We start from the raw sequence: 57,671 nt of genomic DNA, 5'->3' as shown, positions 1-57,671 counted from the left end.
ATTTGAAAGATTAGTTTGCTTGCTTACATCAACATTTATACAAAAATAAATTAATATAGATTCTGGATCAAGATCTAAGTAGTCATAATACTCTCTCTCATAATAATCTAGTTTCTCCATATCACGAGAAATTTTATCTTCCTTAATCTTATCGCCATAATCATCGACAATGCTGTCATAATCAATTGAAACCTCTGCTGTACCATAACCATCAAAGCCTTCAAATGACACTTCAACATAGTCATTTAAATTTACTGTATGGGCGCGTTTGTTTAAAATCACCGCACCTATAATCAAAGCAATAAGCGCTACAACGCATAGCCCAATTATTGTAATAGTTTTTTTAGACATTTTTTTTGGCTGCTTGCTTGGCATAATGGCATTAGCCGCATAAGCAGTTGGTTTTAACTCATCCTCAAATTTTGCTCCGCATTTTGGGCAGAATTTTGCATTCTCTTCAATAACATTTCCACACTTTGTACAAAACATAAACTAGCTTCCTCCTAACAATTTTAAGCAACAATCAAAATAGGACAAAAAAATAGCCCTTATTAAATAAGGGCTAGCAAATTACAACTATTAAGCAACTGACTACCATTTCAAAGGCTCTAGAGTTTTGCGTCCCATGCTTTCGCATGGTTTGCCCTATATATTTAATAACTGGGCGACATAATATCATATTTCCCCAATCTACGCAAGTGCGTATACGCGAAATCGTAAAAATTTTTAGAATATTTCTTGCGAGGGTTGGAGTATGAATGTAAAAGACGCAACCGTAATTCGGTTCAAAGAGATATTAAAAGAACGTAATATTGCCATTAATGAATTGGCTACGATGTCAGGTGTGACACCATCAACAGCATATAGCATGTTTGATTCATCAAGAAGGGACATTTCATTGATAACAGTTAAAAAATTTTGTGATGGTTTGGGAATTACTTTAGAAGAATTCTTTAATTCAAAAATATTCACTGAACTAGAACCAGAAATAAAATAGATATAAATCCATGCGGGAAGCTTTAGCTTCCCGCTTCCTTTTTTCGGAAGGCGGGGTGAGGAGGTAAAAGAAAAAGGTCCGGTGGACCTTTTTCCCTCCGAACCGACCGACGATGCCACTTGTGGCGAGGAGACCTTGGACCCAGGGTTCAAGGGACTCTTCGGCACAAAAAAATAGAGCAAGCACCTTTTGGTGTTTGCTCTATTTTTCTGATGCGGAAGGCGGGACTTGAACCCGCACGCTCGCAATGAGCACAAGATCCTTAGTCTTGCTCGTCTGCCAGTTCCGACACTTCCGCGTGTCTTAACGACAAGAAGTATAATAGCAAAGGAACCGCTAATAGTCAACGATTTTTAGCAAATTAAAGTGTCTTTCTTTAGCGCACTAAATCAGAAAATTCAGACTATTGCATGCCCCAGTAAATATTGGTGCCATGGCTCATAATAAGCCCCCTTCAAATGCACTCCATCCGAGGTCCATTCAGAGTTCAAATTACCCTCTTCATCATCCACTGCCTCGTTAATATTAATATAGAAAATCTTCTTTTCATCAGCCAGTTTTTTGATGGCCTCATTTCTAGCTTCTATATTTGTATTGTTGTAAAGCTCGTCATTGTCATTTTTTTCTTTATTAACATGCATGATGCTGTTAATGTAAACAATGGCATTAGGCTGACTGGCCATTATTCCATCCACAACTTCCTTATAAGCTGCTCCAAATGACTCTGGATCACCAATGCCTATCTCATTGATGCCTACCATTATATAAATTTTGGTAAACTGCTGTCCCTCAAGGGCTTCCCAGAGGGTAATTTTCCTCCCATCTTCGCTCTGAATCCATTCCTTATCACGGATATCGTAGATGGTAAGTGACTTCTTGGCATAGAAAGTAGCCCTAGTGTCAAGAGCCTCACAGTACTCAGAAAGTCCCACCATACGAGAATCACCTATAAACAGTGCATCCTCAAAATAACTATCATCCACAGTGGTAAACTTTTTCCTGTCATCCTTTGGCGTATCAGGTTTATTATGGCCGCTCTCAGGCTTAGATGTATTGTTGTTAATATTGTTTTCCTTTTCAACCTGCGCATCAGCCTGAGGCTTCTTAACAGGTGAATCTGGACTCCAAGGATAAACACCATTTGCAGCTGCTGTAAGAACAGTTGATAAAATAGGTCTATCCAAGATACTGCCCCAATAAGGCGAGTACATCCCGTCCTTTGAGTAGAAAGCCGTCACAGACAATCCTATGGAGCTTATAATTATTAAGCTAATCAGAAAAAATCCTTTTATTTTCATATATTTCCCCAAACTAGAATCTAAGATACATAAATGGATTGCCAGAGGAATTTGCAAGACTAAAAATAGCTACCCAGAACAATCCAAACAATCCTAGTACTATCAGAAAATTATCCTTATGTTTCTTATAAATATTAGTAACAAATGGCATACTGAAGAATAGGCCAAGTGCTAAAAATGGCCAATAACTCTTCAAGCACTTGATATAGTCACTTCCATTTACCGCAATACTGATATCCCAAATTGGAAATAGTCTAAGAAGGTAAATTCGCAAATCCTTGAATGAGTGAATAGCAAATATCACCCAAGTAACAGGGATAATAACCAAAACATTAATGCGTCCAATTATCATGTAAAGCCACTTTACGTGGGATAACACGAACTTCTCTATCATAATGATAAGGCAAATCACGCCTGCCCAAATCAGAAAGTTTAAAGTAATTCCATGCCAAATGCCAGTGAAAATCCACACTACGATAAGATTAAAAGCTGTGCGTAACCAACCCTTGCGATTGCCTCCAAGTGGGAAATACACATAGTCTCTAAACCATGTTCCAAGCGTACTGTGCCATCTTCTATAAAAATCTGAAATAGAAGAAGCAAAATAAGGCTGATCAAAGTTCCTAATAAATGGGAATCCAAGCATGATGCCCACACCTGCTGCCATAAGAGAATATCCCCAGAAATCAAAATATAAATCAAGGGAATATGTATATGCCCCAAGCCATGCAAGTGGAGTAGAGATACTTTCATATCCTATAGTCTTGATATCATTCCAAAGAATAGCCAGGTGGTCTGCAATAATAACCTTGAAGAATAAACCAATAACAAAATACTTAAGGCCATCCTCTATCCTGCTAATTACTTTATAAAATCTGGCGCCAAATTTATCCTGTCCCTTACGCCAGAAGTCATTCTCAATTATGTAGTTAAATCTAGCAATTGGACCTGAAATAATCTGAGGGAACATCAAAAGATAATTAGCCAAATCGATAAAGCTAGTGCCACTTATCATGCCTCTAAAAGAATCAACCTGATATGAAATCAACTTGAATACAAAATAACTAAGTCCGATAGGAATAATAATGCCAAGCTTCAGCACTCCACACGCCTTAAAAAAGCCTAGCAAGGACACATCAAGAATAATCCCAAGAGCCAAAAGCCACTTCCATCTCCTGTAGATGTTAATCTTGGCGAAACACCAAGTCACAAAAGTCCCCGCAACTAAAACAACAATGAGAATAGGTTCATTGATGTAATAGAAAACAAGGCTCTCTGCCAACAAGGTCCATGGTCTGAATTTGGCCGGTGTAAGATAATATATTATTAAAAAGATTGGCAACAATCTAAAAATAAAATTCAAATCTGAAAAGGTCATTTTCATTCTCCCATACAATAACTCACATTTAGTATACCTTAAATCTCAAATATTTTACATATTTGAGCAACAATCCGTTTAATCTTGGCAATTATCGCTAGTTTTGCCACCTATGCTGGACTCTTTTCGATAATCTTGCAAAAAATTAAAAAAATTACCATTTATCCCTTGACGCAGCATAGATGGTTTGTTATTATAATCAAGTCGCGCGGAAGTGTCGGAACTGGCAGACGAGCAAGACTAAGGATCTTGTGCTCATTGCGAGCGTGCGGGTTCAAGTCCCGCCTTCCGCATCCTTTAAAAGAGAGTAACCAAGTAATTGGTTGCTCTTTTTTGTTATACCACCTCACCCCGTTTTCCGCAGGAAGGGCCCATAATATATGCGTCTTCCTCGTGTGCCTTCGTCAATCATATTTTTTTCACATTAGCTTACATTTTACTTCACTATTTCTACACAGGGTTTGATGTATAGTTTTAATTACACACCACTTAAGTTACTAGTTTCATTTAGGGGGATTAATGTTTTCACAGTTTCATAGTCTTAAAAGAGGAGGTAACTGCTATGAATGAAGAAAACATTAAGCGAATGGAATCACGTCTTGCAAGAGCTTACAAAGAGGGACACTATAAAGAGGACTTGGAAAAGATGCTTGAAGAGAAGCATGGTATTTTACATAATATTGCAGAAGCAATATCTTCTATTTTTAGCTAAGCAAAAGCGCTAACCCAGTTATATGGGCTAGCGCTTATTTTTAATCAACTTGTACTATTGGAAGCTCAAACCAGAATGTTGCTCCTTTACCTCTAATAGAAGAAACTCCATATTTGGCTCCGTGAAGCTCTAAGACATTTTTAACAATCGAAAGACCAAGACCTGTACCCTGAAGCGCTCTCTTATGAGTGGTCTTGTCCTTGTAGTATCTATCCCAAACATAAGGTATGTCCTCTTGCTTTACTCCATTTCCTGTATCAATAACTTCGATTCGAAGGATTCCATCCGTCACTTTCTGATGGACCGTTACTTTTTTGTCCTCACCGGTGTAGTTGATAGCGTTGTTTACCAGATTGTAAATAACCTGATACATCTTTTGCTCGTCAGCCTCCACATATATCTCATCATCATAGATGAAATCAATAGTGTAACCATCCACCTCTCTAAGCTTGTTATATCTCTCAAGGACATGTTTAATGCTTTCAGTAATATTGTAAACTGCAGGTTTGATGGTGATAGTGCCTGCCTTTAGCTTTGAAATATCAAGCATATCATTAACGAGTCCTGTCAGACGCTCCGTCTCTTCTATTATAGCCTGAACATTTTCTGGAGTATTTTCTCCTGGAATATCTCTCATAACCTCTGCATATCCCTTAATCATAGTAAGAGGCGTTCTCAGGTCATGGGACACATTTGCAATCAACTCTTTTTGGAGCGCATCTGCTTTCCCCAATTCCTTAGCCGCGTAATTAAGGGTGTCTGATAATTCGGCCACCTCCATATAGTCGCCTGAATCAAATGTAACAGAATAATCTCCCTGGGCAAGTTTTTTGGCACCATCATTAAGACTGATAATAGACCTAGACACACTTTTTGAATTAACCACAGCAAGAACAAAAGCAAACACAACCATGATAATTGAAATCATCTTCAGCTGTGCTTCGAGAGTGGTAACAGTGGCATCAATAGGAGTAAGCACTGAGTTAATCATTACTACAGTCTGCCTGTGGTCGTTTTCAACTATGCTGACATAGATAACAGACTCAGCTCTATCATCACCTATATTTTGTCTAAACTCAGATATAGTTGTATTCTCTCGTCCAGAAATGGTGTACCCAACTCTGCCTTCACCTTGATTAATCTCACCATTCTCCGACTCTGGTGTGGCACCAGAAATAATCTCAACGCTTTCTTGGTTACCAATCAACTGCTGAATAAGGAAGCCCTCTTGGCTATCTTTTTGCATCTCGCTTCCCTTGTACTCAACAACAGCTTTGCCCCCATTAGCCACGGCTGTATCATAAAAAAGTCCAAAAATATATCTAGGCATGCCCGCTATATGAGAATTTGGAATGTAATCTGCATTGTACAAAGTGTTTCCAAATCTATCAGTAATAAATATGCCCAGGTTGTGACTGGCAGCAATTTCTTCTATGGTGTCGCTATCATCCTCTTTGTTGCGGACCAACTCTTCAATCTGACTGAGAACAGTCTCCGTCTCTCTTCTTTTAATTATTTTGTAGAAATCATTTAGATATACTATCTGAAAAAGCCACAGCACTCCTAAAAGTACTATGGCAAAAATTAAGAATATGCAAAATGTCTTCCATCTAATACTAAAGCGACTATTATTCAAAGGAATCCTCCAAAACCAAACTATGTCTCAAAACGATATCCAATACCCCTAAGTGTCACCAGCAATTTTCTATATTCCCCCAAACTATTTCGCAATAGCTTAATATGAGTATCTAGAGTCCTATCGTCTCCATAATAATCATAGCCCCAGACCTGAGTAATGATTTGATCTCTTTGAAGGGCAATATTTTTATTCTTCGCAAGATAAAAAAGTAATTCATATTCTTTTGGTGACATCTCGATTCGCTTGCCATCGATAGATACAGTCCTTGCAGTAAAATTAATCTCAAGTCCCTCGTATTCGAATATGTCAGCCTGTCCCTCAGTTGTCCTGACACGACTAGTAACTACCTTCACTCGCATCATAAGTTCCTTAGGAGAAAATGGCTTGACCACATAATCATCTACTCCTGCTTCAAACCCGTGGATTCTATCATACTCCTCGCCTCTAGCAGAAAGCATAATAACAGGAATATCCTTTATCTTTTTTATCTCTGTACAGGCAGAAAAACCATCCAACTCAGGCATCATAACATCCATAATAATAACATCATAGTTGCTATTTTCTCTGACCTTTTGGATGGCATCCATACCATCAGTAGCTTCTTCAATTAAATAGCCTTCAAACTCACCGTATTTGCGGATAATTGAACGAATCTTTTCCTCATCGTCAACTACCAATATTTTTTTCATATACGCCTCCTATATGCTATCACATCAAGCATTTTCGCTCCTCAATGTGAATTCTAGGTGATGTAAAATAAATTTTTTAGTGAATATATGTCTTTTTAGCCTTGCGAATTACATAGGAAAAAATAATCCAAACAACTACAAAGGCAAGTAAGAATGCAGCATTGACAGCCTTTGGAAATACCACCTTCTGTGAATCGCTTAATACGCCCTGAATACCAAACACAACGCAAAATGCGCCAAAAATTGCTGACTTTGGCATGAGATATTTTGACAATCCCTGAATATCTGAAACTCTAGCTCTCTCCTCTGCTGTAATAAGCATATTATCCACATCGCCCTTCTTGTAATATCTGATTCCAGAAAAAACAAGATACGCTCCAAGAGCTAAAACCACGATATCAATAATCAACATAAAATTCATTCCCATAACACATAAAACCTCTCAATTATTTTTTAGTTAATTATAGCTTTTTTCCTATGCTAATTCTATAAAAAACAACTATCTAAATGTCTTTTGTAAATTTCCATTCAATTCATTAATTATTCACAAGTTATCAGCAAATTCGTTTGAATTAAACCTATTGTTATTGTATTATTAATTTATACTTTGTAGGAGGGTAGGCTTATGGACATCACCAATAAGAAAATATTAATTTGCGACGATTCAGTTCTTGCTAGAAAACAGCTTATGGATGCCGTAAAGGAAATTGCAGACGGCGCTATTTTCCTGGAAGGCAGGAATGGTACCGAAGCCATCGAACTTTACAAGAAAGAGAAACCCGACATTGTTTTTATGGATATAGTTATGCCGGAGAAAGATGGCAACGAAGCACTTTCAGAAATTAAGGCATTTGATCAAGATGCGGTAATCATCATCGTATCTTCTGTAGGTACACAAGATCAGCTAAAAAAGGCTATTCAACTAGGCGCGAAGGATTTCATCCAGAAGCCTTTTGAAAAAAACCAAATTAGCGAAATTATTGAACTGCGTCTTGGAGGAAAATAATTTATGTTTACACAATTCTTAGGGAATTATTTGCTACAAAAGGGCATAGTCACACGAGACCAGCTCTTTAATGCAATGGCTCGTCTTTCACAGTCACACATCAAGCTTGGTACGATTGCAATCCACGAAGGTCTGATGACTGCTAATGAAGTTGACGAGTGTCTCTATATTCAAACTCGTGAAGATAAACGATTTGGAGAAATTGCTGTAGCACGTGGATATTTATCCGAAGAAAATGTCTCAGATTTGCTATCTAAGCAAACTCCAGACTATATTCTATTGGGCCAGAATCTCGTAGAAGATGGAATTATCAGCTATGAGGATTTGGAACGAATAATTTTCGACTATAAAGCTGACAATGAATTATATGATTTGGAGCTTGATGTCGAAAATAGCGGAATAGTTCAATCCATAATTGAAAAGTTTTTCCTCATGGCAGAAATGCCTGCTAACGATTTAAACGTAATGTACTTGGAGCTTATGTTTAACAGTTTGATTCGCTTTATTGGCGAGGATTTCTCTCCTCTCACACCAATGATTGTGGACGAGTATCCAATTACATTTGGAGTATCGCAAGCTGTGATCGGAGACAGAGATTACATCACACATATTGACTGTGATAGAGAAACTGCCATCGCTTTCGCATCAAGATATGCAAAAGAGGATTTCAGCGAATTCAATGAATATGTAATTGCAGCCCTTGAGGATTTCCTAAATCTACACAACGGTCTGTATATTGTAAATGTATCAAACCAGCAATCTAAAAATATAGAACTGGCACCACCAGAGATTACCGAAGAAGGTGTACTAATGGGAGTTAACAAATGTGTGGACTTCCCTGTCGCGTATCCATTTGGAATTGTTCATTTAATTGTTTCGTACTAAAAAAAGAGCCCTAAGGGCTCTTTTTTTAATATTATTAAATTCCGAGGAATCTCTTAACCTCTGAGCACATATCAGCAACTTCTACTACTGTATCGTGAAGTACTGCAGCGCTTCTGATTTCTTCGATTGCATTAGGAACATCTACCTTAGCAAGCTCAGAAAGCTTGTCAACAAGTACAAAATCCTCTTCCTTCTCGTATGCAGAATCGATAGCTCCCATTACCGCACGTGTGAACTTGAATGGGCTAGCTGTTGAAGCAATGACTGTTGTCTTGCCATCTGAAGCTTCGCTCTCGTACTTATTGTAAACACATGAAGCAACTGCTGTATGTGTATCGATAACATATCCTGTCTTGTCGTAAAGATTCTTGATAGTCTCGCCTGTCTCCTGCTCTGATGCATAATTGCCATAGAAAGAATCAAGCTTAGCCTTCATGTCTGCTGTAATCTCGTACTTGCCTGTTGTCTTGAGACTCTCCATAAGCTGTGCATTCTTAGCAGCGTCATCTCCTGCAATGTGATAGATAAGTCTCTCTAAGTTGCTAGAGATGAGAATATCCATTGATGGAGAATTAGTAAGGATAAAGTCACGGTTCTTATCATACTCACCTGTAGTGAAGAAATCGTAAAGAACCTTGTTCTCGTTAGATGCGCAGATAAGCTTTGCAATTGGAAGACCCATATTCTTAGCATAGTATGCAGCAAGAATATTACCAAAGTTTCCAGTAGGAACAACTACATTAATCTGCTCGCCGTTCTTGATCTTCTCCTCACCAAGAAGCTTAGCATACGCATATACGTAGTAAGCAATCTGAGGAACAAGACGACCGATGTTGATTGAGTTAGCAGATGAGAACTGGAATCCAGCTCCATCAAGCTCCTTAGCAAGTGCCTTATCATTGAACATCTGCTTAACACCAGTCTGAGCCTGATCGAAGTTACCCTTGATACCAACTACATGAGTGTTAGCACCCTTCTGTGTAACCATCTGACGCTCCTGGATAGCAGAAACACCATTCTTTGGATAGAAAACTACAATACGTGTACCCTCAACATCTGCAAAACCTGCAAGTGCAGCCTTACCTGTATCACCAGATGTAGCTGTAAGGATAACGATATCATTTTTAATATTATTTTTACGAGCGGAAGTAATCATAAGATGTGGCAAAATTGAAAGTGCCATATCCTTGAATGCAATTGTTGCACCGTGGAAAAGCTCAAGATAGTATGCGCCATCAGCATAAACAAGTGGAGCAATCTCCTCTGTGTCAAACTTGCTGTCGTATGCGCTATTGATACAATGCTTTAACTCATCCTCTGTGAAATCGCTTAAGAAAAGCTTTAATACTTCGTATGCTACCTGCTGATATGACATCTCAGCAAGCTTATCTAAAGAAACATCAAGCTGAGGGATAGATGTAGGAACAAATAATCCGCCATCATCTGCAAGACCCTTTAAAATAGCCTGTGATGCTGTAATCTCCTGCTTATTTACATCTCTTGTACTAACATATTTAACTGCCATGATTCTTCCTCTCCATGATTATTAATTTTCTCACAATACTTTAACATACTAAAGAATTAAAATCTACATTTATTCTTTGCAGGCCTTGATTTTCGTCCTATTCAGCATTTTTAGGATTGGAATGCAAGTTTTTTTGTAACATTTAGTGAAAATTAATTGTGATAAAGCTTGTTTCCTTCGTAACGAGGCTCACATGTAAGCTGTACGCCAAGCTGCTTAAATACACCTACATCCACTGAAGAAAGAATAACTGAAGAATGAACCTCAGCACCATCTAATGCAGGAAGGCAATCGTAAGCCTTTTTAGCATTCTCACTGCTGATAGCTTCCATTGAAAGTGCAATAAGGAGCTCATTCAAATGAAGGTGTGGGTTGTTATCTCCTAAATAATTAGTCTTAAGGTTCATAATAGGTGTAAGAACTTCTGGTGAAATAAGCTTTACCTCATCAGGAATCTCTGCCACGTATTTAAGAGCATTTAAAATCATAGCTGATGAAGCGCCAAGCATTTCAGATGTCTTACCTGTGATAATTTTGCCATCTGAAAGTTCCATAGCAGCACATGGTACACCTGTCTGATCTGCTTTGATATTGGCTGCTGCAACTACCGGTCTATCAGACACAGAAATGCCTGCCTTTTCCATAAGAAGCTCAAGCTTCTGAATTGCAGAATCGCTTCCATCGCCCTTTCTTCTAGCAACAGTAGCCTCGTAATAGCGGCGGATAATCTCCTGCTTTGAAGCACTCTGACATGCCTCATCGTCAATAATTGCATTGCCTGCCATATTAACGCCCATATCTGTAGGTGACTTGTAAGGTGACTCGCCAGAAATCTTCTCAAACATAGCCTTGAGAACTGGGAATACCTCTACATCACGGTTGTAGTTAACAACAGTCTCACCATAAGCTTCCAAATGGAATGGGTCAATCATATTTACATCATTTAAGTCAGCTGTGGCAGCCTCGTAAGCCAAATTCACTGGATGGTTAAGTGGTAAATTCCAAATAGGGAATGTCTCGAACTTAGCATATCCAGCCTTAACGCCACGCTTAGATTCATGATAAAGCTGAGAAAGGCATGTAGCCATCTTTCCTGAACCAGGTCCTGGAGCTGTAACTACTACAAGTGGTCTGGTTGTTTCAATATAATCATTTTTACCAAAGCCCTCATCAGATACAATAAATGGAATGTTTGATGGGTAGCCTGGAATAATATAGTGTCTGAATACCTTTAAGCCCAAAGCCTTGAGCTTTTTCTCGTATGCTACTGCTGAAGGCTGTTCAGCAAATTGAGTAAGAACTACAGAACCCACATAGAGCCCATAGCTTGTAAATGCATCAATAAGTCTAAGAAGATCCATATCGTATGTAATACCGATATCTCCACGGACCTTGTTTTTCTCAATATCACCAGCCTTGATAGCAATTACAATCTCAGTCTTGTCAGCAAGCTCCTTAAGCATTGTAATCTTTGCATCAGGCTTGAATCCTGGAAGAACTCGAGAAGCGTGATAATCATCAAAAAGCTTACCTCCGAATTCAAGATAAAGCTTACCTCCAAATTGATCGATGCGCTCCCTGATTCTCTTTGATTGCATCTCAGTATACTTTTCGTTACTAAATCCTATGTTTCTCATACACTCTTCTTTCTCAACTATTATTTTTTATAGGTTCAAAATGCTCAAAATATCTCATTAAGCAATTGACTTTATAATCTTACCATATAACTTTTTCGAATCAACTACCAATTGCTTAAATTTCACATTATAACTCTTATATTTTAACGTAACCTTTTATCGGAAAAAAGCCCTTAAATAAGCCGACGCAAAAAACGAGTCTCCAAATCAATATTGGGGACTCGTTTTACATTTTACAATATTTACTTTTCTTCCTATGCCGTCATCCATTTTTTCTCAAATGCCTCCCAGCCCTCTGATTCTCTTACAAACTTATAAGTATCGTCCTCGCTGAAATGCTTAAGGGTATTAACACGCAAAGTCTGAAATATAGTAGGATTAACTTCCTGGAATGTCATATGCTCAAATAGCTTTGACTTTGTATAATCCATAACAGTATTAGTGGTTGATAAAAGGCAATCCAGTAGTCTTAATGTCTCTTTTGAATCTTTTAGAGCAACGGCTAACTCTAATTTTCCTGCATTTTTATGGTACTCACCCATTTCAAAAAGCTCTGCTAAAGCACTTTCTTTTTCAATAATCACCTGAGCTTTTTCAAAATTTTCAGTTTTCACTGCTACCATGAATATCTCAAGAAGCATAACCGACATAGTCTGATAGTTAGCTAGCACCTCTGCTTCTAGTGTTTTATATGCCTCTTCATATTGGCCTTTGCCATAGTAAATAGTCGCTAACTTTCTCTTTCTATCAGGGTCCTTAGCTGAAAAATATCTCAAACATCTCTCAGCATCCTCATACATTTCCTTTCTAATATATAAAGCATAGAGACCATCAGCTGCTCCTACTCGTATTTCTTCATCATGGCTAAATAATAGATTCTGATAGCTTCCTTGAATCCACTTATCATATTCTTCATTTTTATCCACGCCTAGAATGACACACCTACTATTAAAAATACCAATAAGAGAAAGCAGCAGCGACTCAGCATTAGGATATTCCTTAGTAACTTCTATGATTCTCTGATACACAGTCTCAATTGGCTCGGTATCAAACATCTCGTATATCTCTTTTATAATACTTGATACCTCAATTTCCGACAGCTCCTCTTTGAATGAAAGAAGCTCATCCAATGAGACATTCAGCAATCTGGCAATGGGGGCTAGTAGGGAAATATCCGGCATTGAAGCACCGCTCTCCCATTTATTTACTGCTGGAGCAGTAACTCCCAGCCTATTTGCCATCTCTTCCTGAGTCATATTCTTTTCTTTCCTGTGTTTTCGAATTACTTCATTTATTTTCATAAATACCTCCATTCGACTCCTCGTAATTAACAGTTACATACACATTATAGCCGTATCTGTTGCTAAACTGTAGTGAATAGCTTTTAGCTTTTGTTTTATTTTTTTAACCACTAGTTACATTTTGTTACATTATATCAAAAATGGCAGCAGCAAAAAGGCAGCGGACCATAGTCCACTGCCTTTCTAATTATCATCTTATTTCACTGCGCTAGCTATCAAAGATATAATTCCTACGATAATCAGTATTGGGAATGCGATGTAGAGGAGACCTCCAAATACCATAGCCACTAACATCAAAGGGAGAAATACGATAAAAAGCCCTATTTTTAGAATTCCCCATGTAGCTCTAAATGCAAATCCAATCATCTTGCCAAATATCATGAAAAACAGGATAAAAAATAGAATACCCATATCTATACCTCCTTAATTAACAACGTCTATTGGGCTATCATCCATAATAAGCGCTGCGATTATGTAAATGATGATACCGCTTCCTCCAGCAAGTGTAAATGCTGCCCAAATTAATCTTACTATCGTTGGATCAATATTAAAATACTCTGCTACACCTGCACATACACCACAGATTTTCTTGTTATTGCTCTTGTATAATTTCTTACCATTCATAATGTTTACCTCACCTTTCCTTATAAACGGTTGTTTTCGTTTTTCTTAAGTAAATAATACAATCCTATGAACCATTAAAAAATCACTATTTAGGTAAATAAATATAGTCTATTTTTCTTTTTTAGCAAAATAGATATAATAATTTTAATAGGAGGATTTTACCATGGGAAGAAAATCAATCAAAGAAGATAAAAGTGTATATTTCAAAGCTCGCGAAGAGGCCGGTCTTACTAGGGCTCAAGCCAGCGAATTGATTGGCTCTATAACAGAAAGCCGCCTTGAAAAAATTGAAACTGGCAAGGTATCCATTTATCCTGAAGATGTAGTTGATTTGGCTAACGCTTATAAACGTCAGGATTTATGTAATTACTACTGCACCCATGAGTGCCGTATTGGTCAGGAGACCGTCCCAGAGGTAAAGACATCCTCTCTTCCTGAGATTGTACTTGGCATGCTTTCTGCCCTAAATTCTCTCAACAATCAGAAGGATAGACTTATTGATATCACAGCCGATGGCATCATTTCCGATGATGAAATCGAAGACTTCGTTGCAATACAAAAACAGCTTGAGCAAATCGACCGAACTGTCGAATCACTCAAGCTATGGGTTTCTAATATGATTTCAGAGGGCAAAATAGATAAGAATAAATTATTGTCCAACTGAATGTAATTTTTTGCGGATAGCAAAGATATATACAATCTGAATCACTAGCACCACGATAAGTGCGATAACAAATATAATAAGCAGATTGAGCTCTTTCTTCTCAGTCTTTTCTATCTCTGCTGCAGCTTCGCTATCGTACATTACTACATAGATAGAAAACTTTCCTGTAGAAACGGTAATTGTATTTGGATCATCATCATTGTCGCTGAATAAAGTAGTCTGTCCATCGTGCAGACGAAGCAAATAGTAATTATCTGACAAGCCTCTCATGCTCTCTGGCACAGTGACAACCAATTCTACTGGCTTGTTTGTGTTGCTTACATAACTCCAGTCCTCATCATCCATCTGGAGATAAATAGATATATCTAAATAACCTGCAATATTAAGACCAGGCTTATCTTTTTTATATTCTTCTACACCCTTTTGGATGCTATCAGAATCCTCAGCTGACAAATCTGAAGCTTTAACAATATTTGCAGAAATCTTTAAATTAACAGTAGCACCTTCTGCTACTCTCTTTAACTGCTCCTCTGTGAGAATGTTTTTCAAGAGTGTCTCATCATCAGTGATTGTGGCAGTTACTTCCGAAGAATTGTCATTTTGAATATTGATAACTGCCTTTCCCTTACCTACAGAAATCTCTGATTTTGTCTCTGTCTTGCTAGTTACAGCTACAGGGATGTCATCAGTAGACTCCTCCTTTTCCGGGGCTGGTGTCTGCTCTACTACGATAGATGCCTCAGTTGTCTGCTCCTCTACCTTTGGTGTAGCGAATGCACTATGACTACTGCTGCTACTGCTACTATGACCAGTATTTGTGCTAGCTGTTTGCTGTGTAGAACTCTCAGCTGCTGGTGTAGTAGTCTGGGCTGGAGTAGCACTTGTAGCCGGTGTCTCAGTAGCTGGTGTCTCCGTAGCTGGGTTTGTACTATTTGAACTATTATTAGATGAACCGTTGCTAGTGTTGTTTGAACCATTATTAGATGAACCGCTGCTAGTGTTGTTTGAACCATTATTAGATGAACCAGATGGCTGTTCTGCTGCAGGTGCTGGAGTAGGCTTCTCCTGCTGCTCAGGAGTAGTCTCTTCTGGCTCCTCCACAGGAGTCTCTTCTGGCTTCCCTTCTGGAGCTGGCTGCTCTGGCGTGTTAACTTCAGGCTCTTCCACTGCTGGATTTTCTTTCTCCTCTGGTACCTCCACTGGAATTGGCTCAGTCAACTGAACATTTATAGTTGGATAAATACTGTTTCCAACAATATATTTAGTAGAATCTGTAGTCTGTGCTTTGAATGTATATACTCCCGGTTCCTCAGAATCAAAATTTGAACATACCCAAGTCACTGGAACAGATACATCTACGTCATATTCCATACTAGTTGCAGGACCTGTAGCTACTCCGCCAGAGCTACTAGCGCTCCCTTCCTCAACAGTATATTTCTCTGCTTTTGCTCCCAAAGCACTAGGCAATCGACTAGCAATCTCCCCATCTGATGTGCCAACGTCAAATTCTGTCTGTCCAACCTTAAAATCCAAAAAAGATGTGACTGTGTAGGTAACAACTGTCTCTGCTGACGCCGACAAATCCAAGGATAAGAATAAAAGCACTGATGCTAGCATTATTGAAAATAATCGACACAATTTGTTATTAGATTTCATTTATACGCCCTCAATAATCTGTGAATTTATATCTGATTCTCAAATCGATTGATGTTAGCATATATTTTCAGATTATGCAACCTTAAGTTGGAATAATCATCCATAAGATATATAATATACTTATGACAAAATCGACTATTCAAAAAATTTTAATAATAACATTTATTATAGTGACAGCATTAATCCTTGCTCAGTCTATATATTACGCCAAAAATTTCTTTGACAGACAGACTAATCATGAAAAAGTAACAGAATTGCTTGCCAACAATAATCGCCTCTCTGGTGTTTCACTTGAGGACGAAGTCGAAAATATCAATGACATGATTACAAAGGGCGTATATGATGACACTGATTTAGGTCTGTTATATGAACAGGCTGGTCTCATCTACAATCAGATGGGAGAGGAAATGACCTATTACCGTTACTTAGGTTATGCCCTATACTACCTAGAGCAGTCTGATGAGAAAGATTACACGGTCAACATTTACCTGGATTTGGCAGCTCTTCATATTAGCAATCATGCTTATCCAGCTGCAGAGGAAATGCTCAGCCGCGCCAGAGACATTGAGCCTTTTGAGGAAATATCCAATGTTTCCATAAAAAGCTATGCTTATCGAGTACTTGCTTTACTAGACGCGGATAAAAAGAATTTTACTCAGGCCATTGAATACCTTAACAAATCTCAAGGATACGTGGATAGCATCATCGGCTCAGACCCAAACGCCGATGACTACACTAGAAATAATCAGATTACTCTTGCCAATATATATGTTCGCCAAGGATTATTAGACGAATGTGCTGCTATATTAGATCAATATAGCGATTCGGATATTACAGAAGCCAAAAAAGAACCTATTTATCTTCGCAATTTTGTAATTCCTTATTATCAGACTCGCTGTCTTTTAGCGCTAGCACAGCATCCCGACTCAGCTTCAGTTGATACAAAAACATCGGTGGATGATTTCGTTAAGCTATGCCAAAACAGTGGCTATGACAAGGTTGCTCTAGACACCCTTTTATTAATGCAGGAGTCCTGCCAACCTGATAATATTGAGATGCAGAAATTTCTCACTATTCGCATCCAAAATCTCAGTACGCTAATCATTGAAAACCAGAGTCAGACTTACTCTAGTATTCTTAATAGTCAGGTAAATGATTCTCGACTTTCAATTGCCAAGGCCGCAGAGATTGCCCAAAACACAAAGAACCGTACAGCACTTACAGTTTTATCCATCATCATAACCTGCTTAATTATTTTGTTCTTTATTATTATCATTTTAAATAGTAGACGTGATGGATTGACTTTCCTCTATAACAGAAGGTCATTTAACTACGATATTGAGCGTATCAAGCGTTCCATGCTGCCATACTCTGTAATTATGCTTGATATTGATAACTTCAAAAATATCAACGACACCTATGGTCATCCAGAGGGAGACAAAGTACTACAAAAGGTGGGCCAGTTCATCAACGCTGAGGTCAAGGCCAACTCTGATGTGCGAGGTTACCGTTACGGTGGTGAGGAGTTTGCTCTTATCATCAGCAAGAACTCCTACCCTCATACCATGGAGATAGCCGAAACTTTACGCCGCAACATGGCCGCCACAACCTGGTCTTTTGCTCCTGATCTAGTTATCACAGTCAGCCTAGGTGTGGCCTCCGGAAGCTTCTCAGAGGATGTTGTTAAAAAGGCTGACGACAATCTATACTTCTCTAAGCAGCACGGCAAAAATCAAATATACACAGATTAAAAAAGAGCTCCGAGTTTTATCCCGGAGCTCTTGATTTATGTCTTACATACAATCTCTATTTATTATTTAGCATCAGTTACTATGTTGTAGTATACATTTGATGTTACCTTGTAAACTACAGCGTAGAATATTGCAAATGCAATGAAACAAATTACAGTTGTCATCATAAATAATCCTGTATTAAAAAGTCCAAATAAATTCAAAATCTTTGAAATCATAGGGAAGGCAAATGCAAGGTGTAACCCCGCGAAAACCAATGGTATAAAGAACACCACAAGTAACTGTGAATTAATGCTTCTCTTGATTTCTTTTTTACTCATTCCCACCTTTTTCATAACCTCAAAGCGACCGGCATCCTCGTAACCTTCAGAAATCTGCTTGTAATAAATGATAAGTACAGCAGCTAAAATAAATACTATACTTAAAACTATTCCGATAAAGAACACGCTTCCATTTAATGCTACATATTCCAATGCCTCATACTCTCGCTCTTCATAATAATACCAGCAATTCTCACTAAGCTCAGACTTTTCCTCTAAAGCATTCGAAACTGCTTCCTTAAGACCTTTGGCATACTCCGCTGCAGTCATGGAAGAATCATTTAAATCAAAACTATACTTCCATGTAAACATATTATACCAACGGTCATTCGCTGATGCCTCAAAAAACTTCATAGTATCACTATAGTCACTGACAACAACACTAATCATAGGAATAATGTTTCCAAGGTAATAATCTGAAAAAATCTCTTCTGTTCCTGGGTTTACACACTTATAAGTTCTAGATTTTCCATCCACAGTCAAGTTAATTGTATCGTATTCTTTTGCTCCCTTAGATGAAAAAACAAGTGCCTCACCATCATCTAATGCTATATTCTGATTAGTCGCTTCATTATATGTTTGCATAGGGATAAAACAAACCTCTCGCATACTGCTCACATTAAAAGCATCAATATCAGACTTATCAAAATTTATAGTATTATTATCCTCTTCTGAGCCTGACATTTCCATATAAGGAAGATCTATAACAGTTGTAGTTGTTGAATCGTTCTCAGCACGATAGTCTTCAAAAGCCTGTCTTAAGTAAGCCATATTTTCTTCAGTCATTAACTCACTTTTATCAAATCTGAAAACAAAATTAATATCAGCTGGATATCTATCATCAATCATATCCTGACTTCCAAACCACATGCATGATGCAGTAGAAATCATAACAAGCACCATAGTAGCTATGATTGCTATAGACGCAAGACCCGCACCATTTCTCTTCATTCTATATACAAGAGAAGATACAGATACAAAATGCTTTGGATTGTAATAGTATTTTTTATTTTTCTGAAGTATGCGGCACAGCAAAACACTTCCAGCAATCATTAATAGATATGTAGCTATGATAACCATAATAACAGCTACAAAAAATACCATAATAGCATCAAGAGGACTGACAATTGATACCGCCTTATAGTATGCAATCGCAAGAATTACTGCTCCACCTAGGCCTAAAAGCCAGTTAGCTTTAGGGGCCTTTTCACCTGCTTTTTCACTCTTTAAAAGTGATACCGCACTGCTGACACCAACTCTAATTATAGACGAAAACCAAATGACAGCAAAAATCACTAGATAAAATAATACTGTGATATACACGCTCTTCCATTCAATACGAATATCGTAGCTTATTTGACCTCCAAGCATTTTCACTAGACCAAGCTCCGCCAGCTTTGAAATAACTATACCTACTAAAATACCTACAACAATAGAAATTCCAGATGTAATCAGTGTCTCAAAGGTAATAATCTTAGCAAGATTTCTCTTGCCCATTCCAAGTACATTATATAATCCAAATTCTCCCGCTCTTCTTCGAATCAAAAAAGAGTTAGTATAATAAAGAAAGATTACTGAAAATACCGCAATAACAAAACTTCCAAGAATCATAACCTGCATGGCTGTGGTGCCGCCTCGTGGTAACAGCTCTCCTGTTGAAGGAGATCCAAGGAACAGGAGAATATAAAACATAGATATCATGCAAATGCATGTCAGCATATAAGGAAATACTAGTCTCCTGTTTTTCCTTATGCCATCCCATGCAAGCTTAGGATAAAATAAGGTTTTCATTATTGGTTACCTCCTTGTGTAAGAAGTGTAAGAGTCTCTGTGATTTTCTGATAGAAACTCTGATTTGTGCTGTCACCTCTGTAAATCTGGTGGAACACCTCACCATCCTTAATGAAAAGAACTCTTCCTGCGCAGCTAGCTGCTTTCGCAGAATGGGTAACCATAAGAATTGTTTGACCTAATTCATTTACCTCTCCAAAAAGTCTAAGTAGCTCATCTGAAGCCTTGGAATCAAGAGCACCTGTAGGTTCATCTGCAAGGATAATCTTTGGATCAGTGATAAGAGCTCTGGCAACTGCTGCTCTTTGCTTCTGACCACCTGACACCTCGTAAGGATATTTCTTTAAAATCTCGGAAATACCTAACCTTGCTGCTATAGGCTTTAGCTTTTCGCTCATTTGACTATATTTTTTCCCCGAAAGAACTAATGGAAGGAAAATGTTGTCTTCGATGGAAAATGTATCTAGAAGATTAAACTCCTGAAATACAAATCCTAAATTGTCGCGTCGGAAGTTGGCAATTTTCTTTTCAGCTAATCCTGAAAGCTCCATGCCCTGCAAAGCAACACGTCCCGCTGTGGCCTTGTCAAGAGCTGCAAGAATATTAAGAAGTGTAGTCTTGCCTGAACCGGATTCACCCATGATGGCAACATACTCACCTTCCTCAACTGCGAAATTCACATCACGAAGGGCCTCTACTTCCTGACCGCCAAAACGTGTTTTATAAACTTTTTTTAAATTATTAACTTCAAGTAAACTCATAATTTTCAAACCTCCATTTCGTTTTCGGTTTGATTATAAATAAAAAAAGCCGATCCTCTCCATTGAATCGGCTTACAATCCGGCCCGAAAAACTTACAAATCTGTCACAATCGAATTTATTCTATAATAGTCCGCTTAGTTTCCAGGTTAATTTTGATTTTTGTACCACGTCCAACCTGTGACTCAGCACTTATTTCATGATTGAGATTCTTGCAAATCCTACTACATAAATATAATCCTAATCCACTAGCTTTTTTGTCAGCACGTCCTCTTACACCAGTATAGTTTCTCTCGAATATACGAGGCAAATCCTCAGGAGAAATGCCCATGCCAGTATCCTCTATACAAAGGGTAAGTGGTTCCTCCACATATATGGAAATCTCTCCCTGCTTTGTATATTTAAGCGCATTGGACATGACCTGATCTATTACAAATGAAAGCCATTTCTCATCGGTAAGCACCTTTTTTTCTACTGGACTATAACGAAGCTTTATCTTTCGTAGAATGAAATCACCGGCAAACTTTTTAACAACACCGCCAATGATTGAATCCAAATCATATTCCTTGAAAATATAATCGCTGCCAGCTCCCTCTAATCTCAGATATGTAAGGACCATTTCTACATAGCGCTCAATACGCCCCAAATCCGAAAGGAGACTCCTAGATAGCTCACTATCCTCTTTCTGAAGTCTAAGTCTCATGGAAGCGATTGGCGTCTTAATCTGATGAACCCAAAGAGTGTAATAATCCATCAGTTTGTCAGTCTCATCCTTAATAAGCTCCATGTCTTTTCGCTTTTGAGCCAACAGATTTTCTATTACCTCACAATAGTCCTCATCAAGTATCCTGTAGGAATTAGGAAGAAATTCTATAAGCTCTGCAGCTGATTTCTTAAGTTCAGATATTTCTTTGTAACGCTTGTAAGTAACATAATATCTGTAAATCAGATACAACAATCCTATAAGTGCGCACAGCAACATAGGATAAACCACCGCCATTAACGGAAGCTCGTAAAGGGCAAATGATAAAACAAGCAAACCGAAGAATCCTAAAAAGAGGCAAACACCACCGATTATGCTTTTAATGTAAGAATAAAACAGCTTCATTATCTACCCCACTTTGTATCCCACACCAGATTTGGTGGTAATGAAATTCTTAAGTCCTGCATTTTCCAGCTTCTTTCTAAGCCTTCCTACATTTACAGTAAGAGTGTTTTCGTCGATAAAATCTCCACTCTCCCAGAGGGCTTCCATAAGCTTTTCTCGGCTTACAATTTTCCCTTTGTTCTGCATCAGTGTAAGAAGCAGGCGATATTCATTTTTAGTTAAATCGATTTTAGCATCCTGATAGGTAAGGGTGTTATCTCCAGTATTCAACAATGCACCCTCGTGCTCGATAATTGGAGATGACACGCCAAAGTCGTAGGTGCGTCTCAAAAGAGCCTGTACCTTTGCTGTAAGCACATTTTGATCAAATGGCTTTGCAATAAAATCATCAGCACCCATGTTTACCGCCATTACGATATTCATATTGTCCGAAGCAGAAGAAACAAAAATGACAGGAACCGAGGAAACCTTCCTAATCTCGCTGCACCAGTGATAGCCACTCATAAAAGGAAGTGAAATGTCCATAAGAACAAGATGGGGCTGATATTCTGCGAATTCTCCCATCACATTGTGAAAGTCTAATACTGGCTTTGCCTCTAGCCCCCACTGCTCCATCTGTTCAGTAATGCCCTCAGCAATACCTCTGTCATCTTCTACTATAAATATTCTATAATCCATACCAATATACCATTTTTGTCCATAAATTACCGTTTCATTATAGCATTACAGGTTTTGCATATAAAGGATTATCTACAGTTATAAAGTTTAAATTGACGAATAGGAAAGCCCTTGCTAAGATATCACTTATGAAATACAGAGCTATAGCATTAGATTTAGATGGAACTCTTTTAAACAGTAATAAAGAGATTAGTAAGAAAAACAAAGAAATAATAATGAAAGCCGCAAAGGCTGGAGTAAAAATAATACTTGCATCAGGAAGACCCGTTCCTGGAATCAAGAAAATTGCAAAGCAGCTTCATTTGGAAGAAGTTGGAGGATATATTCTGGCATACAACGGAGGCATGATTATCGACTGCAAAACAGGAGAAGTCATTCGCAGAGAAGTCATCCCTACTGAATATTATGCCGATATTGTTCACTGTGCCAATAAGCTAGAAGTTACCACCTTGACATATGATTCAGAGGGTATCATCACTAATGACGAAAATGATGAGTACGTGCACTTCGAATCCCGCATTAACAATATACCTATTCGACAGGTATTTCATCTAGAGGAAGAGGCTCAGCTGGACCCTCCTGTTAAATTTCTCTGTGTTGGCGACCACAAGATTCTTCAGCAACTTCAATCTAAGCTTGATGACAAGCTAAAGGGCGCGGTAAACATATTCTTTTCAGAACCATTCTTTTTGGAGATTACCCCACAGGGAATTGAGAAAGCATCCTCGCTGGAGATATTGTTAGAAAAGCTGGGCATTGATAGGAAATCTCTGATTGCCTGCGGCGATGGCTACAATGATATCCCTATGATGAGATACGCTGGACTTGCCGTAGCTATGGAAAACGCTCAAGTAGAGACAAAGGAATGGGCTGATTTCATTGCCCCTTCCAATGACGCAGATGGCGTAGCTGCTGCAATCGAAAAATTTATTCTTTTAGCATAAAGATATCACACTGACATCCTCATGCGGATTGACTTTTGCCAAACCGATTTTCACAATCTTGGCCTTGATGCTCTTAAAATCCTGCATGACCTTTACAGCATCTAGCATCTGTTCCCTAGTCAATGTCTTTGCAAGTGTTATATGTGGCAGCCAGGAAAGAGGCTTATAGTAATTGCTCACTGTAGTCTCAGGAATACCTGCTAGACAATCAAAAACACTCTGCTCTAAAGTTGAGAGATAATCATTTAAATAGGGAGCTGCATAAATCACCTGAGGCATCAACTGGCCCACTGTGATTATGGATATTTCTCCCTGCTTGATTTCTCCTGCCAGAGAATCAAATGCTGGCAGCAACACATCCACACCTCGGGCTTCTATAGCCGACAATGTCAAATGTGGTGGCACATTATTCTTAACCATAAAATCATTGCCTGTAGCCGCCGCTATTTTATTAATATACCCCTGCAGTATTTTATTCGTTTCATTGTCAAAATATGCCGAAACCAGATACATAGTCTACCTCGATTGTAAATCCTTTTTCATGACGGAAACTTTGGATTTTTTATCACCCCATGTTAATTCATCATGTCTTTTTGTTTCAAATCCCATTTTTTTCCAAAAAGGAATTACATTATTCTCATAGTCATCCACAACATCAATTCTAATAGTATTTGCTCCGTAATTACGAACCATGTTTTCAAATGAACTATAAACTTTCTTGCCAAGTCCCTTCTTCTGATTCTCCCTTGATAACATCAGCAGCGAAAGGTAAACATAGCCTTCATCATTTAATAAATAATCTATGATACCGACTGGCTCATCTTCTATAGATACAATATTAGATGTGAATCCATGAGCCAGCATCTCATCAATTTCATTGATAAGAAATTCCTCATCAACACGCTCTTTTCCTATATGATGTATCAAAAAATCTTTGTTTGAATTATAAATATGAAGGGCTTGTTCTAATTCTGTTTCTTTTATTTTTCTTAATTCTATATTTTCTGTCATCGTCAAAAGTTCTCTTTTTAAATTATGTTTTCGTCATTGTATTCCTTTAAAAAGTTTTCCATGTATTCATGCCGCATTACAGCAATCTTAATTGCAGCCCCAGTATTCATCTCATCTTTTAACAGAAGCAACTTATCATAAAAATGCTGTATTGAATCATCAAGAGATCTACCGGATCTTCCTCCATAGGCAAAAGTTCTGGCAATACCTATAGCTCCAATAGCATCAAGTCTGTCCGCATCCTGAACAATTTGACCTTCAAGTGTTCTAGGTGTCTTCCCCTTATTCTTACTAAAAGAAACAGAATTTATTACCTCACAAATTTCATCTATTAATTCTCTTGATAATCCATTCTCTTTCAAAAAGGTTCTTGCATTAAAATTATTCTCAGTTTTAAAAAGTTTATGATCATCCACATCAGGTAATAATGCAGACAATAATGAAATAAAAGAGTCGGCTTCAGGATATGATTTTAATAATAACTGGACATTCTTGTATACACGAAGAGTATGCTGCACATCATGTCCATCTGAATTACCCTTAAATAACGTGCTAACATATTCTATAGCTCTATCAATTATTTCATCTTGAATTGATACACCCATTATATTCCATACCTCTCTATAAACTATTTCCTAAATCATACTGAATATAATTACTACAACACGGAAACTAGTCTTCTAGTTTTGCCTCAGCCAGCTTTTTATAGTCTTAAGGATTTATCTATTGCAGAATTCTAATACTTTATTATAAAAATCCTTGTCTTCCTCAAAAAGGCCATGTCCAAGGCCTTTAAAAATCTGCATTTCACTTCCAGCAATTGCTTCATGTAACTCATAAGGAGCGTCATTTCCCACTGTGTTATCGCAGTCGCCCGACAAAATATATGTTGGACATTTTATTTGAGATAGTACATTTCTCGCATCAAAATCCAATATCGCATATGCGTTTTTGCGGAATCTATCGTAATTTTTAGGCTTAGTGAATCGGGCTACAAGAGGAAGAAAACTCTTATTCTTTTCATTGAATTCTTTTGTGTAAACCTTCTCAGCAGTATCTAGCATTAATTCTGTATGAGAAGCTGTAGTTGTCATATCTATCCATTTTGAGACAACAGTTTTTATTGTTTCATTTGCATAGGGTGCAGTCACAACAAGAATTAGTTTTTCAACAAGCTCAGGGTGATTTGCTGCCAGAAATTGCGCTATCATTCCGCCCTGAGATACTCCCATCACCATAGCTTTATCAATTCCTATGTTTCTCATTGCCTGTGCCTGGTCATCTGCCATATCTTCAATAGAATAGCCTTCTGGAATATGATTTTTTCTGCTAAACATATAAACCGTATAGTCGGTAAAAAACTTTTTATATGAGCCTGCTAAAAGCCATGCCTTTCCTTTTACAGTCCACAAGCCATCTGATAATCCAGGTAAAACTACCAGATTCTTTTTTCCTTCCCCAAAAGCTACATAATACATTTCTGTATCACCAACTTTTACGCATCCATTCTTATGCATTAGTGTCCCCCATATTATCTTATATTAAATAACTACTCCGTTTTCTTTGTAGACTACCTCAAATTCCTCACAAACCAATTCCATATTTTCATCAAACTCTTGATTTAACGACTTAAGCTCTTCTGTAAAAAATTCCTTATGCACTTTTCTCCAATATTCCAAAGAACGGTCACCTTCGCCCTCTTTATATGCATGTTCTTCTGAAACAGCATTGAACCTAGTGATATATACATTTATTGTTTTAATAATGCAAACTGCATTCTCATTAGAATCAAGAATAATATTATAATCTCCCTTTTGGGGTAAATCTTCATCTTCTATTTCATAAAATACATAGGCAGAACAGGTAGCAGTTTTTATCCCATTTTTTACTAATTTTGCAAGTGTATCAGCATCATCACCGAATCCCCATGCTATATATTCACCATCAATGCCAGATGCTCTCCACATTTCTTCAGCTGTCATAATTACTATATATCCTTTACACTATCTATTTTTATAATTATACCGAAAATGCGAATTTCAAAAAAGTAAATTCTATACCGCCCTTTATTTTGCCTAAAAAATAACGCCTAATCTACTTAATTAGACGCTATTGTATGTACATCTATTTTAACTTGTTATAATCTTCAGCAGAAACTGCCTCAAGCCATTCATTGCTTGTATTCTCTCCATCTATTTCAATAGCCAGATGTGAGAACCATGAATCCTTAGCTGCCCCATGCCAATGCTTTACATTAGCAGGTATATTTACTACATCTCCTGGATGAAGCTCTATTGCCTCTTTTCCTTCTTCCTGATAATAGCCTCTTCCGCCGACACATATAAGCATCTGTCCGCCACCACTGGTCGCATGATGAACATGCCAGTGATTTCTACAGCCCGGTTCAAATGTCACATTAAATATAGATATTTGCTCCTTAGAAACTGGAGCTAAATAACTCTGACCATCAAAATACTGAGCATAAGCATCGTTTGGCGCACCTATTGGGAAGAAAATTGTATTCTGATAACGGTCCTTGTCGGTAATTTCTGGAATTTGCTCATTATATACTTCCTTAGCTAGATTAAACACCGCCCATGCTTTTGGCCATCCAGCATAAAAAGCCACATGAGTAATTACCGCCGCCATTTCTTTTTGAGTAACTCCATGATTTTTAGCATTTGCGATATGATATTTAAGACTGCTGTCTGTGATTCCTTGAGACATAAGGGCAACTACAGTGATAATACTTCTAGTCTTTACATCGATGTCCTGATTATTCCAATTTTCTCCAAAAAGAATATCATCATTGAAATGTGCAAACTCTGGAGCAAATTCTCCTAGTTGTTGACGCCCTGCTGTCTGTACTATTTTTTCGCTCATTTTCTCTCCTTATTTTAAATACTCGTTAAAAAAGCTCTCCAACTTGTCAAATGGGATATAATCCTTTTCTCCGCCATCATAAAGATCAGTATGTACTGCATCTGGAATTATCATAAGTTCCTTATTATCTACATACTTGCTGTCCTTAATCATGTCCGCATATGCATCCTTTGAAAAGTAGCAAGAATGAGCCTTCTCTCCATGCACAAGGAGAACTGCACTTCTAATCTCATTACTGTATTGGAGAATAGGCTGATTTACAAAAGACTCACAGCCAATCATATTCCATCCATCATTGGAATTAAGGGAACGATTATGATATCCTCGACTAGTTTTGTAATAATCAAAATAATCCTTTACAAAAAATGGTGCATCCTCTGGAAGCGGGTCCACAACACCGCCTGCTCTTAAATATTCTCCAGCCTTTAGATCCTCAAGACGTCTAGCACACAAAGCTTTTTTTGCTTCATATCGCTTTTCTTCACTATCTTCAGAATCAAAATACCCCTTAGCATTAACTCTTGTCATGTCATACATAGTCATGGCAGCTGTTGCTTTGATTCTTGTATCAAGTGCAGCAGTGTTTATAGCCATGCCGCCCCAGCCGCATATTCCTATAATTCCAATTCTATTAGAATCTACTTTATCATTTAGCGAAAGAAAATCAACGGCAGCCATAAAATCTTCTGTATTAATATCAGGCGACGCCATATATCTTACATTTCCCCCACTTTCACCTGTAAATGATGGGTCAAATGCTATTGTGAGAAATCCTCTCTCCGCCATTGTCTGCGCGTATAGTCCTGAGCATTGTTCTTTGACTGCTCCAAAAGGTCCAGACACTGCAATAGCTGCAAGCTTGCCTTCTGCATTTTTAGGCACATACATATCTGTAGCAAGCGTAATCCCATAGCGATTCACAAATGTCACCTTGCTATGTTCTACTTTTTCACTTTTTGGAAAAGTCTTATCCCACTCTGTCACTAAATTAAGTTCTTCTTTTCTAATCATCACTTGAACCCTCCTAAATTATTGATTAATTTCTTTTTCAATTTTTCTAATCATGAAATCCATGCAATCTACTTTCCTTACACTTTCATGATATTCATCCATGACGTGGCATCTCTCTTTTTTCAGCAGATTTAGAAGTTCCTTAACATTGCCCGAATTTAATCGATTCAATATTTTTTCCATAACCTCATCATCACATCCCACATCAATAAGCATCTGTTTTAAACATTCTTTATCCATGAGTTTTCCTCATTAACTAATTGTTCTCTTGTTTACAGTTAAATTGTATTTGCTTGTGGACTTTTTCGCTAATGGTTATAATGAATAATATGATATTCCTTTTGTGCATATCATATAGCAATAAGTTTTTTATCCAGGATATACTATAGGAGAAATCACATGGAAATCAGAACCTTACGATATTTCCTTGCTGTAGCAAGAGAAGAAAATATGAGTAGAGCTGCTGAGCTTTTACATGTAACTCAGCCCACTTTATCAAAACAACTGAAATCACTTGAGGAGGAGCTTGGGAAAAAACTTTTTACTAGACACAGCTTTAGTATAAAACTGACAGAGGAAGGAATCCTTCTTCGCAATCGAGCCGAAGATCTCGTCCGCATGGCCGACAAAATTGAGCAGGAATTCGTATCTCTTGACGACATAAATGGAGGCGAACTGTATCTTGGACTTGCAGAATCATATCAGCTAAGATATCTTGCAAAATCCATCAAAGCATTTAAAGAAAGCTATCCAAATCTCCACTACCACATCACAAGCGGTGATACAGAACAGCTTTCTGAAAAAATAGATAAGGGACTGTTGGATTTTGTAGTTTTTGTTGAACAGCCTGATGTTCGTAAATACGAATATATAGAATTTCCCCGAGCAGATATTTGGGGCCTTATTATTCCTGAAAATGATCACCTTGCAAAGAAAAAAGCCATCCGTTTGGATGACCTTATTGGTTTGCCACTGTTCTGTTCAGACCAAGCATGGAATGGAGATATAAAGAACTGGGCTGGAAGCAGATTTTCAGAGCTTCAACTGGAGGGTTCCTTCCGCCTTTCTTATAATGGCTCCATTTTCACTATGGAAGGTCTTGGGTACCTCTTAACATATAAACATCTTATTAATACATCAAAAGACAGCGGCCTTGTATTTAGACCACTGTCTCCAAAGCTTGAAAACAAAATATATATAGCATGGAATCGCTATCAAACATTTACACCTATAGCCGAAAGATTCCTTTCTCACATAAAAGAATCCTTTAGCTAGCTATAGTCTTTAAAATATTCCGCCTGGAATATATACAGCTACAACAGCAAATATCAATCCAGGAAGCATGTTTGCAACTCGCACTGTTTTCCCCCATACGAGATTTACACCAACACAAAAAATAAGTATAGATCCAATAAGTGACAGATAAGCTATTGCCATATCAGTCATAATTGGTGAAATCAGTTTGGCAAGCAAAGTTATGGAACCCTCAAACAAGAAAATAGGGATTGCCGAAAAAGCACTGCCCTTTCCTAATGATGAAGTCATAACTGCAACTACGATAAAATCAAGCACAGATTTTACAGCCAATGTGGAATAGTCTCCCAAGATTCCATCCTGAATAGCACCAACTATCGCCATAGCTCCAATACAAACTGTTAGGGACGCTGTTACAAACGCATTTACGAATTCCTTATCACCACTATTTCCCGATTTTACCTTGAGCCATTCTCCAAAGCGCTCAAAACCATTTTCTATTCCAATTAATTCGCCAATTATAGTTCCAAACACAATGCAAAGGACAACAAGCATTGATTTTCCACTGACAAGATTTTTACCATCAATAGCCATCATTCCCTGCATAGCACCAGCTATAGCAATAAACAAAACGCTGATTCCGCAAGCCTTAGTTATTGCATGTTGCTGATCTTCTTTAAACAATTTACCAGTAAAATTGCCAATTAATCCTCCAAAAATAATAGCTACTGTGTTAATTAAAGTCCCTAATCCTATCATTCTATTACACCTACATTTTCATTATTCTCTTTATTAAATATTGGGCCGCGGAAAATCTATTCCAAGTCTTCAACTCTAACTTCTAATAAACTTTTTATCTGCCTCATATTCGTCGCTTACAAATCTCTCAACAGTCATGTGAAGATCATACTTTTCTCGTAATTCAGCAAGCTGCTTCATCATAGGCGATGCATGATGGGCATCTATTGCAGCCTGGTCAGCCCATGAATCAATGAGCAAAACTGTTTCCAGGTCATTGATAGGCTGAAAATATTCATAGCGAAGATTTCCTGCCTCTGCTCTAATTGCATCTGCAATACCGGATGCTTCCATTTCATCAGCGAATGCGCGAGCGCTTCCATTTGTCCCCTTATAATATAAATTTACCGTTATCATAGTCCCCTCCTTAAAAATAAAAACCTAATCCTCAGATCAGGTTTTTATAAATTACAATACTTCTACAAGCTCAATTGCAAAATTGAGCTCTTTGCCGGCCATCTCGTGATTTGCATCGAGAGTGATATTATTCTCATCCTTGGCAACAACTTTTACAGGGAATGGTCTTCCGTATGGATCCTGTAAATATACCTGCTGGCCTACCTCTAGCTCCTCAGAGCCTGGAAGCTGTGCTATCTCTACTGTAAAAATAGCGTCCTCATCAGGCTGTCCGTATGCTTCCTCTGGCATAAGATGAATATCTACCTTTTCGCCAACTTCCATATTTGCAACAGCTTTATCAAATCCCTTGATCATCATACCGGCTCCACAAACGAATTCAAGTGGCTCGCCTCTATCATATGATGAATCAAACTGTGTTCCATCGTTAAATGTACCTCTGTAATGTGTGCGGCATGTCTTGCCAACATTCTTACCTGTGATTTCCTGCTCAGAATGGCATCCGCCACAACCAGAATGTCCGCCACAGTTATGACCATCTTCATGGTCGCCACATGTATGACCTTCACCGTGGTGATTGCAATTTACTCCTGAGGTAATAAGCTCGCCCTTAAGGTATGCCTCAACTGCAGCATCAACATCACCTGATGCTCCTGCACAAAGCTCAATCCCCTGTTCGCTAAGAGCTGCTTGGGCTCCACCACCAATACCACCACAAATAAGTACATCAATTGACTTATTGCTAAGAAGTCCTGCCAAAGCTCCGTGTCCCTGTCCATCTGAACCAATAATCTCAGAAGACACCACTTTGCCCTCCTCTACCTCATATACTTTAAATTGCTCTGTATGTCCAAAGTGCTGAAACACCTGACCATTTTCATATGTAACTGCTATTCTCATTTTTAACTCCTTTAAATCGAAACTTTTCTTATTATAGCTTCTATAAGTTTTTTAGGCAAATCATCTTTATTGCCTCATCAACAGAAATGCAACTTGCAAATCTTTTTGGCCACATCATCTCGTTGTAATATCTATAAGTGGTTTCACCGTCCATGTAATCATTATCAAAAGTAGAATTTGTTCCCTGAGGAACTATCACATTGAAACCTCTTTCAAAAGCCGATTTAACAGTCGCATCAATACAAAAATTTGTCTGCAATCCAACTATCATCAAATCTTTCTCTCCGGAGTTCTTAAGATAATCTACGAAATCAGAATTGCCAAAGCAACTGTTTATGGTCTTAAAGTATATTTTCTCATTTTCTTTTGGCGCCACCTGATCTGCAATCTCAAAATCTCTATCGCCAATAGAAAAACCTGAGCCCGGTCCATCATCATGCTGCACATAAATAACCTCAACGTTATTTTTTCTTGCCGCATCAATGATATTTGTCACATTCTTTATAAAGCCCTCAAAATCATATAATCTTTCGTCGGTTATTCCTTTTTGTATGTCTACAACTATAAGCTTCATAAATATTCTCCATTTCCATTTTCTACTGTACATTCCAGTCAACCGTTTTATATGCTTTTTCCAAGGAAGCGGTTGCGTTTCCACTTTAGCAATCATTAGTCTCTGTAATTGCAGACTGTAGCCATCAATTCCTTGTTTCTCTCAAGCAAATCATAGATAGCATCTTCTGATAAAACGCCACGCTTTAACTCCTTTGGAAGCTTTCCCTTCTCATCCAAGGAAAAATCACGCTTCCATTCCTCACCGGAATAGTAGGCTTCTAACTTTTTAATATCGTCCTGCATCTTGTATAGATTATCTATTTTCTGCTCCAACTCATCCATTGCAGCTGTCGCCTGTTCCAAAATGGCTTCCATCTTGGTAATACGTTCTATGCTAGTCATCATATCGTCCCCTTTAACTCATTTACATTGCATTGCTTCCCATTCTGAACGAGTAATAGCGTAGGCATAAGAAATCGTATTTTTAGGATCAGGATATTCTTTTACTTTCTTCATACCATTGGCTACAGCAGTGGAATATGAACCTACATTTGTATACTTCATGTATGAATAGATTGTATCATACTGTGTATTTTGAAAAACCCAGTCACGCACAGCCCTTGCAGCTTCTTTTGCGAATCCACGTCTCCAATATTTCTTATGAATGTGATACCCGATCTCCGGGAGCATTTCCCCATCGATATTTTGTATGGTAATTCCACAGTCTCCGATAAACTCACCTGTTTCCTTTAGCACAACAGCCCAAAGTCCAAACCCATACTTCTCATAATTTTCCAAATTCCATGTAATCCAGCCCTTTGTCCTATCCTCATCAAAAGGCGACGGATAATGCTGCATCGTCTCAGCATCAGACATTATTTCGTAAAGGGCATCAAAATCATCCATCCTATACTCTCTCAGCAATAAACGCTCTGTTTCAATCATATTATCCTCCAAAATGAACCACTAACCCCGTTCCCCAGGGCCATTTCACCAAACCTACGGGTTTATTTTCATTCTTCAAAATTATACCGTAAAATTTTCGAAAAATCTCGCCTAGTGTGTATTATCTCGGCTTGATTAGGGGACAGATTTTGGATCATGGGTGGCAACTGTCAATCATATCGACCGAGCACTATCAAAAGCAGCATTTTCCTACGGGTGAAAACGCATTTTTTTAATTATACCCGTAGGTTTTGAAATCCGGCACAAAAGTTATGCCACACAGCAAGATTTTTTTTAGAAAAGATATTGACCCTGACGTTACGTCGTAGTTTATTGTATAATTACCACGGAGGGAAAAGCTATGATGACAGTAAATGAAGTAAGCAAATTAGCAGGGGTGAGTATACGCACACTGCAATACTATGATTCGATTGGACTACTGAAGCCGGCTGGGTACACCGAGTCAGGGTATAGGCTGTATGACGATGCAGCAATGGAACGCTTACAACAGATACTATTATTTAGGGAGCTTGAATTCCCATTAAAGGAAATTAAGGAAATAGTTACGCGGCCAAACTTTGACAAGCAAAAGGCCGTGGAACAACAGATAGAGCTTCTTACTATGAAAAAAGAACATCTGGAAAACCTTATAGAATTTGCCCGTGGAATACAAAACGGAGGTAAAAATTTTATGGATTTTACAGCATTTGATACTAGTAAGTTAGATGAATATACAAAAAAAGCAAAGGAGCACTGGGGTGAAACCGATGCATTTGCGGAATATGAAACCAAAGCTTCTTCTCGCACAAAGGATGATGAGAAAAAACTATGGCGTGAATTCATGAAGCTATTCGAGAAATGTGGGGCGATTAAGGATTCTGAGCCTAAATCTGCTGAAGCTCAAGCTATGGTAAAGGAAATCCAAGACTACATCACACAGAACTTCTACGAATGCACCGATGAAATTCTTGCAGGCCTTGGCAAGATGTATGTAGCCAATGCAGAATTCCAGGCGAATATTGATAACGCCGGCGGAACTGGTACTGCTGAATTTGTTAGCCGTGCAATTGAAGAATATGTAAAATAAAACATAGCAGGAGGCACTGAAGTGTCTCCTGCTATTATCATATAGATTAATGTAATCGGCTCCTATGATCCCAATGCAATAAAAACAAGCACATACATGATGATAATTGCTACTGTCGCTAGTATATCCAATATGCCTAGTACCCTAACTATTTTTTCTTCCTTTGCAATCCTTCTACCGATAAAAGAAAATACAAATCCAAAGAAGCCAAGCAAAGTAAATACACCTATAAGGCTTCTAATTACTTGCGAATCTACACTTGAATAAATAAATATAATTGCAAGTGGAGCTGATATTATTGGGATTAGCTCTAATGCTACAGCTAATGCTTTTTTATTCATCTAAAAAACATCCTCCTATAATAAAATGAAAGTTATAAAATAGTGTATCCTTCTGCAGACAATACACTTAAAGCTCTGTCAAAATTTTCTGCCTTTACAAGAATATAATCTGTATTGAAAGTTGATACGGCAAAAATTCCAATACTATTATCTGCAAGTATGCCTGATATTTTTGATAAGATTCCTATTAGCGAAAAATCAAGAACACCTTGAATGCGGAACCCTTTCCACCCATCATCTCGTTCTATTGTTTCTCCAGGTGTATCGGCCGTCTTACAAACCAAAGATATTTCTTCATCTGTTTTACCTATAAAGAAAAAATCAGATGTCATATCAATTTCCTCAATCAATTCAACCTTGCATACGGTCAAATCATATTCCAATGCCTTTAGTTCCATGTACTCCTCCAACAATTCTAGATTAGTTTAAAAATGGACCACTAACCCCGTCCCCTAGGACCAAAAAAGAGAGAGTCGATTGACTCTCTCTAAAAAAGATTGCTCTTTATTATTTGTTAGCTATAGCTGCCTGTGCTGCAGCAAGTCTAGCGATTGGTACTCTGAATGGAGAGCATGATACATAGTCAAGACCAATCTTGTGGCAGAACTCTACTGAAGATGGGTCACCACCGTGCTCACCGCAGATACCTACGTGAAGGTTTGGATTTACTGGCTTACCGAGCTTGATAGCTGTCTCCATAAGCTTACCAACACCTGTCTGATCAAGCTTAGCAAATGGATCGTTCTCGAAGATCTTTGTGTCATAGTAAGCATTTAAGAACTTACCAGCATCATCACGAGAGAATCCAAATGTCATCTGTGTAAGGTCGTTTGTACCGAAGCAGAAGAAGTCTGCCTCTGCTGCGATCTCATCAGCTGTAAGAGCAGCTCTTGGGATCTCGATCATTGTACCAACCTCGTACTCAAGCTTAGCACCAGCAGCAGCGATTTCAGCGTCAGCTGTCTCTACAACTACCTGCTTAACGTACTTAAGCTCCTTAACCTCACATACAAGTGGGATCATGATTTCAGGCTTAACATTCCAATCTGGATGAGCCTTCTGTACTTCAAGTGCTGCACGGATAACAGCCTTTGTCTGCATCTTAGCAATTGAAGGATATGTAACTGCAAGACGGCATCCTCTGTGACCCATCATTGGGTTGAACTCGTGGAGTGACTCGCAGATGTTCTTGATTTCTTCTACTGACTTATTCTTAGCCTTTGCAAGCTTCTCGATATCAGCATCCTCTGTAGGAACGAACTCGTGAAGTGGTGGATCAAGGAATCTGATTGTAACTGGGCATCCCTCAAGAGCCTCATAAAGAGCCTTGAAGTCTCCCTGCTGGTAAGGAAGAATCTTATCAAGAGCAACTTCTCTCTCTTCCTCTGTATCTGAGCAGATCATCTCACGGAATGCTGCAATTCTGTCAGCCTCGAAGAACATGTGCTCTGTACGGCAAAGACCGATACCTTCTGCACCAAGCTCTCTAGCCTTCTTAGCATCAGCTGGAGTATCTGCGTTTGTACGAACCTTAAGTCTTCTGAACTCATCAGCCCAAGCCATAACACGACCGAACTCGCCAGCGATTACAGCGTCAACTGTTGGGATGATACCAGCGTAGATGTTACCTGTTGTACCATCGATTGAGATTTCAGAACCCTCTGTAAATGTTGTGCCTGCAAGAGTGAACTTCTTGTTCTCCTCATCCATGTTAATGTCGCCGCAACCAGATACACAGCATGTACCCATACCACGAGCAACAACGGCAGCGTGTGATGTCATACCACCACGAACTGTAAGGATACCCTGAGCAGCCTTCATACCTGTGATATCTTCTGGAGATGTCTCAAGACGTACAAGAACTACCTTCTCTCCTCTAGCAGCCCAAGCCTCTGCGTCATCAGCTGTAAATACAACCTTACCGCAAGCAGCACCTGGAGATGCGCCAAGACCCTTACCAAGTGGAGTTGCAGCCTTAAGAGCAGCAGCCTCGAACTGTGGGTGAAGAAGTGTATCAAGGTTACGTGGGTCGATCATTGCTACAGCCTCTTCTGGAGTCTTGTGTCCCTCATCAACGAGGTCGCAAGCAATCTTAAGAGCAGCTGGAGCTGTTCTCTTACCGTTACGGCACTGGAGCATGTAAAGCTTCTTGTTCTCTACTGTGAACTCCATATCCTGCATATCATGGTAGTGATTCTCAAGAGTCTCACATACCTTGATGAACTCTGCGTATGCCTCTGGGAACTCCTTCTCCATCTGAGCGATTGGCATTGGTGTACGAACACCAGCAACTACGTCCTCGCCCTGTGCGTTGATAAGGAACTCACCCATAAGCTTGTTCTCGCCTGTAGCTGGGTCACGAGTAAATGCAACACCAGTACCAGACTCATTATTTAAGTTACCGAATACCATAGGCATTACGTTAACTGCTGTACCCCATGAATAAGGGATATCATTGTCTCTTCTGTAAACGTTTGCACGAGGGTTATCCCATGAACGGAATACAGCCTCGATAGCGAGCTTTAACTGCTCTACTGGATCTGAAGGGAAGTCAGAACCAAGCTGATTCTTGTACTCAGCCTTGAACTGCTCAGCAAGCTCCTTAAGATCTGCTGCTGTAAGGTCTACGTCAAACTTAACACCCTTCTTTTCCTTCATCTCATCGATGAGCTGCTCGAAGTACTTCTTACCTACTTCCATAACTACATCTGAGAACATCTGAATAAATCTTCTGTATGAATCGTATACGAAACGCTCGAAAGCTGGATCTGGATTACCAGCGATCATAGCTGCTACTACTTCATCATTAAGACCAAGGTTAAGGATTGTATCCATCATACCTGGCATAGATGCACGTGCACCTGAACGAACTGAAACGAGAAGTGGATTCTTAAGGTCACCGAACTTCTTGCCGTTAATCTCCTCCATCTTCTTAACGCCGTCCATAGCCTGAGCCATGATCTCGTCGTTAATCTTTCGGCCATCCTCGTAGTACTGTGTACAAGCCTCTGTTGTGATTGTGAAACCCTGTGGAACTGGTAACCCAATACTTGTCATCTCTGCAAGGTTAGCGCCCTTACCACCGAGAAGATTACGCATTGTCATGTCACCTTCGCTAAACATATAAACCCATTTGTTAGCCATTACAAAATCCTCCTAAAAATATAAATAACGATACTGAAACCGCCTGTTTTTAAACGGGGTCGCAGACGGTCCTTTTCTATTGAAACACAAATTGTACCCCACTTCAAACAATTTTGTCTGTAAAAATAGCAGAAAAACAGCAGCGATTTTTGTGCAATATTTTCACACTATTCGCTGCTGTTTACTGTCATTTAAAAAATATAGTCGCTTTTTTCTGCCGCAAGCCCCTGTTCATGCTGTTTTCTGACTGCTTTATCCAATGCTTCTTTGCTGTCTAGTAAGCTTTTAATGTGCCCCGCTAATTGTTTATAATCGTTAGACAAATAAACGTTTTCGTCGGCTATGTATTCAGAGGAATGAATTGTCTCTTTAAAGGCAAAAATAATCTGATTGTTAAAAAACGCTCTTCTTGTGGCCTCAACTATTTCCCCTTCATGATTGATATCTAGGAAAAAGTCGCATTCGGTAAATAATCTATCCAGAGTAACCATCTTAACATTTGGATACATGATTACATTTTCATATTGCTCATGAGAAAGAAGCTTTGCAGACATTTCTGTCAAGGCTGTCACATGGAACTTGACCATTGGAAGCTCTTCAAGAAGCTCCCTCAGCTTCTCAACATTTTCTGTATTGGTGCAGATAAGTGCCGATGGTCTACCAAGGTTTTCTCTCTTAAAACTATAGATAAATCCCATTTCTGAGATCATATCCTTCGGAGCCTTTAGGTCTTTCAACCGCTTGAAGGCTTGCCTATTCTGAACTATTACCCTCTGACATCGGCTTGTTTTTTTATCAAATATAACCTGCATATTTCCAGGAATCTCAGCTCCCACATTTTCCTGCCAAAACAGAATGTCTCCCCTGTCGCCACTTACATCCTCCAGTGCATTGGAAACAAAGAAAGGTACAGACAAGGAGTTGAAGAAAATCCTATTGCCCTGCCAATTCTGGCTGCAAATAAAATATTTTACAAACTCTGTTCGATTCTTAAATATCAAAATCTTTCCATCAATGTTTAGAACTATGTCGTTTGTCACGTAGTTTTCCGTGATTACCTCTCGGCCCTCAACATCGAAATAAGATTTATTAACCTTCTGGGATTTCTTGTTGAAAGTGGTCAGGGCATACTTGCATCCATATTTGTTGTAATGCTCAGAGAGACGCACATTGCCAGCTTCATCAAGCCAATCCACCACCTTCACAAAGCGCTTGTTCTTTGGCTCTGCATAAAAAATACGCCCACGCTCTCTGCTCTTGTCATGGATGGAGCCGCTGGTATTATTGCCGCTTACCTCCCAAAAATCAGGCACCTCAATTTGATTAAAATAACGCGGCTTTTGATTTTTCTCAGAAAAATCTCCCAGGTAAAATTCGAAGACATTTATAACATCATCTGGCAAAAATCCCTCATCGTTAATCACAACGGCCTGAAAATTAAGTCCTGCATTCTTGAAGGAATCCACCAAATCCTGGCTGCCCTTATTAAAATAATCCATGAGAAGTATTATTTTTTGTTCACTACTTCTTTCCACTTAGACTCCACCTCACTAGTCAAATATGCCTTAGCCTTTTTGTATGAATGCTCAGAAAATGCCTCCATATCGCTGTCTATAAATAGCTTTTTAATAGCCTCCACAAGCTTCTTCTGCCGTCTGGTGCTCTCCATACCAATAGAATATGGAATGCGAAAACCATTTTTCCCATCATCTATAAATGCTTTATTACCATATCGCACATCGAATCCTATTATTGGAAGTCCAGAGCCAACTGCCTCCATAAGAGTTAGGCCAAAGCCCTCGCTGGTAGATGCAGAAAAATATGCCTGATACTTGATGTACACATCATCCAAATTGTGCTGGCCCATAAGATGTATATAATCCTGAGCGCCAAGCTTCTTAATCTGAGCCTCCAAGTCTGTCGATGCGGCACCTTTTCCGTATATATCAAGGGAAATATCCGGAATATCTTTTCTAGCCTCAGCCACTGCTGCAACCAGCCAATCCACATGCTTTTCTGTGGCAAGTCGAGATGCTGTAATAGCAGAATGACTCTTTCTAGGTGCAGAAGGCTTTTTAAGCTCATCCAAACTGCCCACAGGAATAGTGTAAACTGTAGGCTTCACCCCTACATATTTTTCGAACTGCTGAATCAGAAGCTTCCTCTGATTCTCTGTGGCAGTCACATAAAAGTCAATGTGCCTGTTCATGGAAAATGTATACTCGTAATAATTATTCCAAAGAATATTGTCCTCGTCTGTGGCCCCCTCGCTAAAATGATCAGCATGGATAACCACGCCAACCTTTGCCTGGCCCTTGTTCTCAAGGATGGCCTGAGCCTGTCCTGTGGCTCTATCTATTATGACAATGTCCTCAGAAGAAAGCTGCAAACGAGAAGTCATATAGCCAATCAGCTCCTCCTTTGAGCAAATAATCCTATCTGGAAACTTGTACATCACTACATCATCATCAATGATTTCCTCGTAAGCTACCGAGCCATCTCGATTAAAATATCTCCTGTGGTAAAGATGAGCCTTGCCATCTAAAGGTCCGTAGTATTCGCTAAAAATACGACCTGATGTAAAATAATCCTTTCGAATCAAGCAACCTGCAGAGACCATCTCCACTCTATGAACAAGCTCCTGCTTTTCATCTGTAAAATAGACTCTGTAGAAATTACCCTGGCCTTCAAAAATCAATCTACCAATATTGCCTTCCCGCTCATAGGTATAGCTTCTTCCATCCAATGTAGCCTTCAAATCATCCAAGGTAAATGTCACCGGCTCTGGCACATAATCAGAAAAAAATGTATAAAGCCAAATGATTTCCTCGTCAAGAAAACCGATATTCCTAGTCATATCGATTAGATTATCCCGTGAAAACATGTCGGTAAATATGAACTTTGCCTCAGCGCCGATTTTCCTAAAAATCTTCGCTCTGTAGGCCTGAGCATACTCAACACCTGATGAAGCCCAACCTATTCCTAAGTTGAAATTGTAAATCATGTAAGCCTCCGTTATGGCAATAAAATGTGTAGCTTATTTTTCTTATCTAGACGCACTTCTGACAGAAGTACATTTCGAATAATGTTTTTCTTGACTGTGGCCTCCATTTTTCTGAAGGACTCTAGGGCCTCCGCATGATATTCATACATGAGATTTCTCTGGGCAGAGCTTCGTCCGGAAACTGCCGCCTGCAACTGCTGCAAATAGTCAACCTGCTCAATCCATGCATCGTCAATAGCAGAAAGTGCAGAGATACGTACAAAATCATCCATGGCATTCTTAGAGTTGAGGGTAGCTACCTTTTCCTGGAAAGATTTCTCCACCCTAGCCATAATGTAGGCTCTAACTCTGGCCTTGTTTTTGTAGTCCATTACATTAACTTCCCTATCCATGCTGTAGGAAATGTTATCAAGCAAAAATCTATTTAATGTAGGTCCATCTAAATTAGGATTGTCCTTGAGGAATGCATCCACATTATCCTCGGCTATGGCAATAAGCCTATCCTTTTCAAGGGTACCACCATCCAAAAGCATATCTCTGGTGTCGTACATAAGCTTTCGCTCAAGCTGCAGAACAATATCGTAATCCTTGGCTGTCTTTCTATTGTTACTGCCCACCTCTTCATTTATGCGCTGGGCATTGTTAACTATTCTCTTTACTCTTCTGTCGCTGATTTTTCGCTTGCCGTCTATATATTTTTTCAACTTTTCAGGGTCTGTACCCTTTTCAACAATGTCGTCCTCCAATGACACGATAAATCGGCTATAGCCAGGGTCACCCTGTCTGCCTGCTCGACCTCTAGCCTGACGCTCATCTCGAATGTTAAGCATACGACCTACACCGATAACAGCAAGACCACCAAGTTCCTTAACACCAGCCCCAAGCTTAATATCTGTGCCACGGCCTGCCATAGACGTAGCTACTGTCATAGCTCCCATCTGGCCAGCCTCCTTAATAATCTCAGCCTCCCAGAATGCATTGTTGGCATTGAGTACAGAATGAGGAATACCCTTTTCAACCAAAAGATGGGAAATGATTTCTGTATCGGAAATCATAGTGGTCACTATAAGCACAGGCTGACCTGTGTCATGCTTCCTAAGAGCGAGCCTAATTGCTGCCTCAAATTGCTTTTTCGAATCACTAAAATACCAGTCTGGACAATCCACACGCTGTATAGGATTGTTAGTAGGGATAACCACTACCTTTTTACCGTACACATCATATAGCTCGTCCTTGGCATCGTAGATAGTACCACTCATGCCTGACATCTTAGGAAACATTGAGAAGAAATTCTGATATGTGATGGAGGCCATAGAACGGTTCTCCTGAGTAATCTCCACCTGCTCCTTGCACTCGATAGCCTGGTGCTGGCCGCCTCTTAGCTTAACACCCTTAAGCATACGACCGGAGCTGGCATCAATAAGAGCCACTTCGCCTGACTCTGAAATCATGTACTCAGTACCCTTTTCAATAATCATATGGGCTCTAAGAGCAAGCACCAGATGACGATAAATTTCAAAGTACTCTGGCGCAAAAATATTATCTATTCCAAAATAACTCTCTGCATACTCCAGTCCCTTTTCAGTGAACCAAACATTTTTCTCCTCCACCTCATAGTCCTCATCCTCCTTAAGGGTACGGATGAAGAAATCGGCAGTCTCGTATAGATTAGACTGAACACGAGGAGCACCAGAAATAACAAGCGGTGTGCTGGCACTATCAAGAAGTACCGAATCCGCCTCATCGATAATTATGTAATTGAACTCACGCAAAAATCTCTCTTTTGCAGACTTCACCAAATTGTTAATCAGATAATCAAATCCCAATGCTGAGTGAGTGGTATATACGATATCGCAGGCATAGATTTCTTTTTTCTCATCGTTTTCGAATTTCTCCGACTCATCACGCTTAACACCTGCTGCAATTGTAAGTCCCATAAACTCATAGGCTGGTCCCATCTCCTCAGCATCACGAAGAGCCAAGTACTCATTATTGGTAACAAGGATTGCCCCCTTGCCCTCTAGACCATTTAGATACATTGGAAGTGTGGCTGTAAGAGTCTTGCCCTCACCTGTGTTCATCTCAGCCAGATATCCCTTGTGAAGAGCAATGCCAGCCATAATCTGAACATCAAACGGGTACATTTTAAGCACACGTAAGTCAGCTTCGCACATAGCAGCAAAAGCCTCCGGCATAATGTCATCAAGAGTCTTGCCATCTGCAAGTTTCTGCTTAAACTCCTTAGTCTTTGCCTGAAGCTGCTCATCAGTAAGAGCTGCCATCTGTTCCTTGTAGCTTTTAACCTTTTTCAGTTCTCTTTGAAGTTTTTTTACTATTGACCTAGTCTTTTTAATTTTCATCTTATATTTCTTCTATGGTTACTGAATGGTAAACAAATTCTTTCATACCTGCATTTATCAACTGCATTTTGTAACTGTAGGTTTTAAGAGGACAAGAAAACTCAGCCTCCGTACCTCTAATAGTAAAATCTCCTGCCTCGCGCTCATATCTGTCCAGAAATACCAGTCTCACCAGGCAGCCTTTGCCATCCTTGGTGTCTATATTTATCTTAATTCTATAGCGGCTCTCACCATCTATAATAGGCAGCGATGGCTCAATTCTTTGAGCCTGATAATTGGTCAGAGAATACCATTGCTTGATAACTGTGCCTGGTGGCATCAGCTCATTTTTAAACCTGACACAATTTCTCGCCTCATAATCAATTTTCGAGCCATAGAGATATGTATCAGAACTATATTCATTCCAATAAATTGTCCAAATCGCTTTTTCCATTTATTTCTCCAATGAATCCATTACATCTTTCCATTTGCCTAGAAGCTTTTTAGTGGTAAATCTCTGGGCAATATCATAGGAATACACCTTGGCCTGATTCCAGTTGTAAAGAGAATCCAAGAAATACTCAAGTGCTGCTGGAATCTGTTCAAAATCAGTAACTACAAATCCGTTGTACATATTTTGCATGTACTGAGTCTCTCGCCTAATAATCTGTGGAATAGCACTACTGATACAGTTTATCTGCAAAAAGAGATCCGGATTGTGGCGCATATCAACCATAATACGCTGCTCTCTGATGCATCTACTAACAGAAAGCTCATCCACACACTGCTCCACGAAAAATCTCACAGGCACCTGCTCTTCTTCAATCTCCTGCTCGTTTTCAGCAGTGTCATCCTCAACCTGATCTGGAATAACCATCCGCCTGTCAAAACCAGCAGCCTCTAATATCTCTGCAATTCTGGCTAAAAGTCTGTCTGGCAAATCATATTCTGCGTTTCTAGTGAAAATATGAACCATGGCATTTTCATTTGTCATGATGTAGTTAGCAAGCTGAACCATCAATGTGATAAATCTATCCTCCGACAGATTGTCTACTGGAACGAGAATCTTCTGTACCGTAAGCTGCTGACTGATACCAAAATCCATTCGTGAATCATACGGCGAAATGTCGATGACTTTTGTCAATTCCTCATCCATATCTCTAAGTAGGTATCTGGTAGTAGCCTCAGAATCCGTAACTACGTATCCCGCCTTTTTCACCATATCCTTATTATCTAGATGATCCCTCATTCGATAGCGATCACCGTAAAATGACAATATCAGCTTTCTTTTTTCTACAAACTCTTTCATTACCTGCACATTTAATTCGTGCATGGCTACACAGAATACATCATCCTCATCTCTGGCTTCTAGATTGGCAGTCATAACTTCCATTATGACATCTTTCATGCTGTCATAGGTGAGCTGTTTGAATTCTCTGCGCTCTGAGCCACCATCTTTTGAGAGAAGGAAAGTATTTGACTTTTCATTTATCTCAACTCGACCAGTGGCTGCATATTCTCTAAGCTTTATGTTGCCCTTTTCTGTGAGGTAATCCGTATATGCGATAATACCGTTATCGTAAACTTCTGTAGAAGAAACAAATCCTCTGTCATCATAAATATTTCTACGGCTCAATGAGCCAGCATTATACATACTAACTTCAATAGGGTTGCCAGCTTCACCAAAATTAATCTCTGCGTATTTAACATTTTCAAGATATGCAACCACCACAAATGGTGTATAGACAAACTCTATATTGTCCGGCCAGCTTAAGTTATGGAAAGAAAATACCGCTGCCTTTCTTCTCTCCACCTCCTGAATGGCATCAAAACAAGACCAGTATGGAGCATGGAAAACTCCCTGGCGATGGAGAAAATGACGGAAATTCGGAGTGTGACTCAAAAGCAAAATCTTGAAATCACGCATACCGTTACGGTAGAACATCTGCACCTGCTTTACTGTATCGTCAAACTCAGTGTGCATTCTTCGGGTATGCCAACTCTGCTCAGACTCGCGCCATTTATTCTGTTGATACCAAGCTGGAATAAAATAAAGCATAATGTCTCCTATATCTACTGGAAAGCACAGCATTGATATTTGCCTTTGCAAAGGCTGTGCTGCAAAAACTATTTTTTAAATAAACGGTACATAGGCATCGTAGTCACGAACCGCTCTAAACTCTCTATAAAGATTACAGTTGATACTAGCCATAGCGATGATAATAGATGGCAAACTGATAAGGGATGCATCTATAAATCCTCTAATATGAAGCCCCAGTGGAAGCCCTAGGAAAATACTCATGAAAAATGCTGAAAATATAGCTATCGAGAATACTCTATTGCTAATAAATCTGCGAGTCTTCTTACCTGCCTTAAGTCCAGTGATACTATCTCCAGATTTTTGTAAATTCTCAGCTAGATTCTTTGGACTGATGAAAATAAATGAAAAAACCACCGTAATGAAATAAAGTACAGCAATATAAACACCTAGACCTAGCGGATGAGTTGTATCCATATTGTCACTAACCCACGCTATGGTAGCATTGTCAGGAAATACCATTGCTAAAAACTGGCATGAATAAACTGGCAGCATAAAAAATGCTGATGAAAACATAACAGGCATCATACCTATTGGATTTAATTTAATTGGAATATAGTTTTTGTCTGAATAAATACTGTGGATAGAAATACGCTGCATAGGAATGCGGTACTCACTGTTTTCGAAAATAATAGTGATAAGCAGAGCTACTACACAGATGGCTCCTACCACATGAAGCTCCTTAATAGGCGCTCCCTTAACAGTATTTACCACGCTATCCAAAATATTCACATAGATAAGTACAGTCTGACCGCCGATTCCGTATTTACCATTTCTAGTAGCCAGCCACAGAATTACAAATGAACCTGTAATCATCTGCACTGCAGCCACTATTTTGGCAGCAATCAGCTGTAGTCCTCCTTCGTATATAAAAAGAGTGGATTGAACTGTGAGCACAGCCTGAATTAATGCCCAAATAAGCATTAAAATAAGAGTCGCCCTAGTGGTTTTCCTTGGTGAGGTGTGTGCCTTGCTATCTGCTTTCTTAAACGAAACAACCACCTGCACAAAAAGCATTGAAAACATAAAAGGCGATATACCTAGAGCAAAAATACTAGTTCTGTATCTATCACCACCGATAGTCTGCATAATCAAATCTTCTGCATCGTTTCTAAATGCAGCATAGGCCTCCAAGTCCACACCATATAGTGGAAGCTCACGGCCTATCAAATATACAGTCATGATAATCAGGGTGAATATTAACTTTTGAATAAGTGTTTTTGGAAAAAATCGTTTTTTCAATTTCCCCGCCCCATAGTGTATTGTATATGTTCTATTATAATTCACTACGCAGGCATATTCTATATTTTAACAGAAAAATGCCAATTAATACTAGAAACAAAAAACTCCGGCACCCCTCAATCTCTAGCTCCCCCTCAAGTGAAGGGGAGTTTAGATTGAGAGCGTAACCGGAGTATCTCAGTCTATTTTATTGAATTAGTATGCAATACCCTGAGCCATCATAGCCTCTGCAACCTTCTCGAAGCCTGCGATGTTAGCACCAGCAACATAGTTGCCTTCCATGCCGTACTTCTTAGAAGCGTCATCACATGCGTGGAAGATACCTTCCATGATGCCCTTAAGCTTAGAATCAACTTCCTCGAATGTCCAGTGAAGTCTCTCAGAGTTCTGTGACATCTCAAGAGCTGATGTAGCAACACCACCTGCGTTAGCAGCCTTAGCTGGTCCAAAGAGAACGCCAGCCTTTAAGAATGCCTCTACAGCCTCTGGAGTTGAAGGCATGTTAGCACCCTCAGATACAGCAAGAACGCCGTTGTCGATAAGCATCTTAGCATCGTTCTCATCGAGCTCGTTCTGTGTAGCACATGGAAGAGCGATGTCTACCTTGTACTGCCATACACCGTGCTCACCATTCTTCTTCTCATGGTACTCAGCAGAAGGTCTAGCTGCAGCGTACTCAGAAAGACGTGCTCTCTTAACCTCCTTAACTTCCTTAAGAAGATCTACATCGATTCCCTCTGGATCATAAATCCAACCTGTAGAATCTGAACATGTAACAGGCTTAGCACCAAGCTGATAAGCCTTCTGGATAGCATAGATAGCTACGTTACCAGCACCTGAGACAGCTACTGTCTTGCCCTCGAATGATGTATTCTTAGCAGACTTAAGCATCTCCTGTGTGAAGTAGCAAACACCATAACCTGTAGCCTCTGTACGAGCAAGTGAACCACCGTATGTAAGTCCCTTACCTGTAAGAACGCCTGTGAACTCGTTACGAAGTCTCTTGTACTGACCGTACATGAAACCGATCTCACGTCCGCCTACACCGATATCACCAGCTGGAACGTCAGTATCAGCACCGATGTGCTTAGCAAGCTCTGTCATGAATGACTGACAGAATCTCATGATTTCCATGTCTGACTTACCCTTAGGATCGAAATCAGAACCACCCTTACCACCACCGATTGGAAGTGTTGTAAGTGAGTTCTTAAAGATCTGCTCGAAACCTAAGAACTTGATAACTGAAAGATTTACTGAAGGGTGAAGTCTAAGACCTCCCTTGTATGGTCCAATTGCTGAATTGAACTGAACTCTGTAACCGCGATTTACCTGAACCTTACCCTGGTCATCAACCCAAGAAACTCTAAACTGGATAATACGCTCTGGCTCAACGATACGCTCGATAACGCCAAGTTCCTCAAGTTTTGGATTTGCAGCAACAACTGGCTCTAATGACTCAAGAACCTCTCTAACTGCCTGTAAGAATTCTTTCTGCTCTGCGTTTCTTGACTCAAGACCGTCATAAACGCGCTGTAAATAACTGCTCTTAAAATTCATGTTTTTATATTCTCCTTCCATGATAAACGTTCAGTAGGCGCGGACATTTGTCTTTCCTGCGCAACCTAGAGACGATTGTACATCATTTAACACTTTAGTGCAATAAATTTTTTTAAAAAATCCACCTATTCTTTCAATAGGTGGATAAATATCCTCTATAAATACTTCTTTTGTTCCGTAAAACCGCGACCTTTTACCTCTGAAACACGACTGATAATAATGAATGCTTCTGGGTCAATATCATGGACAATTCGCTCTGTTCTAGCGAGCTCTCTGGTAGAAACTATAGAAAGGGTAATCTCTGTATCTTTGGCAAGATAACCTGTACGTCCATACATAACCGTAACGCCACGGTCTATGTCCTGAAGAATTGCTCTTCTAATTTCATCATGTTTTTTGCTGACGATTTTAATCTGCCTCTTTGATTTACCAAGAATAAGTGTCTTGTCTAATGTAAGAGTGTATATAATCACAAGCATTATTCCGTAAAGAACTTTGGTCTTGTCGGTAAAAAGAGCCTGAACTCCTAATATACATAAATCACATGCCCACATAACTCCAGAAATAGGAAGACCTAAGTACTTATTTAATAGAATAGGCGGAATATCCATACCACCTGTTGACGCGCCAGTTCTAATAACGATTCCAAGGCTAGCGCCTATCATAAGACCGCCAAAGACAGTGCAAAGCACAATATCATCTATAGGCGAATAATTGGCTGCAATCATCTCTGCTATATGAATCTCAACTGGTAAACAAAATGTGGAAAGTAATGTATTGGCTGCAAATCGATGTCCCATCAATCGCCAGCCAATCAGAAATAGAATAGTATTAATGATAAATACTACATAAGATGTACGAAATCCAAAAGTGTGATGAAAGAACAAAGCAAGACCGGTACCACCGCCAGTAATGAGCCCAGATGGCTCAATGAAGAATGCTACCGCTAAAGCATAAACAAAATTTCCCAATACTACAATCAATGCTGTTTTTATTATCTGCCTCATCACAACACCGCTTTCATTAATTATTTCAAACAGCTGTGATTGTACACCAATTGCGGACATTTGTCAGCACAGCACGGTAACGCGTTAGCAGACTAAAGTAAAAACCTATAGACCGAGAAAATGCATACGGCCGTCATCCCTCTTCTTAGGGGCATTCTTTGGCTTCTCTCCCACATCAGGATTGAAATATATACCCTTAAGGCTGTTAGTACGGTTGCGAATGCAGTCAGGGCAAAAGCGACCATAGCGGATACTGCATCCACATTTTTCACATTCTATGTAAACTACGCTTCCCTCAGGGATTTCAAGTCTCCCCTCTTTGAGCATAGCGTTAATCATATCCACAGGTACTCCTGTGTTCTCAGAAATAACTATAGCAGGACTGGCCCCATTTTCGTCAATGTAATCCTTAACCTTACCAAAGTCATCTACTTCCTGATGACCGCAATCATAGCACTCATAATGACCGCCGCCTATGTATTTGATGCGTCCCTTACACTCAGAGCATCTGGTAGGCTTGCGCTCCATGAACTCTTTAACAAATTTCTCTTTTTCAGGGTCTTTACCTGCCATAAAAATCCTCACTATAAATCAAATTCATCTGTAATACTCTCGTCGAGAGGAGGCATCTCACTTGCATTGCCCTCTAATCCCTCGCGAATTAATTTCCAGTTCTTAAGGAACCAGACTGTCTGAGCTGGATGCTTGTAAAGTGAAAGCATCTGCGCTCCCTCATATTTATGTGGATACACAAGAGGAATATTAGTCGAACGTGATGTGGTAAAGTAAATCACGTGAGTAAAGTCATTGTTTTCTAAATACTCCGGTGTAACACAATAGTATATATACTCGCCGTAGTCAGTCATATAATAGAAAGTCATCTCAGTCTGCTCGACCTCCATAGGCTCCATCTCAGTGACCTTGAACTCATCTACGCGAATAGATTTTACCTCTTCATCCTCAGCATCATCCGAGGTAGACTTCTCTACTGACTTTTTCCATCGCTTGGCCTCCATTGGATCCATCAGACCTGCAAAGAAACGGTCTTCCTGTTCAACAGTCTCAGAATCCTCCTCATTTTCAGAAGGGTCCTTGCCTGTCTTAAGCCAAAAATTAATGATGTTAAGGTTTTTATTAAGCTGTCTTGTGTGTTGGGCGTATAGCTTGTCATCTTTTTCCATTTTAGAAATATATGACTCATACTCGGCCTCTACTGCTCGTCTTGTATTTTTCTGTTTGAAATAGACAGGCATCAGAAACAAAAGCATCACGCCTATTGCACAGATAAATATATTAATTGTCAGCCAATCCATAGTATAAACTCCAATAATCTAGAAAAAGATTGAATAACTCAATAATCCTATCAAACACAATAGTAACAATGTATTAATTGCTGTAAACGCAGAAAAAATCCTAATGTCTCTCTGCTGTTTTTTTACTCCGTCGTGGTTGTAGACTGATTCTAAATTAAGCTCAAATTCCTTAATCAGATTGTCCATCTGTGCCTTGACTGGCTTGGTGTAGTCAAGGGCATCCTGCAGATTTTGGACCTTGGTCTCTACACTTCTACAGAGCTTTTCATTGGTGGTCTGAGACTCATAGATTTTCTGTTTTATTTCTCCATTTTCAATAGCATAGAGCTGTAAAAGCTGCTGCAATTCAAACACTTCGCCTTGAAGTCTATCTATTTCTTGACGAATATCATCCTCAGCCATGCCTATGTATCTATGCTTAAAAATAGATTTTCCAGAAAATTCTCCCTTCATAAGCATCCTCCCGTCAAAAAATTCATAGAGTATAGCATCCTATACCTACTTAGATATTATCACTTTTCACTATTATTTGTATAGTGGATTTGTAAATTATACAAAATATAGTGCTTATTCAAAGTTACTATTCACAGTTATAAATATTTAAGGATTAATTCTTGTCAAGCTTGCTTGTAAAAGAATAATCTTTAAATATTTGTAAACTGGAATCAGTGACTTTGAATATTAACTATTCACATACACCAAAAAGCCAGGCCTCAAATAGGCCTGGCTAAAAAAACTATTAATTAACTTTCTTCAGTCCCTTTTTCTTTTCTGCGCTTTGCTGCTACAAATAATCCTGTGAGACCTCCAATTATTGGAAGTGATGCTCCAGCCCATCCATTAGGACCAAGTTCACCATATCTAGCTACCTGATCATCATCGATGCCTGTGATTACATCTACATTTGCAGGTGCATCTACAATGTCATCATCAAGAATCTCCTGATCAAGTACTGCAAGTGGAACTCTTGCATCATTATCTATAGGTGTAATTACTGCTGCCTGTCTATATGTGTTGCCTGCTGCTACATTTGTATCAACACGGCCTGCAGCATCGCTGATATACTCTGTTGCCGCATTAGAAATTGTAATGCTCTCTGAACCCTCAATTGCTTCTGATGCGCTAACTGATGCACTTGCAGATGCTGCTTCTGAAGCGCTTGTTGATGCTGATGTAGAGCCACTCTGTGATGAAGCTACAGATGCTGACTCTGAAGCACTTACAGATGAGCTTGTGCTAGTTGATGTGCTTATTGAAGTGCTCTCTGAAGTACTTGTGCTTGTTGACTCGCTTGAAGCAACTGATGCTGATTCAGATGCGCTTATTGAAGCTGCTTCTGAAGCTGATGTAGATAATGAAGCTGCTGTCTCTGATTCAGCCTTTGCTGTACTAGCCATCTCACTATCAGATGTAGATGCTGATAAGCTTTCACTCTTGTATGTGCTAAGGCTCTGAGAATTCGCTTTTAACTGACTTGCAAAATCTGCAATCGCCTGAGATAACTGTACAAATCCTGATGTACTACCAGCTACACTTGTTGAGAATGCATTTGCATCCTCACTGAACTGCTCAGCTGCACTAGCAAGAGAGTTCATGTTTTTAATCATTTCGCTGCGCTCTGATGCCTGTGAATGGTATGTTCCTTCGGTGTACCAATCGCCACCTTTGAGCATTTTGCCTTCATCATCTAATGTATAGTCAAACTCATATCTTGTGCTTACTATTTTAGCAATAACTGAGCCATCAGGCATCACTACGTTCTTAAATGTTTCTTTTTTAGGACTTACAGTATCTGTAACTGCATAAGCCTTTTGTACTACATTGATACCATATACTCCAGGAGCATAGTCTTCATGTGGAATTCCATTGATATCAGTCTGGTGAGTCTCATCTTTATAAAGAGAATTACCAAATTCATCTACAGTAACGTAGTCAAAGTATTCTTCATTATAATTTCCATCTAAATCAATCCACTTAACAACGTATCTCTTGTCATAATAGGTACTTCCATACCATCCAGTATGTAAGTTACCATTTTGAATATTAGCGTATAAAATCTTGCCCTCAACAAGCAATTTATACTCAATCATAGCCTCTGCTAAAGGACGACCATAAGGTATATAATACTCATTCAAAGATAGAGCAGGCTTTCTCTGTAAAGCAATTGCCTCTCTTTGAGCTTTCTCTTCAATTTCTAATTGAGCAATTTTCTGCTGAGTTTCTGCTACACCAGCATTATCATATCCGTTTGTAATAAATGTCTCTGATGTTGCTATATATTCGCTAGCTGCCTCGCTTTCAGCTACAGACATGCTATCAATAGCCTCTGACTGGCTTGCAGAAGTAGACTCTGATGTAAATAAGAGTTCAGATTCCGCATCAGATACAGATGCACTTTCAGAACTAATTGTTTCCTCAAGTTCCTCGGTACTACTTGTAGTTGCAGCTGGTGCTGCCTGTGCTGCTGATTCTGGAGCTGCCTGAGGTGCTGACGCTGCCATAAGAGTTGGAGCTGCCTGAGGTGCTGGTGCCGCCATGAGCTTCGGAGCCGCCTTACGTGTTACTGCAACTGGTGCTTCCTGTGCCTCTGGCGCTGCTGCCTGTGCCTCTGGCGCTGCTTCCTGTACTTCCGGTGCTGCTACCTGTACTTCTGGTGCTGCTGCCTGTGCCTCTGGTGCTGCTGCCTGTGCCTCTGGTGCTGCTGCCTGTACTTCTGGCGCTGCTGCCTGTACTTCTGGTGCTGCTGCCTGTGCTTCTGGCGCTGCTGGTGCTTCTGGTGTTACCTCTGCTTCTGGCGCTGCTGGTGCTTCTGGTGTTACCTCTGCTTCTGGCGCTGCTGCTGGTGCCTCCGGTGTTACCTCTGCTGTAACTGTTGGCTCTTGTGAAGCTGTCTCAGCAGGTGCCTCTTGTGCTGCTTCAGGTGCAGAATCATATACTACTTCTTCGCCTGTAGTTTCTATTTCATGCGCATAAGCTAAGCCCATATTAGAAAAAACGCTGGCGCCCCCAACTGCTGTGCCAGTGATTACGATTCCTTTTACGAGATCTTGTACTTTCTTACCCATACTACTATCTCCTTTACTCGCCCTATCTTGTTCTCTTATAAGGTATATCGGTCGACTATTATCTTTTCTGTAAAGGTATTATAGAAATTAAGTATGAAAAAACAATGTACAAATTGTATACATTCTGCCAAATTTAAAGCGTTCTTGCCATAAGCCACAGAGCACTATTCTCGGTAAAAATCTTCCTTCAAAACCCTTTCGTATTGGCCCTTAAACCACGCACCAATACCAGCAGTATTATCATTATGACGGCCATGAAGACCTTTTCCATATACTTGAACACCGGCGGAATTTAACTCTGACAATAAAGTCTCATAAGCGGTGTCATCATAGTCATCTTCAAACATGTAAGAGACAATGAACTTGGTGTGACTGAAATCAGTGTTTCGAATTTTACTCCACACCCTCTCATTTAATGACTCCACACCTGCCATTGACATGTCCCCAGAAAACTTCTGGAGCAAATCAAGTGATGTAGGAAAGCCACCAGGTCTTTTAAGTCTCTCATTCTGCGCTATATTTCCAAGGCTAGCTAGAGGCTTACCCAATATAAGCGCATGTGGCTTCAAATCACATCCATAGTACATAGAACCGATGGTTCCCATGGAGATTCCTGATAGAATCAAATCGCCTGGGTAAAATCCTAGCTTACTTAAATATTTATCTATTATCTTAACCATGGTGCGCTCAAATTCAGGCGAACCCATATAAAATCCGCCACCCTCAAAACGCTGCTCAGCTAATAATAGGAAAGGACATCCCATTTTTCTCATCATGTAATATCCCTCAAAACCCTCCATGGTTTTGTAACCAGAAAAATAAACAGCCAACGGCGGTTTCAAATCGCCTGGATCAAAATATGCAAATATTTCTTCTCTCTCTGAGGTAACATACCTCTCTCCACCTACCATAAATTCTCCTACATCCCATCTGGAGATTCTATCGTGGAGTCCAACTATCTCAAGATGCCCACTACCTCTAGCTCTTAAAGAGACAAAAATAGTTCCAGCACCATTTCTTCCTTCTATACGCACTTCATTTTGTAAATCCTCTTCGGAGAACTCCCAGGAATCCAACACATCCGAAAGGCTTCCTGAAACAAATTGTTTGATTGAAAGGGAAATCTCTACTCCCTCATCCTTTTTATATTCCAGCCAAAAGTCGATAGCTTGGCCTTCTTCCATAGGAATATTGCCCCTCCAAAAAGCTATCTGTTTCATGTCATAACCGTAATCGCCATCTAGACTGACGCTATACTGGCCATTCCATTTTACCTGCCCCTTGAAACCATTAGCTATTCCTACAGAACCAGGATTAAACTTTTCTCCATAAGGCTTGCTAAAATATTTTTTTGCTTCATTATTAATAAAATCCTGAATGTTATATGATGGCAAAAGTTTTCCCATTCTCTGTTCAAATAGAACACCATTGTTCTCATCTAGTTCAAAGCTATCCACAGCAAAAAGACAGTAGGAATATGACATATCCTTCACTGCCTTTATCTCCTCTGGCTCTAGATTTCTCTCTAGAACAACTATTTCATAGATTTCCTTTTTATATTTCACTTCGCCATCAGCAAAGATGTGCTTTATATATGAAGGGAAACTATACTTATTTTTCCAATCTTCAGTTCCAATTTGTAGTATTCGTATTTTCTCCATAATGCACTATTAGCCTAGCCAGCATACGCCAGCTAGGCCCCTTTTTGTTGTTTTTAATATTCTCTTTCCTCTACTTTTAGTCCCAGTGCCTTGTCAATAAGTGAGAATACGCCAGCAATTGGAACTATATATACAGCCTTTGAAAGCTGTAAGAATGTGCTTAAGTTGTCGCCCTGAATTGCAATTACAACAAATGTCAAAATTGTAAATCCAATCCAGAAACAATATGTAAGGAATTTTTCTCCCAGGAATACTTTTACAATTGTAACTACAACAAGTACTGCCAAAAGAATAATCCATGGACTTCCACAAATAATCTTCATGCCCTCAGCAAATCCTCCAATGTTGTTCATGTTGTAAACCACAACATGCTGGAAGAATTCTTTTGCATTCTTAAAGTACCACAGATAAAGTCCCATAGGCACTCCAACTGTTATTAATCCCTCAAATACTGATACATAATAAGCTCTGTATTCTTTGCCCTTCAGACCGTCTGCTTTGAATTTGATAGCAAAGAAAATAAGCAATACAACCCAGATAAAAATATATCCTGGCTGCAAGAAAAATACTAGCCCTAAATCAATTGTAAGTAAGTATGTGTGATATGACAAGAATCCCTGCTGAAGCTGTCTTGCAACGTGATAGCATGTTAATGTAAGGATGAAGAACATCATTTCTTCTGCACCTGCATGAGTAAGGGCACCCCACTCAAAAACAGTTAAAAGACCAGCAGAAATCATAGCGAAAACTTCAGATGTAAATAGCTTCGCTGTTTTGTACTGGAATAACACAAGGAAAAAGATTCCAACTGTTTCCATTATAAATTGAACAATATGAGTGTCTGTTGGTAGATATCCTAGACCATAGAACTCGTAGAGCACTGGGCCATAATTTCCATCTACCTCCACGTAAGCTAAAAATCCATCGCGAATCTGATGGGCAATATCAAGAATCCCCTCCTGCATTGATGTAAATACATTATTCATCCATGGATTTAGTGGGCTGGATAACGAAATAACAAATGTAATCGCTAGAACCCCCAAAAATTCTAAACATCTTTTAAGCTTTTTATTCATTCCCATATCCTCCATAAAATAATTTAGAGAGTGACAAAGTATATCACTCTCTAATTATAATTCACTTTTAACTACATTCTGTAAAGAAACTGTGAATTATTTCTCATTTTCTGCCCTTACGGCCTCAGTCTTAGCTTCCTTCTTATCTTTTGCTCTCTTTCCAGCTAATGCACTGATGATGATGAGAATCCAATACCACCATACTCTTCCAGCAAGACCACTCTTTGAAATAGCAAGAGGTGTCTCTTCGTCTTCGATTGTAGTAAGGTCTTCATCTCCAAAATTTGCTGCTGTGTGATCATCATCAAGAACTACAGCAAGTGGTACCTGCTCGTCTGCAATTCCCTGAAGCTCATCACCTTCAAGCTCATTGAAGTTAGAAACTCTTGAAACTGTATTATTTGTAACCTCATTAAATGAAGTTGTAATTGTGTTATCTGTTGTGCTTCCTGCTACACCATTATTCTCAGATGCAGAACCATTTGAACCAGCACCACTGCCTGAATTGTCATTTGCTGTGCTTGCTGCAGCAGAGTTGCTTGCACTAGTTGAAGCAGACTCTGAAGCTGAAGTACTTGCAGCTGTGCTTTCTGATGTAGATGCACTCTCACTTGTTGATGTGCTAGTTGAAGCGCTTTCAGAAGCTGATGTACTCATGCTTGTTGAAGCACTTGTTGATGCGCTCTCTGATGCTGATGCGCTCTCGCTTGCACTTACTGATGCTGACTCAGACTGGCTAAGTGAAGCTGATGTGCTAGCTGACTCTGATGCACTAAGGCTAGCTGAAGCTGACTGTCTCTCAGAGTTACTAATACTCATACTCTCTGAAAGGCTTAAGCTTACAGAAAGTGACATACTCTGGGAAATAGAAGTACTTGTGCTCTCAGAAAGTGAAGCGCTTGTTGATTCAGACTCACTTAATGAAGCAGATGTACTTGCGCTAAGTGATGCACTTGTGCTTTCTGATTCTGACAAGCTTGCCGATGTTGATGCACTCAATGAAGCTGATTCACTTTCGCTTAGTGAAGCACTAGTAGATGCTGACTGGCTTTCTGATGCTGAGGTACTTGCACTTGTTGAAGCGCTTTCACTTGCGCTGGCTGATTCAGATAAGCTAATACTCATTGAAACACTCTGGCTCTCAAGTTCACTTATTCTTGCAGAGGCACTTGCTGACTCTGACTCTCTTATACTCTCAGAGATACTTGCTGACTCTGATAAACTTGATGATGTTGATGCGCTCTCGCTCGCTGAAGTGCTTGCACTTGTTGATGCACTTGTGCTTGCTGACTCACTTGCTGATGCTGAAGTACTTGCGCTTGTTGAAGCGCTTGTGCTTGCTGAAGTTGACTCAGAAGCCGATGCACTGTTGCTTAGTGAAGCTGATGTTGATGCAGATTCACTAGCTGATGTGCTTGCACTTGTTGACGCGCTTGTGCTTGCTGACTGGCTCTCTGATGCACTAGTTGAAGCAGAAGTGCTAGCTGATGTCGATGCACTTTCGCTTGCGCTAGCTGATTCAGATAAGCTTATGCTCATTGAAACACTCTGGCTCTCAAGTTCACTTATTCTTGCAGAGGCACTTGCTGACTCTGACTCTCTTATACTCTCAGAGATACTTGCTGACTCTGATAAACTTGCTGATGTTGATGCGCTCTCAC

General features: G+C 39.4%; 57 protein-coding genes, 2 tRNA genes, 1 pseudogene and 1 riboswitch (1 of these 61 running past the window's edge). Of the genes and pseudogenes, 11 read left to right on the top strand and 49 right to left on the bottom strand.

Annotated elements, in window-relative coordinates; translation table 11 throughout:
- Positions 1–489, bottom strand: the beginning of a protein-coding gene (locus F0Q01_RS12865; RefSeq protein WP_090489194.1) for a zinc ribbon domain-containing protein. Its footprint begins 816 nt before the window's first position; only the first 489 of its 1,305 coding nucleotides appear in the window; its start codon is at positions 487–489; its stop codon lies beyond the left edge, outside the window.
- A 90-nt stretch (positions 490–579) separates the two neighbouring features.
- Positions 580–655, bottom strand: a riboswitch (cyclic di-GMP riboswitch).
- A gap of 99 nt (positions 656–754) precedes the next feature.
- On the opposite strand from F0Q01_RS12865, the gene F0Q01_RS12860 reads away from it, so the two are divergent.
- Positions 755–997 carry a helix-turn-helix domain-containing protein gene (locus F0Q01_RS12860; RefSeq protein WP_090489192.1) on the top strand — a complete coding sequence of 81 codons (243 nt, stop codon included), beginning with the start codon at positions 755–757 and terminating at the stop codon, positions 995–997.
- A gap of 213 nt (positions 998–1,210) precedes the next feature.
- Here F0Q01_RS12860 and F0Q01_RS12855 read toward each other — a convergent pair.
- The 3 genes from F0Q01_RS12855 to F0Q01_RS12845 all read right to left on the bottom strand — a co-directional run bounded on the left by F0Q01_RS12855 (position 1,211) and on the right by F0Q01_RS12845 (position 3,673).
- A tRNA-Leu gene (locus F0Q01_RS12855) sits at positions 1,211–1,295 on the bottom strand.
- 100 nt (positions 1,296–1,395) lie between these two features.
- Entirely contained in the window at positions 1,396–2,181 is a 786-nt protein-coding gene (locus F0Q01_RS12850) for a GDSL-type esterase/lipase family protein (RefSeq protein WP_163927276.1), read from the bottom strand.
- Between the two features lie 127 nt (positions 2,182–2,308).
- A complete protein-coding gene (locus F0Q01_RS12845; RefSeq protein WP_242941875.1) occupies positions 2,309–3,673 on the bottom strand; it encodes an MBOAT family O-acyltransferase in 1,365 nt (454 codons plus the stop codon).
- Positions 3,674–3,881: 208 nt separating this feature from the next.
- Here F0Q01_RS12845 and F0Q01_RS12840 point away from each other — a divergent pair.
- Both F0Q01_RS12840 and F0Q01_RS12835 read left to right on the top strand, forming a co-directional pair.
- A tRNA-Leu gene (locus F0Q01_RS12840) sits at positions 3,882–3,966 on the top strand.
- Between the two features lie 269 nt (positions 3,967–4,235).
- Complete coding sequence (locus tag F0Q01_RS12835; protein ID WP_163927274.1) at positions 4,236–4,385, top strand: hypothetical protein; 150 nt, start codon at positions 4,236–4,238, stop codon at positions 4,383–4,385.
- Positions 4,386–4,425: 40 nt separating this feature from the next.
- Here the strand turns inward: F0Q01_RS12835 and F0Q01_RS12830 are convergent, their stop codons facing one another.
- The 3 genes from F0Q01_RS12830 to F0Q01_RS12820 all read right to left on the bottom strand — a co-directional run bounded on the left by F0Q01_RS12830 (position 4,426) and on the right by F0Q01_RS12820 (position 7,140).
- Complete coding sequence (locus F0Q01_RS12830; protein WP_090489188.1) at positions 4,426–6,021, bottom strand: sensor histidine kinase; 1,596 nt, start codon at positions 6,019–6,021, stop codon at positions 4,426–4,428.
- A gap of 20 nt (positions 6,022–6,041) precedes the next feature.
- Positions 6,042–6,713 (bottom strand): response regulator transcription factor, encoded by a 672-nt coding sequence (locus F0Q01_RS12825; protein ID WP_090489186.1) that lies wholly within the window; start codon positions 6,711–6,713, stop codon positions 6,042–6,044.
- A 76-nt stretch (positions 6,714–6,789) separates the two neighbouring features.
- Positions 6,790–7,140: a hypothetical protein gene (locus tag F0Q01_RS12820; RefSeq protein WP_090155258.1), complete on the bottom strand. Its 351-nt coding sequence runs from the start codon at positions 7,138–7,140 to the stop codon at positions 6,790–6,792.
- Between the two features lie 198 nt (positions 7,141–7,338).
- Between F0Q01_RS12820 and F0Q01_RS12815 the strand changes: the two genes are divergently transcribed.
- Both F0Q01_RS12815 and F0Q01_RS12810 read left to right on the top strand, forming a co-directional pair.
- Positions 7,339–7,719, top strand: a complete 381-nt coding sequence (locus F0Q01_RS12815; RefSeq protein ID WP_090155260.1) for a response regulator — start codon at positions 7,339–7,341, stop codon at positions 7,717–7,719.
- 3 nt (positions 7,720–7,722) lie between these two features.
- A complete protein-coding gene (locus tag F0Q01_RS12810) occupies positions 7,723–8,604 on the top strand; it encodes a chemotaxis protein CheX (protein WP_090489184.1) in 882 nt (293 codons plus the stop codon).
- Positions 8,605–8,638: 34 nt separating this feature from the next.
- Here F0Q01_RS12810 and thrC read toward each other — a convergent pair whose 3' ends face one another.
- The 5 genes from thrC to F0Q01_RS12785 form a co-directional block, all read right to left on the bottom strand.
- Entirely contained in the window at positions 8,639–10,129 is a 1,491-nt protein-coding gene (gene thrC / locus F0Q01_RS12805) for a threonine synthase (RefSeq protein WP_090489183.1), read from the bottom strand.
- Positions 10,130–10,281: 152 nt separating this feature from the next.
- Complete coding sequence (locus tag F0Q01_RS12800; RefSeq protein WP_090489181.1) at positions 10,282–11,766, bottom strand: DUF1846 domain-containing protein; 1,485 nt, start codon at positions 11,764–11,766, stop codon at positions 10,282–10,284.
- 254 nt (positions 11,767–12,020) lie between these two features.
- Positions 12,021–13,067 carry a helix-turn-helix domain-containing protein gene (locus tag F0Q01_RS12795; RefSeq protein ID WP_163927272.1) on the bottom strand — a complete coding sequence of 349 codons (1,047 nt, stop codon included), beginning with the start codon at positions 13,065–13,067 and terminating at the stop codon, positions 12,021–12,023.
- 195 nt (positions 13,068–13,262) lie between these two features.
- Entirely contained in the window at positions 13,263–13,478 is a 216-nt protein-coding gene (locus F0Q01_RS12790; protein WP_090155271.1) for a hypothetical protein, read from the bottom strand.
- Between the two features lie 12 nt (positions 13,479–13,490).
- On the bottom strand, positions 13,491–13,691 hold the full coding sequence (locus F0Q01_RS12785; RefSeq protein ID WP_090155273.1) for a PspC domain-containing protein: 201 nt from the start codon (positions 13,689–13,691) through the stop codon (positions 13,491–13,493).
- Between the two features lie 163 nt (positions 13,692–13,854).
- Here F0Q01_RS12785 and F0Q01_RS12780 point away from each other — a divergent pair, with 163 nt between their 5' ends.
- Positions 13,855–14,355 carry a helix-turn-helix domain-containing protein gene (locus tag F0Q01_RS12780; protein ID WP_090489176.1) on the top strand — a complete coding sequence of 167 codons (501 nt, stop codon included), beginning with the start codon at positions 13,855–13,857 and terminating at the stop codon, positions 14,353–14,355.
- Here the strand turns inward: F0Q01_RS12780 and F0Q01_RS12775 are convergent.
- Entirely contained in the window at positions 14,341–16,011 is a 1,671-nt protein-coding gene (locus F0Q01_RS12775; RefSeq protein WP_090489174.1) for a hypothetical protein, read from the bottom strand. The genes F0Q01_RS12780 and F0Q01_RS12775 overlap by 15 nt on opposite strands.
- Positions 16,012–16,181: 170 nt before the next feature.
- On the opposite strand from F0Q01_RS12775, the gene F0Q01_RS13995 reads away from it, so the two are divergent.
- The gene (locus F0Q01_RS13995; RefSeq protein ID WP_163927270.1) at positions 16,182–17,762 is read left to right on the top strand and encodes a GGDEF domain-containing protein; all 1,581 of its coding nucleotides are present in this window, start codon (positions 16,182–16,184) and stop codon (positions 17,760–17,762) included.
- A gap of 62 nt (positions 17,763–17,824) precedes the next feature.
- On the opposite strand, the gene F0Q01_RS12765 is transcribed toward F0Q01_RS13995, so the two are convergent.
- The 4 genes from F0Q01_RS12765 to F0Q01_RS12750 all read right to left on the bottom strand — a co-directional run bounded on the left by F0Q01_RS12765 (position 17,825) and on the right by F0Q01_RS12750 (position 22,418).
- The gene (locus F0Q01_RS12765; protein WP_090489170.1) at positions 17,825–19,873 is read right to left on the bottom strand and encodes an ABC transporter permease; all 2,049 of its coding nucleotides are present in this window, start codon (positions 19,871–19,873) and stop codon (positions 17,825–17,827) included.
- On the bottom strand, positions 19,873–20,634 hold the full coding sequence (locus F0Q01_RS12760) for an ABC transporter ATP-binding protein (protein WP_090489168.1): 762 nt from the start codon (positions 20,632–20,634) through the stop codon (positions 19,873–19,875). Before F0Q01_RS12760 ends, F0Q01_RS12765 begins: the two co-directional genes overlap by 1 nt.
- 116 nt (positions 20,635–20,750) lie before the next feature.
- Complete coding sequence (locus tag F0Q01_RS12755) at positions 20,751–21,740, bottom strand: sensor histidine kinase (protein ID WP_090155285.1); 990 nt, start codon at positions 21,738–21,740, stop codon at positions 20,751–20,753.
- A 3-nt stretch (positions 21,741–21,743) separates the two neighbouring features.
- Positions 21,744–22,418: a response regulator transcription factor gene (locus F0Q01_RS12750; protein WP_090155287.1), complete on the bottom strand. Its 675-nt coding sequence runs from the start codon at positions 22,416–22,418 to the stop codon at positions 21,744–21,746.
- Between the two features lie 92 nt (positions 22,419–22,510).
- Here F0Q01_RS12750 and F0Q01_RS12745 point away from each other — a divergent pair, with 92 nt between their 5' ends.
- On the top strand, positions 22,511–23,362 hold the full coding sequence (locus tag F0Q01_RS12745; RefSeq protein ID WP_243150678.1) for a Cof-type HAD-IIB family hydrolase: 852 nt from the start codon (positions 22,511–22,513) through the stop codon (positions 23,360–23,362).
- Here F0Q01_RS12745 and F0Q01_RS12740 read toward each other — a convergent pair.
- From F0Q01_RS12740 to F0Q01_RS12705, 8 genes are all read right to left on the bottom strand, one after another.
- Positions 23,354–23,875: a 2'-5' RNA ligase family protein gene (locus F0Q01_RS12740; RefSeq protein WP_090489165.1), complete on the bottom strand. Its 522-nt coding sequence runs from the start codon at positions 23,873–23,875 to the stop codon at positions 23,354–23,356. The genes F0Q01_RS12745 and F0Q01_RS12740 overlap by 9 nt on opposite strands.
- 3 nt (positions 23,876–23,878) lie before the next feature.
- The gene (locus F0Q01_RS12735) at positions 23,879–24,373 is read right to left on the bottom strand and encodes a GNAT family N-acetyltransferase (RefSeq protein ID WP_090489162.1); all 495 of its coding nucleotides are present in this window, start codon (positions 24,371–24,373) and stop codon (positions 23,879–23,881) included.
- Positions 24,374–24,390: 17 nt separating this feature from the next.
- The gene (locus F0Q01_RS12730) at positions 24,391–24,978 is read right to left on the bottom strand and encodes an HD domain-containing protein (protein WP_205467992.1); all 588 of its coding nucleotides are present in this window, start codon (positions 24,976–24,978) and stop codon (positions 24,391–24,393) included.
- Between the two features lie 114 nt (positions 24,979–25,092).
- The gene (locus F0Q01_RS12725; RefSeq protein ID WP_090489161.1) at positions 25,093–25,890 is read right to left on the bottom strand and encodes an alpha/beta fold hydrolase; all 798 of its coding nucleotides are present in this window, start codon (positions 25,888–25,890) and stop codon (positions 25,093–25,095) included.
- Between the two features lie 24 nt (positions 25,891–25,914).
- Entirely contained in the window at positions 25,915–26,355 is a 441-nt protein-coding gene (locus tag F0Q01_RS12720) for an ASCH domain-containing protein (RefSeq protein ID WP_090489159.1), read from the bottom strand.
- 142 nt (positions 26,356–26,497) lie between these two features.
- Positions 26,498–27,256, bottom strand: coding sequence for a carboxymuconolactone decarboxylase family protein (locus tag F0Q01_RS12715; protein WP_090489157.1), 759 nt, complete (start codon positions 27,254–27,256; stop codon positions 26,498–26,500).
- 9 nt (positions 27,257–27,265) lie between these two features.
- The gene (locus F0Q01_RS12710; protein WP_090489155.1) at positions 27,266–28,267 is read right to left on the bottom strand and encodes an alpha/beta hydrolase; all 1,002 of its coding nucleotides are present in this window, start codon (positions 28,265–28,267) and stop codon (positions 27,266–27,268) included.
- Positions 28,268–28,285: 18 nt separating this feature from the next.
- The gene (locus tag F0Q01_RS12705) at positions 28,286–28,507 is read right to left on the bottom strand and encodes a hypothetical protein (protein ID WP_090155301.1); all 222 of its coding nucleotides are present in this window, start codon (positions 28,505–28,507) and stop codon (positions 28,286–28,288) included.
- A gap of 159 nt (positions 28,508–28,666) precedes the next feature.
- Here F0Q01_RS12705 and F0Q01_RS12700 point away from each other — a divergent pair, with 159 nt between their 5' ends.
- Positions 28,667–29,542 (top strand): LysR family transcriptional regulator, encoded by an 876-nt coding sequence (locus F0Q01_RS12700; protein WP_090489153.1) that lies wholly within the window; start codon positions 28,667–28,669, stop codon positions 29,540–29,542.
- A gap of 9 nt (positions 29,543–29,551) precedes the next feature.
- Here F0Q01_RS12700 and F0Q01_RS12695 read toward each other — a convergent pair whose 3' ends face one another.
- From F0Q01_RS12695 to F0Q01_RS12670, 6 genes are all read right to left on the bottom strand, one after another.
- Positions 29,552–30,280, bottom strand: a complete 729-nt coding sequence (locus F0Q01_RS12695) for a DUF554 domain-containing protein (protein ID WP_090155306.1) — start codon at positions 30,278–30,280, stop codon at positions 29,552–29,554.
- Between the two features lie 75 nt (positions 30,281–30,355).
- The gene (locus tag F0Q01_RS12690; protein ID WP_090489152.1) at positions 30,356–30,676 is read right to left on the bottom strand and encodes a putative quinol monooxygenase; all 321 of its coding nucleotides are present in this window, start codon (positions 30,674–30,676) and stop codon (positions 30,356–30,358) included.
- A gap of 51 nt (positions 30,677–30,727) precedes the next feature.
- The gene (locus tag F0Q01_RS12685; RefSeq protein ID WP_090489149.1) at positions 30,728–31,576 is read right to left on the bottom strand and encodes an FKBP-type peptidyl-prolyl cis-trans isomerase; all 849 of its coding nucleotides are present in this window, start codon (positions 31,574–31,576) and stop codon (positions 30,728–30,730) included.
- A 40-nt stretch (positions 31,577–31,616) separates the two neighbouring features.
- The gene (locus F0Q01_RS12680) at positions 31,617–32,150 is read right to left on the bottom strand and encodes a cysteine hydrolase family protein (protein WP_090489147.1); all 534 of its coding nucleotides are present in this window, start codon (positions 32,148–32,150) and stop codon (positions 31,617–31,619) included.
- Positions 32,151–32,245: 95 nt separating this feature from the next.
- Positions 32,246–32,536 (bottom strand): DUF4298 domain-containing protein, encoded by a 291-nt coding sequence (locus F0Q01_RS12675; protein WP_090489145.1) that lies wholly within the window; start codon positions 32,534–32,536, stop codon positions 32,246–32,248.
- A 15-nt stretch (positions 32,537–32,551) separates the two neighbouring features.
- Entirely contained in the window at positions 32,552–33,076 is a 525-nt protein-coding gene (locus tag F0Q01_RS12670; RefSeq protein WP_090489143.1) for a GNAT family N-acetyltransferase, read from the bottom strand.
- Between the two features lie 361 nt (positions 33,077–33,437).
- On the opposite strand from F0Q01_RS12670, the gene F0Q01_RS12665 reads away from it, so the two are divergent.
- On the top strand, positions 33,438–34,163 hold the full coding sequence (locus F0Q01_RS12665; RefSeq protein ID WP_090489141.1) for a MerR family transcriptional regulator: 726 nt from the start codon (positions 33,438–33,440) through the stop codon (positions 34,161–34,163).
- Positions 34,164–34,225: 62 nt separating this feature from the next.
- On the opposite strand, the gene F0Q01_RS12660 is transcribed toward F0Q01_RS12665, so the two are convergent.
- From F0Q01_RS12660 to F0Q01_RS13950, 18 genes are all read right to left on the bottom strand, one after another.
- Positions 34,226–34,504, bottom strand: coding sequence for a hypothetical protein (locus tag F0Q01_RS12660; protein ID WP_090155320.1), 279 nt, complete (start codon positions 34,502–34,504; stop codon positions 34,226–34,228).
- Between the two features lie 32 nt (positions 34,505–34,536).
- Positions 34,537–34,902 carry an ACT domain-containing protein gene (locus F0Q01_RS12655; RefSeq protein ID WP_090489139.1) on the bottom strand — a complete coding sequence of 122 codons (366 nt, stop codon included), beginning with the start codon at positions 34,900–34,902 and terminating at the stop codon, positions 34,537–34,539.
- Positions 34,903–35,011: 109 nt separating this feature from the next.
- Complete coding sequence (gene ppdK, locus F0Q01_RS12650; RefSeq protein ID WP_090489137.1) at positions 35,012–37,648, bottom strand: pyruvate, phosphate dikinase; 2,637 nt, start codon at positions 37,646–37,648, stop codon at positions 35,012–35,014.
- A 191-nt stretch (positions 37,649–37,839) separates the two neighbouring features.
- Entirely contained in the window at positions 37,840–39,183 is a 1,344-nt protein-coding gene (gene gtfB / locus F0Q01_RS12645) for an accessory Sec system glycosylation chaperone GtfB (RefSeq protein ID WP_242941874.1), read from the bottom strand.
- A complete protein-coding gene (gtfA, locus tag F0Q01_RS12640; protein WP_090489135.1) occupies positions 39,156–40,652 on the bottom strand; it encodes an accessory Sec system glycosyltransferase GtfA in 1,497 nt (498 codons plus the stop codon). Before gtfA ends, gtfB begins: the two co-directional genes overlap by 28 nt.
- A gap of 11 nt (positions 40,653–40,663) precedes the next feature.
- Positions 40,664–43,012, bottom strand: a complete 2,349-nt coding sequence (gene secA2, locus F0Q01_RS12635) for an accessory Sec system translocase SecA2 (RefSeq protein ID WP_090489133.1) — start codon at positions 43,010–43,012, stop codon at positions 40,664–40,666.
- 1 nt (position 43,013) lies between these two features.
- Positions 43,014–43,445: an accessory Sec system protein Asp3 gene (gene asp3 / locus F0Q01_RS12630; RefSeq protein WP_090155330.1), complete on the bottom strand. Its 432-nt coding sequence runs from the start codon at positions 43,443–43,445 to the stop codon at positions 43,014–43,016.
- The gene (asp1, locus tag F0Q01_RS12625; RefSeq protein WP_090489131.1) at positions 43,446–45,050 is read right to left on the bottom strand and encodes an accessory Sec system protein Asp1; all 1,605 of its coding nucleotides are present in this window, start codon (positions 45,048–45,050) and stop codon (positions 43,446–43,448) included.
- 75 nt (positions 45,051–45,125) lie between these two features.
- Positions 45,126–46,331 (bottom strand): hypothetical protein, encoded by a 1,206-nt coding sequence (locus F0Q01_RS12620; protein ID WP_090155335.1) that lies wholly within the window; start codon positions 46,329–46,331, stop codon positions 45,126–45,128.
- A 195-nt stretch (positions 46,332–46,526) separates the two neighbouring features.
- Positions 46,527–47,888: an NADP-specific glutamate dehydrogenase gene (gdhA, locus tag F0Q01_RS12615; RefSeq protein WP_090155337.1), complete on the bottom strand. Its 1,362-nt coding sequence runs from the start codon at positions 47,886–47,888 to the stop codon at positions 46,527–46,529.
- A 155-nt stretch (positions 47,889–48,043) separates the two neighbouring features.
- Positions 48,044–48,955: a YitT family protein gene (locus F0Q01_RS12610; RefSeq protein ID WP_242869276.1), complete on the bottom strand. Its 912-nt coding sequence runs from the start codon at positions 48,953–48,955 to the stop codon at positions 48,044–48,046.
- 45 nt (positions 48,956–49,000) lie between these two features.
- Complete coding sequence (locus tag F0Q01_RS12605) at positions 49,001–49,468, bottom strand: hypothetical protein (protein WP_090155342.1); 468 nt, start codon at positions 49,466–49,468, stop codon at positions 49,001–49,003.
- 11 nt (positions 49,469–49,479) lie between these two features.
- On the bottom strand, positions 49,480–50,208 hold the full coding sequence (locus tag F0Q01_RS12600) for a hypothetical protein (protein WP_090489129.1): 729 nt from the start codon (positions 50,206–50,208) through the stop codon (positions 49,480–49,482).
- Between the two features lie 18 nt (positions 50,209–50,226).
- On the bottom strand, positions 50,227–50,661 hold the full coding sequence (locus F0Q01_RS12595) for a hypothetical protein (RefSeq protein ID WP_090155346.1): 435 nt from the start codon (positions 50,659–50,661) through the stop codon (positions 50,227–50,229).
- Between the two features lie 290 nt (positions 50,662–50,951).
- Positions 50,952–53,273 (bottom strand): hypothetical protein, encoded by a 2,322-nt coding sequence (locus F0Q01_RS12590; RefSeq protein WP_163927268.1) that lies wholly within the window; start codon positions 53,271–53,273, stop codon positions 50,952–50,954.
- A 164-nt stretch (positions 53,274–53,437) separates the two neighbouring features.
- Entirely contained in the window at positions 53,438–54,934 is a 1,497-nt protein-coding gene (gene asp2 / locus F0Q01_RS12585) for an accessory Sec system protein Asp2 (RefSeq protein WP_090489124.1), read from the bottom strand.
- 53 nt (positions 54,935–54,987) lie between these two features.
- Complete coding sequence (locus F0Q01_RS12580; protein WP_090489122.1) at positions 54,988–56,010, bottom strand: hypothetical protein; 1,023 nt, start codon at positions 56,008–56,010, stop codon at positions 54,988–54,990.
- Between the two features lie 96 nt (positions 56,011–56,106).
- Positions 56,107–56,829: a hypothetical protein gene (locus F0Q01_RS13950; protein WP_163927266.1), complete on the bottom strand. Its 723-nt coding sequence runs from the start codon at positions 56,827–56,829 to the stop codon at positions 56,107–56,109.
- A 58-nt stretch (positions 56,830–56,887) separates the two neighbouring features.
- Between F0Q01_RS13950 and F0Q01_RS13945 the strand changes: the two are divergent.
- Positions 56,888–57,671, top strand: a pseudogene (locus tag F0Q01_RS13945) (hypothetical protein); the annotation flags it as partial.

It is taken from the genome of Pseudobutyrivibrio xylanivorans (assembly GCF_010906925.1).
Classification (GTDB): domain Bacteria; phylum Bacillota; class Clostridia; order Lachnospirales; family Lachnospiraceae; genus Pseudobutyrivibrio.
Note: the sequence above shows the minus strand (reverse complement) of the source record. Positions and strands in the feature narration are given on the sequence as shown.

What these genes read in the sequence shown, in the direction of transcription:
- F0Q01_RS12740 (WP_090489165.1), bottom strand. Translation starts at nt 23,875, where the DNA reads ATGTATCTGGTTTCGGCATATTTTGACAATGAAACGAATAAAATACTG.
- gtfA (WP_090489135.1), bottom strand. Translation starts at nt 40,652, where the DNA reads ATGATTTACAATTTCAACTTAGGAATAGGTTGGGCTTCATCAGGTGTT.
- F0Q01_RS12720 (WP_090489159.1), bottom strand. Translation starts at nt 26,355, where the DNA reads ATGACAGCTGAAGAAATGTGGAGAGCATCTGGCATTGATGGTGAATAT.
- F0Q01_RS12715 (WP_090489157.1), bottom strand. Translation starts at nt 27,256, where the DNA reads ATGAGCGAAAAAATAGTACAGACAGCAGGGCGTCAACAACTAGGAGAA.
- F0Q01_RS12755 (WP_090155285.1), bottom strand. Translation starts at nt 21,740, where the DNA reads ATGAAGCTGTTTTATTCTTACATTAAAAGCATAATCGGTGGTGTTTGC.
- F0Q01_RS12595 (WP_090155346.1), bottom strand. Translation starts at nt 50,661, where the DNA reads ATGAAGGGAGAATTTTCTGGAAAATCTATTTTTAAGCATAGATACATA.
- F0Q01_RS12810 (WP_090489184.1), top strand. Translation starts at nt 7,723, where the DNA reads ATGTTTACACAATTCTTAGGGAATTATTTGCTACAAAAGGGCATAGTC.
- F0Q01_RS12685 (WP_090489149.1), bottom strand. Translation starts at nt 31,576, where the DNA reads ATGAGAATAGCAGTTACATATGAAAATGGTCAGGTGTTTCAGCACTTT.
- F0Q01_RS12580 (WP_090489122.1), bottom strand. Translation starts at nt 56,010, where the DNA reads ATGAATAAAAAGCTTAAAAGATGTTTAGAATTTTTGGGGGTTCTAGCG.
- F0Q01_RS12600 (WP_090489129.1), bottom strand. Translation starts at nt 50,208, where the DNA reads ATGGATTGGCTGACAATTAATATATTTATCTGTGCAATAGGCGTGATG.
- F0Q01_RS12660 (WP_090155320.1), bottom strand. Translation starts at nt 34,504, where the DNA reads ATGAATAAAAAAGCATTAGCTGTAGCATTAGAGCTAATCCCAATAATA.
- F0Q01_RS12860 (WP_090489192.1), top strand. Translation starts at nt 755, where the DNA reads ATGAATGTAAAAGACGCAACCGTAATTCGGTTCAAAGAGATATTAAAA.
- F0Q01_RS12710 (WP_090489155.1), bottom strand. Translation starts at nt 28,267, where the DNA reads ATGATTAGAAAAGAAGAACTTAATTTAGTGACAGAGTGGGATAAGACT.
- asp3 (WP_090155330.1), bottom strand. Translation starts at nt 43,445, where the DNA reads ATGGAAAAAGCGATTTGGACAATTTATTGGAATGAATATAGTTCTGAT.
- F0Q01_RS12800 (WP_090489181.1), bottom strand. Translation starts at nt 11,766, where the DNA reads ATGAGAAACATAGGATTTAGTAACGAAAAGTATACTGAGATGCAATCA.
- F0Q01_RS12835 (WP_163927274.1), top strand. Translation starts at nt 4,236, where the DNA reads ATGAATGAAGAAAACATTAAGCGAATGGAATCACGTCTTGCAAGAGCT.
- asp2 (WP_090489124.1), bottom strand. Translation starts at nt 54,934, where the DNA reads ATGGAGAAAATACGAATACTACAAATTGGAACTGAAGATTGGAAAAAT.
- F0Q01_RS12675 (WP_090489145.1), bottom strand. Translation starts at nt 32,536, where the DNA reads ATGATGACTAGCATAGAACGTATTACCAAGATGGAAGCCATTTTGGAA.
- F0Q01_RS12610 (WP_242869276.1), bottom strand. Translation starts at nt 48,955, where the DNA reads ATGTCCGCAATTGGTGTACAATCACAGCTGTTTGAAATAATTAATGAA.
- F0Q01_RS12680 (WP_090489147.1), bottom strand. Translation starts at nt 32,150, where the DNA reads ATGAAGCTTATAGTTGTAGACATACAAAAAGGAATAACCGACGAAAGA.
- F0Q01_RS12605 (WP_090155342.1), bottom strand. Translation starts at nt 49,468, where the DNA reads ATGGCAGGTAAAGACCCTGAAAAAGAGAAATTTGTTAAAGAGTTCATG.
- F0Q01_RS12825 (WP_090489186.1), bottom strand. Translation starts at nt 6,713, where the DNA reads ATGAAAAAAATATTGGTAGTTGACGATGAGGAAAAGATTCGTTCAATT.
- F0Q01_RS12845 (WP_242941875.1), bottom strand. Translation starts at nt 3,673, where the DNA reads ATGACCTTTTCAGATTTGAATTTTATTTTTAGATTGTTGCCAATCTTT.
- F0Q01_RS12815 (WP_090155260.1), top strand. Translation starts at nt 7,339, where the DNA reads ATGGACATCACCAATAAGAAAATATTAATTTGCGACGATTCAGTTCTT.
- F0Q01_RS12690 (WP_090489152.1), bottom strand. Translation starts at nt 30,676, where the DNA reads ATGATAACGGTAAATTTATATTATAAGGGGACAAATGGAAGCGCTCGC.
- F0Q01_RS12765 (WP_090489170.1), bottom strand. Translation starts at nt 19,873, where the DNA reads ATGAAAACCTTATTTTATCCTAAGCTTGCATGGGATGGCATAAGGAAA.
- F0Q01_RS12725 (WP_090489161.1), bottom strand. Translation starts at nt 25,890, where the DNA reads ATGCATAAGAATGGATGCGTAAAAGTTGGTGATACAGAAATGTATTAT.
- F0Q01_RS12785 (WP_090155273.1), bottom strand. Translation starts at nt 13,691, where the DNA reads ATGAATGGTAAGAAATTATACAAGAGCAATAACAAGAAAATCTGTGGT.
- F0Q01_RS12760 (WP_090489168.1), bottom strand. Translation starts at nt 20,634, where the DNA reads ATGAGTTTACTTGAAGTTAATAATTTAAAAAAAGTTTATAAAACACGT.
- F0Q01_RS12695 (WP_090155306.1), bottom strand. Translation starts at nt 30,280, where the DNA reads ATGATAGGATTAGGGACTTTAATTAACACAGTAGCTATTATTTTTGGA.
- F0Q01_RS12790 (WP_090155271.1), bottom strand. Translation starts at nt 13,478, where the DNA reads ATGGGTATTCTATTTTTTATCCTGTTTTTCATGATATTTGGCAAGATG.
- F0Q01_RS12700 (WP_090489153.1), top strand. Translation starts at nt 28,667, where the DNA reads ATGGAAATCAGAACCTTACGATATTTCCTTGCTGTAGCAAGAGAAGAA.
- gdhA (WP_090155337.1), bottom strand. Translation starts at nt 47,888, where the DNA reads ATGAATTTTAAGAGCAGTTATTTACAGCGCGTTTATGACGGTCTTGAG.
- F0Q01_RS12670 (WP_090489143.1), bottom strand. Translation starts at nt 33,076, where the DNA reads ATGATTGAAACAGAGCGTTTATTGCTGAGAGAGTATAGGATGGATGAT.
- ppdK (WP_090489137.1), bottom strand. Translation starts at nt 37,648, where the DNA reads ATGGCTAACAAATGGGTTTATATGTTTAGCGAAGGTGACATGACAATG.
- F0Q01_RS13950 (WP_163927266.1), bottom strand. Translation starts at nt 56,829, where the DNA reads ATGAGTATTAGTAACTCTGAGAGACAGTCAGCTTCAGCTAGCCTTAGT.
- F0Q01_RS12820 (WP_090155258.1), bottom strand. Translation starts at nt 7,140, where the DNA reads ATGGGAATGAATTTTATGTTGATTATTGATATCGTGGTTTTAGCTCTT.
- F0Q01_RS12665 (WP_090489141.1), top strand. Translation starts at nt 33,438, where the DNA reads ATGATGACAGTAAATGAAGTAAGCAAATTAGCAGGGGTGAGTATACGC.
- thrC (WP_090489183.1), bottom strand. Translation starts at nt 10,129, where the DNA reads ATGGCAGTTAAATATGTTAGTACAAGAGATGTAAATAAGCAGGAGATT.
- F0Q01_RS12780 (WP_090489176.1), top strand. Translation starts at nt 13,855, where the DNA reads ATGGGAAGAAAATCAATCAAAGAAGATAAAAGTGTATATTTCAAAGCT.
- F0Q01_RS12750 (WP_090155287.1), bottom strand. Translation starts at nt 22,418, where the DNA reads ATGGATTATAGAATATTTATAGTAGAAGATGACAGAGGTATTGCTGAG.
- F0Q01_RS12735 (WP_090489162.1), bottom strand. Translation starts at nt 24,373, where the DNA reads ATGACAGAAAATATAGAATTAAGAAAAATAAAAGAAACAGAATTAGAA.
- F0Q01_RS12705 (WP_090155301.1), bottom strand. Translation starts at nt 28,507, where the DNA reads ATGGATAAAGAATGTTTAAAACAGATGCTTATTGATGTGGGATGTGAT.
- F0Q01_RS12730 (WP_205467992.1), bottom strand. Translation starts at nt 24,978, where the DNA reads ATGGGTGTATCAATTCAAGATGAAATAATTGATAGAGCTATAGAATAT.
- F0Q01_RS12590 (WP_163927268.1), bottom strand. Translation starts at nt 53,273, where the DNA reads ATGGGTAAGAAAGTACAAGATCTCGTAAAAGGAATCGTAATCACTGGC.
- F0Q01_RS12795 (WP_163927272.1), bottom strand. Translation starts at nt 13,067, where the DNA reads ATGAAAATAAATGAAGTAATTCGAAAACACAGGAAAGAAAAGAATATG.
- asp1 (WP_090489131.1), bottom strand. Translation starts at nt 45,050, where the DNA reads ATGCTTTATTTTATTCCAGCTTGGTATCAACAGAATAAATGGCGCGAG.
- secA2 (WP_090489133.1), bottom strand. Translation starts at nt 43,012, where the DNA reads ATGAAAATTAAAAAGACTAGGTCAATAGTAAAAAAACTTCAAAGAGAA.
- F0Q01_RS12775 (WP_090489174.1), bottom strand. Translation starts at nt 16,011, where the DNA reads ATGAAATCTAATAACAAATTGTGTCGATTATTTTCAATAATGCTAGCA.
- F0Q01_RS12655 (WP_090489139.1), bottom strand. Translation starts at nt 34,902, where the DNA reads ATGGAACTAAAGGCATTGGAATATGATTTGACCGTATGCAAGGTTGAA.